The following is a 45,967-nucleotide window of genomic DNA, read 5'->3' as shown; positions in this document are numbered from 1 at the left end:
GGGATAATTGTAAGAGATACTTCGTCAGAAGTTAAAGACTGACAGGTATTAAGTGTACTTGTTACTATTAACCTGTATTTATTAGTGGAAGCTGTTATTGGTGGATTTGTTAAGGTTAATGCAGGCGTAGTTGCATTGCTATATATTCCTCCATTAGAAATATTATTCCAAGCTCCAGCACCTGCAATTTGTTCTTGCCATTGATATACTAACCCTGTTGTAGTACTTGTGCTACCACTGTAATCAGGATTTGTTCCTGGAGCGGTTACTGTATAAGTAGTTGTACTTAAGGAGCTTGCTGCGGCTGTAAAAATAACATTACTTCCTAAACATATAGTGCTATCACTTGGTTGTGTGTCCATTTGTATTTGAGTAGCAACAATCTCATTACCTGTGGTTTCTTGTCCTTGATCACTTCCAATATCTGCTGCTCCAGAAGCATTTACAAGGTTAGGAACCCCATTGCTATCTATGCTTCCTTGAGCTGCTATATCTATTCTTCCATTTCCGTCTAACTGACCAGAAGTAACATTTTCGCTTGCTTCTATTGCATCAAAGCACCCATCATTATCACTATCTAAGTCTAAATGATTCGGAACTCCATCATTATCGGAATCTAAAAAGCCTCCACAAATTAAGGCTAAGTTAATAGGAGACGTCGTGTTTCCAGATTTTAGATCAAGTTTTAATGATGTTGTGGTTGTTTTAATTTCCCAAGCTTCAGATGCTGAAATAGTACCTAAGGCATCAAAGTTCAAAATGCCACCAGAGTTAGAATTAATCATTAAATCATTATTTGGGTCGGCTACAGTAAATTCTCCTGTTGAAGTTAACTCCCAAGTATCCCCCGTATCAAAATTTCCAGTTATACCAATTTCATGTTTTAAGGAAACTGTTACTGGGGATGAAAAAGTAAAAGTTGCTGTTCCTCCTTGAGTGATTAAGATATCTCCATTAGCATTACCTTCGTTTACTGTACCTGTTGTAGTAATTGTTACATCTATTATTTTTTCTGTATCTTGATCAAAATAGCTGCCAGAGGTTAAGGTAGTTCCAATTCCTGTTAAATCTAATGGGGTTCCTGCACAAGCTAATGATTCTTCTGTGTCTAATATTCCATCATTATCATCATCTAAATCTAGCCTATCGGCTATTCCATCACCATCAGGGTCTGTCCCTGATCCATTAATAGTAATTACTAAATTAGCTGTATCAGAAGACACTCCGTCAGAAATTTCATAAAAAAATGTATCTGTTAATGTTTGACCTACGAGTAAGCCTGCTACTGCTGGGTTTGAAGTATCAACAATATATTCATAACTTCCATCAGGATTCATTATTATTGACCCGTAAGTTCCAGGGTATGAAGTATTTAAATTTCCGGTATTTAGGTTGCCTAATGTAGTACCAAGTCTTATGGTGGTAACAGAGCCAGAACCTTGCCAGTAAACATCTGAAACACCAGCAATTTGTCCAAGAGGGTCAGGATCTGTAACATTAGGCCCATAATTATAACTTAATCTTAACTGATTAATTGGCTGTTCAAAAAACACATTGATATTTCCTGTAGCGTCACTAGGTATTGCACTGCCTATTCCATAAAAAGTATTACTTCCTGAGTTAATTACTCCACCTGTTGTAACAAACTTATAAGTTGAATTTATACCATCTAAATTACCTTCAATTTTTATTTGATCTTGCCAAGAACTTCCTTGTGAAAAATCAATATCTGTTAGTAAGAAACCTAAATTAAAAACGGGTTGATCAAAATCTATAACTAAAACAGTGTCATCAGTGGGGTTAGTTGTTCCGTCTATATTGTATATTAAATAACCTGTATGACCTCCGTTGGTAGTATAATCTACTGTTTGGTTAAAAGATGTACCAAATCCTCCAGGGTCTAAAGTAGTAAAAGAAAGCCCCACGCCACCAATAGTTTTTGTTTTTCCATTTACTGTTTCTCCATTTGTAAAATTGCTTTCCCAAACTAAAGTAGATAAGCCTCGATCTACGGTATCAGAGCCCCCCGTTCCAGAATCGGTTATTACATTACCTGTGGCACTTGCATCGATAAAAGCAGTTAAAGAATCTGTGTTATCTATTGCGTCAGGAGCTTCATCTACTCCGTTAATTGTTATGGTTAATATACCATAATCTTTTATTCCAATGGCATCTGCTACAGTATAAGAAATAATATCATCTAAACTCTCTCCGCTTTTTAAACCTGTAACAGAAGCATTTGTTTCATCAACATCATAAGTATAAGTACCATTTGCTTGTATTGTAATTGTACCATATAATGTGGTATATGTATTATTAACCATAGATGGGTACACGTCTACTTCGGTAACAGATATTGCTGTTGAACCAGAATCATTTGCCAAAACATTGCCTGTGACTGTCCCTGTAGAGTTTGCTGATATACTATTGATTTCATCAACAACAGTTGGTGGTGTTGTATAAACTCTTATTATAGTTTGTGCAGTTGTAAAGTCTCCATTAGTATCAAAAATAGTAACATCCATTGTTCGTACTCCATCTGTATAAGGGTTTTGTAAGTCTCCATAAAACAAAGTTGATAAAAATGTTTCGAATTCAGAGTTCGCAATTGGATTACCTGAGGTTTCCGTTATATTAAAAGAAGTGTTTGTTAATTGGGTTATTTGTATTGTAGAAGCCCCTATGGTATAAGTAAATGGGCCGGAAACAGGTACTTGTAACCATAATAAGTCAAAACCACCTCCATTATTAATAGCTAACAATTCACCAGAGGGAAAGTCAACAATACCGGAAAAATTTAGGGTTGCACTTAAAACCCCTGCATCTGTTGTGACATTTGGGCTTACTGTTACAGGGAATACATTAGAAGTTGTTGGTTGTAGTTGAAAATCATAGTTGTTTCCTGGTGTTATGGTATTCAGATCTAAAGTAGGAGCAGCCATCATCATGTTAAAAGAAGAAGAGGAGAATTTTTGCCTCGTTCTACTTTTATTGATTTTAGTTTTTCTTTCTATTAAAAAAGAACTGGTTATGGAACTAAGAGGATTGTTGGAAAGGGATAGCTTTGTGTCTTGTAGAGGTTTGTAAGACAAAACCTTATTAAGATTGCCTTTTTTTAGGTTTTCTTTTACAGATATTTGACTATTACTAGTTATAGTAAATGTTAATAAAATTACATATAATATGCTTTTATGTATATGATAGTGAGAGGACTTATTTTTCATGTAAAGCTAATTTTTATTTAAAAATAGGGATAATACAAATACAGAACTGTAATTACATATTTACCATATTGATGGTGTAAATTATGTATAAATTAAATATAAAAACTATCTAAAAATGTATTAGAGTGTTTTTGTAATTAGTTAATTATGGTTTGGAATTATGTGAAATTTGCATGGATATATCTTAGAATGAATCTTACAAGCTGTGTTTAAAGAACTGAAAAGATTCTTTAAACATGTTTTTTTCTTTGTTGAGAGCCTAGTTACTTTCTCTTTTCTAAATATAGATAGCTGAATTTTACGGATAAGAATGATAAAATCTAACGTGAATATTATGGTGTTAAAATTCTGATAATAAAAGTGTTTCATGTTGGGAGACTAGATTTTGTTAATGTATTATGATACTGTTATTTCATCTTTTTTTATTTAATAGATAATTAAAGAAAGTGAAATTCTTTAAAATCTCAGTATAAATATATGGAAAATATTTTAACATTTTTTTATGTTTTTTATAAGAGATTAATTTACTAATAGGGCTGGCATAATTAGACATAGTATTTAAAGCATCATTAATGAATTTAATTTACAATAAAAAGAAACTTTTCGAGAAGCACTATCACTTACTTGAAAGAGTAGTGTGAGTAATAATTAATGAGATGATATTAGATACTCGCAATTTATCTATTGAGATTGCTAAACATAAAAAAGTTATGCCCTAGTGAGGTAAGACGATTTTTAGAAGTATATGATTTAGTGTAAAAAGAGACAAAAGATTAACCTTTTATCATTCCAAAATAGTCAAAATAAAATTGAGAACTACTTGTTAAGTGGTTGATTACTTGGTGTTAGGGTTGGTGTTTTTTACAATATTATAAGTCTACAAATAATAAGTTTCAGTAACTTTACGTTAACAACCACTAACCAAGGTGTACAGACGATTACGGGGGGCGTAGATTGCTGTACATGAATAGAATTGGGCATCCATACATTTTGGATGCTCTTTTTATTTTTAATAATACTGTGAATTAAATATAATAAGTAAACAAAACAACCACATCAACTATCCTTTTTTTAGATAGAACCACTATGAAAAGTACAATAGACAACTCTAATACTTGCTGAGCAAGTCACAGATTTTTTTAAAATACCGTAGTGAATTTACAAATGCTTATAACAAAGCTGTAGAAAAACTCAATACATAAAAGTGCAATCATAAACACCAGAAAGCGAAAAACTTTTTTTAGCATCTACATAGGTGTTTAAACTTTAAAAATTAAAATATAAACATTTTTTTTAATAAAAAAATCTTTAAAAAGAAGATAAGACGTAAGAAAGCGAAATTTACACAAAAATATGAATAACATTTTTTCAAACAGAAATAACCAGCTCTCAAGATAATATTAATGAGGCTTATGAAGATACTCATAACACATACATGCAGAAGCACAATACTAATTTACTAATAGTAATAACATTATTATATATAATTTAAAAATATAACTAGAGAATGTAATTTACAGTAAAAAAAGCTTCTCAAAAAATACTGTTAATTATCTGAAAAGAAATACGAGTAACAATTAATGAAATAATCAAAATTTGTCTATTGAGGTTGCTAAACATAAAAAAGCTATGCCCTAGTGAGGTTAGACAGTTTTTAGAAGTGTATGATTTGTAAACAATAAAATCTTACATTTGTTTTTATGGACATAAAATTGACAGAACAAGAGAAGATAAAGATTCTAAATTCCGATGATATTTACGGAATTATGCAGCGCATTTTATTAAGAGATAATAAAATAGACCAAAATCGTGAGCATTTTTGGGTTATTGGTTTAGCTAATAACAACCGTATTCTTTTTATTGAGCTCATAAGTTTAGGAACTGTCAATGCAACCTTGGTGGAGCCTATGGAGGTATTTAGTTTTGCGTTGCAAAAAAGAGCTGTTAAAATCATATTATGCCATAACCATCCAAGTGGTGAATTAAAACCTTCAGAGGCAGACAAAGATATTTCTGACCGTTTAATACAAGTAGGCATTATTGTGGATACTGAAGTGGTAGACCATCTTATAATATCTGAGAAGAGCTATCTTAGTTTTGGAGATATTGGGTTATTAGATGAGCTTAAAAAAAGCACTAAATACGTTCCTAAATATGTGTTAGAGCAGCGTCTAAAAAAAGAAGCTACTGAAATAGCTGAAAAGAAAAAAGCCATTGAAATCGCAAAAGCTTTCAAAAGAAGTGGTCTTGATAATGAGTTAATCGCTAAAAACACAGGTCTTACCATTGAAGAAGTGGAGAAACTACGAGTGAAAAGGTCGTAAAACAAATTTCTAATTATAAGGTAACAAAATTAATTCGTTAATACTTTTTTTTCCCTAATCAGACTAATCGAATAAAGTAAAGAAGCAAAAAGACAAATACTACTTAACAAGAAATAAAAAACTTTTATTTATTAGATAAAGTAACTTATTTTAAAGAAGAAAATACATTAAAAAAAAGGGGAGAATCCCCCTTTTTTTTAAATTAAGGATAAAGAAATGTAAAGCTAAAGGCTACGTTTATAGCGTGTTTTTGGCTTCTCTTATTCACTTTTTTTAAAAGTAAAGAAATCTTTATTGGTTTTTGAAACTGAAAAAATCGTATATTAGCTACGTTTAAACAGACAAACTATATATAGTTTCTTACAGTTTTATTTTAAACTGATGGATGTAATCACGGTTATCAAACTAACCTTTGCATTTTACCCCATAATTTTATCTTACCCTTATTTACTAGCATTCTCCCACAATAAGCATCATTACTATTTGTATGCTTGTCGTAGATAGAGTATGCTAAAAATTAACTAACGTATTTTAAAATTATCTATTATGAAAAAATTTTTATTAGCAGCTATTTTTTTAGCTTCAGGAACAGCTTTTGCACAGTTCGCTAATCCATTACCAACACCTAAAGCTAATTGTCTTGGATGTTCAGTTTCGCAAGTAGGACCTTCCTATGGAAATAGAGGAGCCGTAATTAACACAAGTTATGTAGATCAAACAGGACATATGAATGACGCAAGTGTTGTTCAAACCGGAGTTGGAAACCTGTCTAAAATTGATCAAGATGGTCAGAATCAAGGGTTTTCAGGAGGTTTGGGAAATGAAGCTACTGTATATCAAAGAGGAAGAAAGAACGAAACCGACATTAAACAACATGGAGATTATAACTCTGGTTTTGTAAATCAAGTAGGATATAAAAACTATGCACAACAAGATGTTGGTGTAGGTTGGGCAGAAAACAACAGAGCTTATGCTTATCAAACAGGACGTCAAAACACTTCTATTCAAAAACAACGTTATGATAATAATGTAGCTATTGTAGCACAATCAGGTAGAAGAAACTTTGCTCATCAAGATCAAAGCACAGGAACTAATGGTGCGCCAGGAAGTGTAGCGGGTATTTTACAAATTGGTAATTATAATAAAGCTAAACAAGTTCAAAGAGGTAGCTTTAATATAGATGGTATTGCTCAGTTTGGCAACGGAAATGTAGCTTCTACAAATCAATCTTCAAATGGAGGTTTAAATATTTCTGGTATTGCACAAACAGGTTGGGGTAACAAAGCTTGCGTTGATCAAAATGCAGATGCAGGGATTAACTTAAGTTTAATTAGTCAATTTGGTGTAGAAAATCATGCTTCTGTTATTCAAGATGCACAAGGTTCTGGAAATGCTAGTTTTATTGGACAGGCAGGTTACATGAACAAAGCTTGTGTTGAACAAACAGGATTATAAACTTTTAATTAAGCAACAAAAATAAGGGAGAATGGGAGGGTTTTCTTTTCCTCTCCCTTATTAATAAGAAACTAAAGTAATGATGCGAAGGATAAAAAAGACATTGTGTATAATCCTATTAATATTTAGTTTAAAAGCTATGACACAACAAAATACATCTACTTACTTTGTGTCTGTACCTCAAATAGGGAGTGATGCTTCTTTTCTGGTTTTAGAAAAAAATATCAACTCATTAAATAATTTACAAGATTATGATAAATCGGTTGATAATTATAATCTATCAATTAATCAGTTAGGAGTTAATAATGTTGCAGAAGTAAAAAGCGGAATGAATGACATACAGTTGATTGGACAAAAAGGTAGAGATAACTATTATAATTTTATAGATTATTATAATAATTCAACAACAAAAATAAATGCTCTTCAAGAAGGTAATGCAAATTCATTGCTTATTTATGGGACAAACTCTTTGATGGAAAATGTGAAAATCATTCAAAAATCTAATTATAAAACAATTATAGTTAGGAATTATTAAAAGATGTTAAGGTTTATTTTTTTTAGAAATGTTTTAAAATATGTCACTCTATTGTTACTGTGTATAACTACAAGCTTTGCTCAAGAAATAAACGAGGTAAAAGCCAAAATTCTTGTTCTTAAAAAAGACAATTTTATAGCAGTAAAAGCACAAGCTGAAAATGAAGGAGTGTTGTTTAAAGATGAGCTTAATTATAACTTATTAGTACTAAAAAAGAATAAAGAAGGAAACTATTCTAACAATAAACAATCGGGAGAATTTTCTTTAAAACCTAACGAGAAAAAAGAGCTTTCATTAATAAGATTGAGTTTAAACCCTGATGAAGAATTAAAAGCTTATTTATTTATAAGGCACAGGAAAAAATTGATAGATAAAGACACTCTAGTAATAATACCTAAAAAGGTAGGTGTAATGAATAAAGAAAAAATAGATGAGTCTAATTTTATATTAAAAGGATTGGTTATTGAAGAAGCAATAACAAAAATAGGAAAAGACTTTTATGACTTTTTTTATCAAGAGTATCTGCTCTCAGGCTTAAAATATCCTTTTATCATAAAAATAAAAGAAAAACCAGGATTAAGAAGAACTACAGTTTTAATTATTGAAGCTGATGATAAAAAGATTTTTGAGTTCATGACTATGCCAGGAGAAGATTTTCTTAAACGAGCTGTTAAAGCATCTTTGGTAAGATTAAGTAGTTACTCAAAACAGAGAAACACATTATTAAGTTATAAAATTTAAAAAAGTAAATTATGAAAATAGTAACCAAACTTATAACAATAGTTTTATTTTTACTAAGCTCATTTGCTTTTTCACAAGAACTAGTTTATAAACCGGTAAATCCATTTTTTGGAGGAAACAATCCATTCGGGTATCAGCAAATTTTGGCTTCAGCTAATGCACAAAACGACTTTCAAGAAGAAGGACAAGATCCTTTTCAACAGCCTTCAGATTTAGAAAATTTTACAAATAGCTTAAACAGGCAATTACTAAATTCATTGTCGCAAGACCTATTTCAAGAACAGTTTGGAGATCAAGGATTAACTGTAGGAACTTATGTATTTGGGTCTTTAGTAGTAGAAGTTACACCTACAAGCGGGGGATTATCAGTGAATATTTTAAACACACAAACTGGTGAACAAACACAGATAATAATACCAAACAATTAAAACAAAACGATTAACTATAACTTAAATTTTATGAGAAAACTATTACTCAAATTATTATTCTCTTTATTAAGTTTTATCTTGTTTTCTAGTTGTGGAGCATACCTTAATCAGCCATTTCAGACAACGAATGCTAGAATAGGAGAAAACACCTCTTTACAAAACGATTTAATTAAAAACATTAAACCTGTCGAAAAAATAATCGTAGGAGTTTATAAATTTAGAGATCAAACAGGACAATACAAGCCTACTGAAAACGGTTCTACATTTAGTACTGCGGTAACGCAAGGAGGTACATCAATTTTATTAAAATCATTAGAAGAATCAAAATGGTTTACTCCAATAGAAAGAGAGAACATTGCTAACTTATTAAATGAACGACAAATAATAAGGTCTACAAGGCAAGAATACCAAGGAGTTAATTCTACAAAAATGCCACCATTACTTTTTGCTGGAATTATTTTAGAAGGAGGTGTGGTTTCTTATGATTCTAATATTATTACAGGGGGTTCAGGAGTTCGATATTTTGGAGCGGGAGCATCTAACCAATATAGAGAAGATAGAATAACAGTGTATTTAAGAGCTGTATCTACATCAAACGGACAAATCTTAAAAAATATTTATGTCTCAAAAACAATACTCTCGCAAGGAATTTCAGCAAACTTATATAGATATGTTTCTTTAAGAAGATTGTTAGAAGTAGAAACAGGAGTAACCAAAAATGAACCTATGCAATTAGCTGTAAAAGAAGCTATAGATAAAGCAGTCGAACAGTTAATTATAGAAGGTGTTGTAGATGGTTTATGGACTCCTCAAGGAGGTGATACGGTTGTTAATCTCTTTAAAAAAGAATATTTAAAAGAAAAAAATGAAGCAGATAATACTTTATTATTTAATAGAAAACAAGAAAAAAGAAGGGCTACCAATTCAATGAGTCTTATGGGAGGAACTTCAATAATTTCAGGTGATTATTCAAATCCAGTTGCAAGGTTTGGGTTTGACTTAAAATATAGGTACTTTTTTAAGGATCCAAGATTTAGTTTCGGAGGAAGTATAGGGAAGTTTTCACTAGAAAATGAAAGGTCTTTTGAAAATACATTTTTAACATCAAGTCTATTTTTAGAATACAATATGTTGCCTTATGATAGGTTAACACCTTATGCGTATGTTGGGATTGGATCGGTTTTAGAAAAAAACCTAGATAACCCTATGTTTAAATTTCAGTATGGTCTGGGATTAGAGTATTTAATAACCAATAAAATAGGTTTAACTCTTTATGGAGAAAACTATCTTTTAGGCTCAGATAATTTAGATAAGTTAGTTAGAGGAAAAAGAAACGATTTTATATGGAGAATAGGAGCAGGTATAAATGTTTATTTTTAAGAAACAAAGTAATGAAAAGCATAATAAAAATAACAATACTTTTAATGTGTGTAACCTTATTTAACTGTAGTGAAGACACTGTGGATTTTGTTGAATTTGGCACTATTAAAGGGCGTGTAGTTAAAAAGAGAAGTTTTGAGCCAATAGCTAATGCTAAAATAACATTGTCACCAACCAATAACACAACTTTTACAGATGAAGATGGTTACTTTTTAATGGAAGATGTACCAGCACAAGACTACTCTGTAAGTGCTACTAAAGAAGGATTTTTAACAGCTTTTGAACCTGTAGGTTTAGGAGCAGAAACAGAGATTAATGTGGTTTTTGAATTAGATATCGAAACAGCTTTAAACGACCCTCCAACTGCTCCAGAATTAAGATCCCCAGTAAGTGGTATAGAAGATTTAAATAACACGGTAGAATTAAGTTTTAAATCAACCGACCCAGATGAAGATGAAATAACATACAGAATAGAGATTAAAAACGACTTTAATAATGATGTTATATCTTTTGAAAATGTAAAAGACACTTTGTATACGGTAACCGATTTAAAATTTGGAGTAAAATATTTTTGGCAAGTAGCTGCTTCAGATAATATTAATGCAGAAGTATTAAGTACTGTAAGTACATTTAAAGTAACATCAACACCTGATAATAGATACTTTTATACAAGACAGGAAGCAGGAAATAATGTTATTTACTCAGGAGACTATATTAATGAAGCACCAATAAATGAACTTCTGTTAACCTCCCCAACCACAAATTCTTGGAGACCCAGAAAAAATTCAGCAGCGAATTTGGTTGCCTTCTTACGGACAGACAATAACGAAACTCACATTTATACAATGAATACAGATGGTTCAGGTGTTAAAAAAGTTACTTCTAATGTTCCTGTAGTTGCGTTTGATTTAAACGAAGTTGATTTCTCTTGGTCTTCAAACGGAGATCGAATCATATATCCGCATTACGATAAATTATATTTGATAAATAAAGATGGAAGCGGTTTACAGCAAATATATCAAACAATAGATGGTAATTATATTACTGAATGCGATTGGAGTAATGATGAATCTAAAATAGCACTAAAAACCAATAATACAAGTGGGTATAATGTACAAATCTATACGATTGATATGACAGGAAATATAATTGACACTGTTTTAACAGGAGTTCAAGGAGCTGCAGGAGGGATTAATTTTACAATAAATGGAAGCTCGCTGTTATACACTAGAGATATTTCTGAATATGAATCGAGTAATTATAGGCTACTAAATAGTCATATATTTTTATATGAATTTGCTACAGCAGAAGTTACTGATTTATCAGAAGGAAAAGCTGATGGAACAAATGATTTAGACCCTCGCTTATCACCTAATGAGGCTGAAATTATCTTTGTGAATACATCCAATGACGGAATTTCAACAAAAACAATTTATAAAATACCTTTTAGCGAAGGATCTACAACAAGAACAGCATTGTTCGAAAATGCTACAATGCCAGATTGGGAGTAAAAGAAAACTAATAATTACTGAGAGAGCGAGCGTTAAAAAACGTTCGCTTTTTTCTTGGCTAAAACTTAATAATAGTAATATTTTATCATTAATTATAAAAAGAAATGAAGAATTGATTGCTGGTTTTAAAAGAGTTTGAAATAATTATTATTTCAATTGGAGGTGAAATTACTTTTACTATTGAAGTTAAAGAGTTTTCTGGTTTTGATAATTAATTTAATGTTAGTATTAGAAAATTGAGGGGGAGTAAAAGCAAATAATTCAATTTAAAAAACATCTATTTTTAACTAATGCTTACTTACAACAAATTACCACAAAACTAACCCTTAAAAAAACAAAACACTATTAATTAGTTGATTAAAATTGCTTTTGTGATACGGAGAGTTTCCGTTATCAAAGAAAAAAGTGTGTCTGTAGCTCTGCGAAAAAGATATTGACAGACTTTTAATCATGATTTTATAACGATAAAAAATTAGAAGATTGTAGAGATATAGTTATTATTGGTTTTTGGGTAGGTTTAAGAGTCTCTGACGTTCTTAACTTACTTGAAATTAACACGGATGATAAATTTATAACCGTTTAACATAAAAAGACAAAAAAACTCATCAGGGATTAAAGTGGTTATTCGTTTACATCATAAAATCAAAGGAGTAATTAATAAAAGGGGAATACTAAGAGTGATAACAGGTGTAAAACCTTAATTTGTGATGCTTTTTGGAAAAAGAATAATGGATAGGGGCGGTTAATTTAAAAAATAAAGAAGCGAAACTAAAAAGGGTAAGGTGTTTATTTATATTTTTTCTTTCCTCTCTGCTTTCCTTGTTAAAAAACAAACCCTTGAAAATCAGTATTTTCAAGGGTTTAAAAGTGGTCCCACATGGGCTCGAACCATGGACCCCCTGATTATGAGTCAGGTGCTCTAACCAACTGAGCTATAGGACCCGTTAAATTTGGATTGCAAAAATAAAAACTTTTTTAAATAAAAACCTATTTTTTTACACTTTTCTGCTCATTAAATTTTTACCAAAAGCACGTAAGCCTTCTTTGTGCTTATCAGAAATGTTAAGGTAATTTAAGCTTTCGAAAGACTTATCTGTATAGTACTCAATAAGTTTGTGTGTTTCTTCTGGTATGTTATTCTCCTTAAAAATAGTTGAAACTGTGGCTATTTTTTCAGTGTTATTTTTTTGTTTTCCGTTATAAAGATTTAATAAATCGTCTTTGTCAGTACCATTTGCTACTTCTAAAGCCTTTAAATAAAGGTATGTTTTCTTATTTTCTATAATATCTCCACCAACTTGTTTACCAAAAGATTCAGGATCGCCAAAAGTGTCTAAGTAATCATCCTGTAGCTGAAAAGCAATTCCTAGGTTTAATCCATAGTTGTATAAGTGTTGAGCTTGTTCTTCATCAGCTTTCGCAACAATAGCACCCATTTTTAAAGCAGCTGCAACTAAAACAGAAGTTTTTAATGTAATCATCTTAATGTATTCATCAATAGTTACATCATTTCTGGTTTCAAAATCAACATCTAATTGCTGACCGTCACAAACCTCTAAAGCAGTTTTGCTAAATAATTGTGCTAGTTTTTGGAAAATTTCAGGTTCATAGTTTTCAAAGTATTGATATGCTAAAATAAGCATAGCATCCCCCGATAATATACCTGTGTTTATATTCCATTTTTCATGCACAGTTTCCTTTCCTCTTCTTAAAGGAGCATCATCCATTATGTCATCGTGCACTAAAGTAAAGTTATGAAAAACTTCAACAGCAAATGCAGCTGGTAATGCACTCTGGTAATCGTTTGAAAAAACATCAGCAGCAATTAAGGTTAAGATTGGTCTAATTCTTTTGCCTCCTAATCTTAATATGTAATCTACTGGTTCATAAAGGTTTTTAGGCTCTCTTGAAAATTTTTGAGATTCTAAAAAAGTTATAAAGTCTGATTGATATGATAATATGTCCAAATTTGAAATTTTTTGTAAAAATAAGGTAAAGATAAATTTTAACTATAACGTAATGTTAAAAAAAGATTAAAACTCTGGAAACTTTTTTTGTTTCTAGAGTTTCCTGTTGTACATTTGCAAACAATTATGAGAGATAAAATAATTAATAAAGCAGGAGAAATGTTTTTAACCCTTGGGTTTAAAAGCACAACGATGGATGATATTGCGAAAGAACTTGGAATGTCTAAAAAAACATTGTACAAGTACTTTTCAAATAAAACAGCTTTGGTAGATGCTAGTACAGAATCGGTTCATAATACAATTAGCGAAACGATTGATACAGTAAAAAGTCAAAATTACAATGCTGTAGAAGAAGAATTTGCAGTGAAAGCAATTTTTAAAGAAATGTTTAAAAATGCAAAAACTTCACCAATGTATCAATTAAAAAAATACTATCCAGAAACGTATACAAAACTAATAGAACGAGAGGTGTGTATGTTTAGAGATTGTAATGTAGATAACTTAAAAAAAGGAGTTGAACAGGGTTTGTATAGAGCAAACATAAAAGGTGAGCTTTTAGTCAATTTTTATTTCACACTTGTTTTTGGTGTGTTTGAAAGCGAATTGTATAGTAACGACATGCAAGAGGTTATGGAAATTGAATATGAAATTTTAGAATATCATATTAGAGCAATAGCAACTCAAAAAGGAGTAGAAGAATTAGAAAAACAATTAAGAAAAATAAATAAAAACTAAAAACAATGAGGAAATACATATATGGTGTATTTGTGTTCTTTTTTACAGGGTATATCATTGCTCAAGAAAAAGAAATGAGTTTGTCAATGCAAGAAGCAATTGATTATGCTATAAAAAACAGTTACGACAATAAAGTGTCCTTAAATGATATAGAAGCAGCTAAAAAGAAAAAGTGGGAAACTACCACTATTGGTTTGCCACAAATTAATGGTAAAGTAGAGTATCAAAACTGGATAAAACAGCAAGTGTCTTTATTGCCTGTTGCAGCTTTTGATAATACTCAAAGTACAATAGATATTGTTGAAGAATATTTTGATGGGGTTGTAAGAAATGGTAATGAGGTAACAACACCAACAGGTTTTATTCCTTTAAGATTTGGAACAAAACAAACAATGAATGCATCGGTAACGTTATCTCAGTTAATTTTTGATGGTTCGTATTTGGTAGGGTTACAATCAGCAAAAACATATTTGAAAATCTCTGAGCAAGCAAAAGAAAAAACAGAATTAGCAACACGCGAAGCTGTTATTAATGCTTATGGAAATGTATTGGTTACTGAAAAATCAATTGAGATTTTAGAGAACAATAAAAAAGTACTAGAGAAAAACTTGAATGAAACTCAAAAGACTTATGATAATGGGTTAACAGAGTTAGAAAATGTAGAACAATTACAAATCACTTTAGGTAATGTAGAAAGTAACTTAAGAAATGCTGAACGACTAAAGGAAATAGCATATCAAATGTTGAATGTTTCTTTAGGAAACTCAATTGAAACTAAATTAACATTAACCTCTACATTAGATAATTTAGTTATTGATAACACCGACTTAAGTTTGTTAGCTACCCAATTTAATATCGATAACCATATTGATTTTAAAATAGCTCAAAACGACAGGGAAAGTAAGCGTTTATTAATGAAGTTAGAACAAAGTAAAGCTTTACCTAGTTTATCAGCATTTATAAACTATGGTGCTAATGCTAACTCAGACGATTTTAACTTTTTAGACAGTAATCAAAAATGGTTTGACTATTCGTTATTTGGAGTTACATTAAATGTGCCTATTTTCAGTTCTTTTGGAAGAAGCTCTAGAACAGCACAAGCAAAAATAGCATTAGAAAATGCAGATATACGATTAGAAGAAGCAAAGCAGAAGCTAAACTTACAGGTAGAGAGAGCTAAAAGTGAGTATCAATTAGGAATTGAAAACTACGAAACAGCTAAGAAAAATTTAGCGTTAGCTGAGCGAATAGAAAAAAAGCAACAAGTAAAGTTTTTTGAAGGAATTTCTTCAAGTTTTGATTTGCTACAAGCACAAAATCAGTTATACACGCAGCAAAACAATTACGTACAATCAATGTTAAACGTAATTGCTAAAAAAGCACAATTAGAAAACGCATTAAACATACCACTAAAATAAAATCAACTATAATGAGAAAAATATATTCACTATTCGCAATTACATTGCTTTTAGCCTCATGCGGAGGTAAAAAAGAGCAGTCTGTACAAGACGTAATAGCATCTAATGATTTAGCGAAAATTAGAGAGAAAAAAGCATCGTTAGACACACAAATGCAAACACTATCTGATGAAATTAAGGTTTTAAATGATAAAATTTCTGAGTTAGATACCAATAAAAAAGTTCCATTAATTACAGTGCTTTCTGCTAAGGAAGAGGTTTTTGATCACTATTTAGAATTACAAGGAGCAGTACAAACAAAGCAAAATGTACTTATCTATCCTGAAATGCCAGGGCTTTTAACACGTATTTACGTAAAAGAAGGGCAGTATGTTAAAAAGGGACAAACCTTAGCGAAAATTGATGATGGAGGTTTAGCTAATCAATTAGCTCAAATAGAAGCACAAGCAGCACTAGCAGAAACAACATATAAACGTCAAAAACGTTTGTGGGAACAAAAAATAGGATCTGAAATTCAGTTTTTACAAGCTAAAACTAATTATGAAGCACAAACCAACGCGGTTAGTCAATTAAGAAGACAGTTAGCAAAGTCGGTAATTACAGCACCTTTTTCAGGAGTAATTGATGACGTAATAAAAGAGCAAGGAACTGTAGTAGCACCAGGAATGGGTTCTGAAGTTTTCAGAATTGTAAACTTAAAAAACATGTATATCGAAACAGATGTACCTGAAAGCTATATTACTTCTATTAAGAAAGGAAAAAATGTTGAGGTTGAGTTTCCAGTATTAGGAGAAAAGTTAACTTCTAAAATTCGTCAAGCAGGTAACTTTATTAATCCAGCAAACAGAACTTTTAAAGTAGAAGTTGAAGTTCCAAATAAAGATGGAAGCATAAAACCAAACTTAACAGCTAAGTTAAAAATCAATGATTACTCTAATGAAAAAGCAATTTTAATTCCTCAAAGTATTATTTCAGAGAATGCTAATGGAGAACAATATGTGTATGTGGTAGAAGACTTAAAAGATCAGGTTGGAACCGCTAAACAAACAATTATAACTACAGGAAAAACACAAGGAGATATTATTGAAGTTCTAAGCGGAATTGAAAACGGAACAAAAATTATTGAAGAAGGAGCTCGTAGTGTAAAAAACGGACAAGAGGTTAAGGTATTAACTCTTTCAGAAGAAGCAAAATAAGACACCAAAAATTATCCGTCTAATGACTGAAAAACAAAAAAAACAAGTAGATAAAGAGTTTGGTTTATCCTCTTGGGCAATAAATAATAAAACAACTATCTATGTAATGATGGTTATGATACTTATAACAGGTATTTCTGCCTTTTTAAGTATGCCAAGAGAAAATTTCCCAGAAATTAGAGAAACCAAAATTTATATAAGTTCTCTGTATCCAGGAAATACAGCTGAAGACATAGAGAAGTTAATTACCGATCCGTTAGAAGATAGACTTAAAACGGTAAGTAATGTAGTAGAAATAACCTCTACATCTCAAGAAGACTATTCAATGGTGGTTGTTGAGTTTGATGAAAACATATCAGTAGATCAAGCTAAACAAAAAGTAAAAGATGAAATAGATCAAGAAACGTCTGGAGAAGATTGGCCTACGTTTAACGGAGCTAAAGTAGAACCAAATGTTTTTGAGCTAAGTATTTCTGAAGAAATGCCAATTCTAAATATCAATATCTCGGGAGATTACCCAGTAGATAAATTAAAAGAATTTGGTGAGTATTTGGAGGACGAAATTGAAGATTTACAAGAAATAAAAAAAGTAGATATCCGTGGTGCTGAAGAAAAAGAAGTTGAGGTAGCAGTTGATATTTACAAAATGATGGCAGCGCAAGTAAGTTTCCAAGATGTAATTAATGCAATTAACGGAGGAAACTTAACAATGTCTGCAGGTAATTTAATTGCTAGTGGACAACGACGTACTGTTAGAATTTTAGGAGAAATTGAAGATCCACAAGAATTACAAGATTTTGTAGTAAAATCAGAAAAAGGGAATTCAATTTACCTTAAAGATATTGCAAAAGTTTCTTTTAAAGATAAAGATAAAACTACGTATGCTCGTGAGTTTGGAGAAGCTGTAGTAATGCTGGATGTAAAAAAACGTTCAGGGAAAAACATGGTAGAGGCTGCTGAAAAAATTCAGAAAATTGTAGAAGATACTAAAGCCAATATATTTCCAAGTAATTTAAAAGTAACCATCGCTAACGATCAATCTTCAAAAACTATTGGTCAGGTAGATGATTTGGTAAATAACATCATCTTTGGGGTAATTTTAGTAGTATTAGTACTAATGTTCTTCTTAGGGTTTAAAAATGCCTTATTTGTTGGATTTGCGATACCAATGTCAATGTTCATGTCACTAATGATATTGAGTTGGCTAGGATATACGATGAATACCATGATTCTTTTCGGATTAATTATGGGACTGGGAATGTTGGTAGATAATGGTATTGTGGTTGTTGAAAACGTATACCGTTTAATGGATGAAGGTATGCCCAGGATTGAAGCAGCTAAAAAGGGGATTGGAGAAATTGCATTTCCAATCATTATTTCTACAGCAACAACAGTAGCAGCTTTTATTCCGTTAGGAATGTGGCCAGGAACTATGGGGCAGTTTATGATTTATTTCCCTGTAACATTATCTGTGGTATTAGGTTCATCATTATTTGTGGCAATATTTTTTAACTCAGTGTTAGTGTCACAGTTTATGAGTGTTGAAGATAAAAATATGCCATTAAGACGTATTATTATCTTATCGTCAGTAATGGCAGTGATTGGATTGTTAATAGCGCTATTAGGCGGAACATATGGAGCTTTAGGTACTGTAATGATTTTTACAGCTATCATGTTGTGGGTATATCGATTGGCATTACGTCCGTGGGCAAATCGTTTTCAAAATACAGTATTACCACGATGGGAACGTTTTTATGAAAGAATGTTAAGAGCGGCTCTAAGAGGCTGGAGACCATACATTATTTCTTTAGGCACTTTAGTCTTATTGTTTATCGCTTTTGGAGGTTTTGGAGCTTCAATAGGAAGTCAACGTACAAAAGTTGAATTTTTCCCAGATAACACACCAAACCAGATTATTGTTTATATCGAATATCCACAAGGGACTGATATTGAAAAGACAAATCTGATAATGAAAGATTTGGAAGAACGTGTGTATAAAGTATTAAACTCACCAGAATATGTTGATAATGGTTATAATTTCTTAGTAGAGAGTGTAGTGTCTCAGGTGGGAGCTGGTTCTGGAAATCCACAAACAGATGGAGGTTCAACTGCAGAAATGCCTCATAAAGGAAAAATAACTGCTTCAATGCGTGAATACAAATACCGTAGAGGAGCTGATAGTAAAGAGTTACAAAGAAAAGTTACTGAAGCATTAAGAGGGATTTACCCTGGATTAGAAATTTCAGTAGAAAAAGAAGCGGTAGGTCCACCAGCAGGATATCCTATTAATATTGAGCTAGAAGGAAATGATTATGCAGAATTAATCAACACTGCAGAAAAGATGAGAGATTTCATAAACTCAAAAAGTATTGCAGGTATTGATGAATTAAAGATTGATGTAAACAAATCTAAACCATCAATGTTAGTAAATGTTGATCGTAAAAAAGCAGGAGAATTAGGCGTAAGTTCATCGCAAGTAGGAAACCAATTGCGTAATGCTATTTTTGGTTCTAAAGCGGGTATTTATAAAGAAGATGGTGATGACTATGATATTTATGTTCGTTTTAATAAAGAAAACAGGTATAATAAAAGTGCAATTTTTAATCAGAAAATTACTTTTAGAGATATGTCTTCAGGAACGATCAAAGAAATTCCTGTATCGGCAGTAGCCAAACAAACAAATACCTCAGGATTTAGTGCAATTAAGCATAAAGATGTAAAAAGAGTGGTAACCGTATATTCAGCTTTAGCACCAGGGTATACAGATGCTGCAGCGATTGTTTCAAAAATTCAAAATGAAATGAAGACATTTACTGAAAAACCAGATTCGGTAAAAGTTGATTATACAGGACAAATTGAAGAGCAAAACAAACAGATGGCATTCTTAATGAAAGCATTTTTTGGAGGTTTAGGATTAATTTTCTTGATTTTAATTTTCCAGTTTAATTCAGTTTCTAAGCCAGCAATCATAATGCTAGCAATCTTCTTGAGTTTAATAGGAGTATTTGGAGGATTAATTATTACGGCAAAACCATTCGTAATTATGATGACCATGATGGGAATTATTTCGTTGGCAGGTATTGTGGTAAACAATGGGGTAGTACTGCTCGATTATACCCAGTTATTAATTGATCGTAAAAAAGTAGAACATGGATTGTCTTCTGATGAGTTTGTAGATGTACATACTTTAGGAGAAGCTATTATTAGAGGAGGGAAAGCACGTTTACGTCCAGTATTATTAACGGCAATCACAACCATTTTAGGGTTAATTCCACTAGCAACAGGTTTAAATATTAATTTCTTTACCTTAGCTAGTGAGTTGAATCCACATATATATGTTGGAGGGGATAATGTAATTTTCTGGGGTCCATTAGCATGGACTGTTATTTACGGATTATTCATAGCAACTTTCTTGACATTAATTGTAGTACCGATATTATTCTACTTAATCACTAAGTTTAAAATGTGGTTACGTAGCGTTTTATAATTGATTTTTTGTTAACTGTAAAAAGGGTTAAAAGTAAATTACTTTTAACCCTTTTTTAATTGTGTAGAACAATAATTAATCAGGTAATCGATCTCTGTCCTTTTTTGTTCTGTTAAATCGATAAGTAAAAGTTACAGAAGAGTATCTACCAACAGGTTTGTTATACCTTGTTGCGATGTAGTTTTCACCAGTAATTAACTGTTTACTTACTCTAGAATCAAAAATATTGTTCATGTTTAAAGTAAGTGTAGCTTTGTCATTCCAAAAGTCTTTACTTACTCCGATGTTAGCTCTATACTGAGCTTCAGTAAATATTTGTCCGCTCTGTCTTTCTCCAAGATAATTTATGCTAGATTGAATAGTTAATCTTGAAAACTTCATTCTAGAGTTTAAACGAGTAGACCATGTGTTGTCATCAACAGTATATATTCCTCTTTGGTCAAAAGAATAATAGTTGAATTCACTAGATAGTCTCCACCATTTATAAGGAGAATATCGAATGGCTAATTCAGCACCAAATCTTTTTTCAGTTCCTGAGTTAATAGGTTTGGAAATTAAAGCTCCAAAAGAGTTTGTTACAACCAAAGTTTCAAACACATTAGTAGTTCGTTGGTAATATATAGAAGGGTTTAAGGTGAATTTACTCCATCTTTTTAATAAACCTAATTCGAAAGAGTTTGTATACATTGGGTTTAAATCAGGGTTACCTACGCGTATGTTTCTTCGATCAGAAATTCCACCAAAAGGGTTTAAGTGCCAAAAACTAGGGCGTCTAATTCTTCTACTATAACTTAATTGCAAATTAGTAGCTTGATTAAAGCTGTATGTAAAATGGGCAGTAGGAAATAAATCAGTATACTTTTTACTAGTTTTAAATTGACTATTTCTGTCTGTACTTCCAGTATTGGCATGTTCAGCACGTAAGCCTAATAAGTATTGAAGTTTATTTTTTTTGTTTCCATATTGAATATAAGCTCCATAAATACGCTCATTATATTTTAATAAGTTGTTTAAACTATCAATTATAACAGCATTATCCCAAACTTTATAATCACTATCAATGTTTCTAATTTCTCCTTTTATTCCCATTTCTAAATGTGATTTTTCAGTAATAGGTAGTTTAAAGTCAGATTGGAATAAAAAATCTTTACTACTTTCTATATCTCTACTTCGTAGAATATTTATAGCCGAAGTTGTAGGAAATTGTTGTTGTTCTTTAACTAATTCATTTTCGTCATCATTCCAAAAATCATATTGAAAATTAGCAGTAAATTTTTGTCCTTTTTTGGCGAACGTTTTTACGTAATTTAGTTCAATTTGATTGGCTTTTTGAGGCTCTCTATATGATTCTTGTGTAGTAAGAATGCTATCTGTTTGTTGCGTGTTGTTTAAAAAATTAAAAGTATAATCAACTTTGTTTTTACTTGTATTGTTTCTATGGTAGTAACTTAAGGTAAGGGTGTTTTTATCATTAATATAATAATCACTTCCAAAATAAAGATTAAAAGTACTACGGCTTCTAGTAGTATTTGTAACTCTGTTAGAGTAAGAGGTTACTGTCCCATTATCGAGGTTAGTTCTGTTCAAGTACCCATTTCCATCGAAAGACATATAACGATATCCAATATTAGAAAATAAATTAAATTTCTCTTTTTTGTAGTTCATATTGTAGTTGATATTATGATTATCAGGAATTCCAGTAGTTAGCTGTAAAGAGCTACCAAAACCACCACTTTTATTTTTCTTTAAAATGATATTGATGATTCCAGCAGTTCCACTAGCATCGTACTTAGCGGAAGGGTTGGTAACTACTTCAACCTTTTCTATGTTTTCGGAAGGAATTGACTCTAAGCCGTTGTTTGCTGTTAAAACAGAAGGTTTTCCGTTAATTAAAATACGAACATTCGGATTGCCTCGTAAGCTTATGCCTCCTTCAATATCTACACTTACTGACGGAACGTTATTTAAAACATCATTCACAGAACCACCTTTAGAAACTAAATCTTTACCAACATTGAATACACGTTTATCTAGTTTGTACTCCGTGGTAGATTTTTCGGCTGTAATTTCTATTTCATCTAAGGCTTGTAAGTCTTCTTGAAGAAGGATAGTTTGAAGTGATTGGTTTTTGGTTAGTGAAACATTATTCATTGAATGATTTTTAAAACCAATAAACTCCACTTTAATATTATACTGGCCTTTTTTAATATTCATTAAAAATTCTCCTTGGCTATTAGTAGATTCTCCAGCAACAACTTTGTTTGTTGTTGGATTGGTTAAAATTATAGTGGCAAACTCTAAAGGTTGTTTGGTGTTTCTTTCTACAACTTTACCTGTAAGTGTTATTTGAGCAGATAACTGAATAGAAATAAATAGGAGAAGAGTAAATAAAGGCTTTTTCATTATTACTTAATATTTGAATTATGCAGCAAAGATGAATTTAAAAGGCATGCGGATTTGTCATAATAGATGAAGTACTACAAATAATCGACGTATTGAGGATTATTTAATAGAAAAGCAATTTAAGGGTTGAAAAAGCCTTATTCAGGAGGTAAAAGCTTTAGTTTGTCGATTTGGTACTATAAATACTAAAGCTATTTATATCTTTACGAACTATGATTACAAGAGAAGCAATTATTAAGTTTTTTTCAGAGAGTAGGGTGTTACAACACGTACTATTTTGGTGTGTGTTTCTTGTTTTAGACTTTCCTAAAGACTCACTTATATACCAAGAAGAGTTTTCTTTTTTAGGAACTTTTGTGATGTCTATGTGTCATATGATTCCCAAGATAATTACATCTTATTTCATAGCTTATTATGTTATTCCGAAGTTTTTATTGAAGAAAAAATATATAATTACAGTTGTTTTGTTTTTAATAGGAACATATTTATTAGCTGCGTTTAATAGAATTTTGGTTGTACATGTAGGAGAAACATTAATAAGAAAAGGAGTTTTTACACAAGAGCCCCTTTTGGAGATTTTAACTGATTGGAAAAAGTTGTTGTTTGGTTATATTCCAAATATGTATTTAACAACTTTGGTTTTTCTTTCTGTAAAATATTTTCTGGATTATAAAAGAGTTAAAGAAAAAGAACTGGTATTTGAAAAAGAAAAAACAGAAGCAGAATTAAAAACATTAAAAGCACAATTAAATCCACATTTCTTATTCAATACTTTGAACAATATTTACAGTTTATCTTTAAGTAATTCACCAAAAACGCCAATTTCAATAGGCAAGCTGTCAGAAATATTAGATTATGTCTTGTATAGATGTAATACTAAGTTTGTGTTACTTTCTAATGAAATACAATTGATAGAAAATTATATAGAGTTAGAAAAACTAAGGTACGACTCACGTTTAAAAGTTTCTTTGATAAATAACTTAGAAGAAGACATCAAAATACCACCATTGATATTGTTATCGTTAGTTGAAAATGCTTTTAAACATGGTGCAGGAGAAGATAGTGGGTCGCCGGAAATTAAAATTGAGCTTTTAAGCTTAGAGAATAGTTTTAACTTTAAAATATCTAATACGGTTTCCAAAGATTATATCCTCAAAAAAGAGAGTATAGGTTTGTCAAACGTTAGAAAACAATTAGATTTAATCTATCAAGACCAATATAGTTTGATAATAGAGAATGAAGAAAATGAATTTAAGGTAGGTTTAAAAATTTATTCAAATTAAGTAGTTGATGAAAGTAAAATGTTTAGTGGTTGATGATGAGCCTTTAGCAAGAGAATTAATAGAGAATCACATCTCAAAAATACCGGCACTAGAAATAGTGGGGAGCTGTGACAATGCACTTAAAGCATTTGAAGTTATAAGTTCTCAAGAAATAGATTTACTGTTTTTAGATATAAAAATGCCTAATATTACAGGAATAGACTTTTTAAAAACAATTAAAAACCCACCAAAAACAATTTTTACAACAGCTTACAGAGATTATGCTCTTGAAAGTTATGATTTGGAAGTGCTAGACTACTTGTTAAAACCAATAACTTTTGAGCGTTTTTTTAAAGCTGTAGATCGTTTTTTGAGGTCAATAAAGGAGAGTGATATGTCTATAACCAAAGAAAGTGAAAACACAGAAGAGTTTTTGTTGTTGAAATCTGGAAGTAAGTACCACAAAGTCTTTATTGGAGATATATTATTTATAGAGAGCTTAAAAGATTATGTAAAAGTTCATACAGTTAATGATAAACGTGTTGTAACTAAGTATAAGATAAGCGATATTGAAGAAAAATTAAATAGTAATTTTTTAAGAGTTCACAGATCTTATATTATCAATACGAATAAAATATCTGCTTTTACAATTAACGATATTGAAATAAATTCAAAAGAAATTCCAATAGGTGCTAGTTATAAAGAAAAGGTAATCTCTTTTTTGAATCAATGGAAATAGAATTTATATTTTCGTGCTATGAACAAACCAGTTTTTACAGTTGAAGAAATAAAAAGGAAGATTGAGCAGTATTGTGTTTACCAAGATCGATGTCATAAAGAAGTAGAGAAAAAACTTAAAGATTATAACTTAATTCCAGAAGCAAGAGAACATATTTTATTACACTTATTAGAACACAATTTTTTAAATGAAGAACGATTTTCGAAAAGTTTTGCTAGAGGTAAATTCAGAATTAAAAAATGGGGAAAAGACCGAATCGTTAGAGAATTGAAATTTAGAGATATTTCCGCTTATAACATAAAATCAGCTCTGAAAGAAATCGACGAAGAGGAGTATATCAAAACCTTATATAATTTGATCGAAAAAAAGAATGCATCAGTTTCTGAAACAAACCATTTCAAAAGAAAAAAGAAAATTGCTGATTATCTTTTATACAGAGGGTTTGAAAGTAGTTTAATATATGAAGCCTTAAAAACTATTGATTCTTAAATAAACTATCTAAGTTTATTTCACTGTCAAACTTTTTCTTAGTGTAAACTGTATTAATCTTATCGTTAACACTACTAAAAAGCATCATAATTTTTTCAACCTGACTGTTAACCTGATTCGCAGATATTGACGGAATAAAAGTCATATCTGCTAAACGTAAAGTCTCATTTTCAAAAACATTAATACGAGCTTTAAAAGCAGGTGTTTTAAGCGATTCTATATTTAAACTATCCTTAAGTTGTTTGGTAAGTGTTTTTAGTTCTAAAGCATTGTTTAAAGCTTCTGTAGGAGTTGTGCTTTGTAATTCTTGTAAAAAATCTTCAACTATAAAATACTCTTTCCAAGGTTTAATTTCATTAACATATTTTTCATTTATTTTAGAGTAATCAGTATGCTTAACCGAAATATTCATTTCAGTTTTAGTTGGTAACTCTTCTTTTTGCTCACTCTTTTTTTTACAAGAAGTAACTAAAAAAAAGAATGAAACAGTAACAAATAAAAAACGACTCATTTTAATAAAATAATTAAGCGATAAAAGTACATATTTTACTTGGCATTCTTTGTAGAATTAAATTAGAAGTTTGAAATCAGTAGATTAGCAGTCTCTTTTGTAGATAGTTAAAAAAGAATAAATACTTTTTGCGAAATCTTAAATTTAATAACTTTGCAAACATCTATTTTTGAATAATTTAAAATGAGTGAAACGATATTAATTTTAGGAGCTTGCGGGCAAATAGGAACAGAATTAACCCAAAAATTGCGTTCTATTTATGGAGCAGATAATGTAATAGCTTCCGATATTAGAGAAGGAAATGCAGAAATGATGAGTTCTGGACCTTTTGAAATCATCGATGCTACCAACCAAGAGCAAATTTTAAGTGTTGTTCAAAAATATAAAGTAACCCAAGTGTATTTAATGGCGGCAATGTTATCTGCAACTGCAGAAAAATATCCATTAAAAGGTTGGGATTTAAACATGACTTCGTTGTTAGCGGTATTGGAATTAGCTAGAGAAAAGCATATTCAAAAAATATATTGGCCTAGTTCAATGGCTGCTTTTGGACCAACATCACCAAAAATGAATACACCACAGCAAACAATCATGGAGCCTTCTACAGTTTATGGAATAAGTAAAGTAGCAGGAGAGCATTGGTGTAATTATTACCACGATAAATATGGGGTAGATGTACGAAGCATTCGTTATCCAGGAATTATAAGCTGGAAAACTTTGCCAGGTGGAGGAACGACTGATTATGCTGTTGATATTTACTTTGATGCACTGAAAAAAGGAACTTTTGAGTGCTTTTTATCAGAAAATACACGTTTACCAATGATGTATATGGACGATGCTATCAATGCGACTATTCAATTAATGCAGGCTGATGAAGAAAATATTAAAACGAGAACTTCATACAATTTAGCAGCAATTAGTTTTACACCAGCTGAAATAGCTACAGAAATTAAAAAATTTATTCCAGAATTTACTATTACGTATAATCCAGATTTTAGACAAACGATTGCTGATAGTTGGCCTCAGGTTATTGATGATTCAGCAGCAAGAAAAGATTGGGGATGGAGACATCAGTTTGATTTAGCTTCTATGACTAAAGATATTATTACCAATTTGCAAGCAAAAGCTCAAGAGTCAGCTGAAGTGTAAGGTTGTATCTGTGTTTTCGTCTATGTTATTCAAGTTTTGTAGTGAATTGTAACTTAGGTTACCTAAGGTTCACTATAGATAAAATATTTTTGTAATAACAATATGTTTACGATGAAAAAAATTATTCAAAATAGCTTAGAAAAGGCATTGTCTTATAATGAATATAGAGATTTAGTAAGTGATTTATTGTCGCAAGGAAAATCTACTGGACCTAATCAATCAGATGATTTATTAAACTATAGTAAGTTAAATGATAAACGTATGAAACGTTTAGATAAAACAGTAAAACTTACTAAAGAGACACTTGCTAAAATTAAAGATGTAAAAGAACCACAAACTTGGTTAGTATTAACTGAAGGATGGTGTGGTGATGCAGCACAAAACTTACCTGTAATTAATAAAATAGCAGAAGAAAATCCAAACATCAATTTAAAACTAGTTTTACGAGATGAAAACCTAGAGTTGATGGATGAATTTTTAACAAATGGAGGAAGATCAATACCTAAGTTAATTGCTTTAAATCAGGAGAACGAAGTAATCAACACGTGGGGCCCAAGACCTACCACAGCAACTAAAATGGTTGTTGATTATAAAGAGAAGCATGGTAGCTTGGATGCTGATTTTAAAACAGATTTACAAGTTTGGTATAACAAAAATAAAGGAGAAAATACGCAAGAAGATTTAGTATCAATGCTTCAGTAATAAAGTACATAAAAAAGCTAGAAATTCCCCTTTTTGTTTTTGTCAAAAAGGGGAGTTGTTTTCTGTATCTTTGCGTCCATAAGGAATAAATATGTTTGTAGAATTCAGTAGTTTATCAGAAGAGGCAAAAGTTTGGGTATATCCATCAAGTCGAAAATTTTATCCGCAAGAAATTGACGGGCTAAAAGAAAAGTTACAAGGCTTTATTGATGGATGGAAGTCTGAAGATACTGACTTCAAAGCTTCTTTTGAGCTGAAATATAATCGTTTTATTATCTTTTCTGTTGAAGAAGGTTCAGTATTAACGAATGCAGATATTGATAAACAAGTAGCATTTATTTTACAACTACAACAAGAACATGAAGTAGAGTTGTTAGATAAAATGAATGTGTGTTTTAAGCAAGGAGAATTTATTCAGTACAAAGACGTCAAAGAATTTAAAAAGTTGCTTAAAAAGAAGTCTGTATCAGCTAAAACAATAGTTTTTGATAATTTGGTACAAACTAAAATAGAATTAGAAAATTACTGGGAAGTACCTATTACAGAAAGTTGGTATAGCCGATTTTTATAAGTTTTCTATAAAGTCATCAACACTCTGAGCATTATCTACAGAAAAATCTCCAATCTTGGTTCTTCGTAATACAGATAAATGTGCTCCAGAATTTAATGCAACTCCATAGTCGTTGGCAATAGAACGAATATAAGTTCCTTTACTACATACGATTCTGAATTCAATATTAGGTAAATCAATTTTAGTGATTTCAAACTCATTGATTTCTACTTCACGAGCTTTAATTTCTGTAGTTTCACCTTTACGAGCCAACTCGTATAAACGTTTTCCTTCCTTTTTAATGGCAGAAAAAATTGGTGGTTTTTGTTGAATCTTACCAATAAACTGTTCCGTAGTTTTATGCAGTAATTCTTCTGTTATATGCTCTATAGGAAACGTTTCGTTGATTTCTGTTTCTAAATCGTAACTTGGTGTTGTAGCACCCACAACAAACGTACCTGTATATTCTTTTACCTGTCCTTGATACTCGTTGATGTTTTTAGTTTGTTTACCAGTACAAATAATTAACAAACCAGTAGCTAAAGGGTCAAGCGTTCCAGCATGTCCTACTTTAATTTTTTTAATATTAAAACGTTTACGGATATGCCAACGTAGCTTATTCACTACTTGAAAAGAAGTCCATTCCAAAGGTTTATCAATCAATAAAACCTGTCCGTTTTTATAATCTTCTGCAGTCATCTAGAAAAATAAAGAATAGCCAATGGCAATTAAACCTACAATAGCACAGTATAATGAGAAATATGATAATTTACTCTTTTTAACTAGGGCAATCATCCAAGTACATGCTAATAATCCCGAGATAAAAGCTGCAATAAATCCAGCAGATAAAGGAACAATTTCCGAGCTCTGAAAATTAATTTCTCCACTTAAAATATCTTTAGCAACTTTTCCTAAAATTAAAGGTACAACCATTAAAAAAGAAAAACGAGCTGCTTTGGTTCGGTCTACACCTAATAAAACAGATGTTGAAATAGTAGCTCCCGAACGTGAAATTCCAGGTAACATGGCAATAGCTTGTGATATACCTATAATTACTGAACTTTTAAAAGAAACACTTTTGTTAGTGTTCTTAGCTTTGTCAGCTAATAAAAGTAGTACAGCAGTTATTAAAAGCATAAAACCTACTAATAAAACTTTTCCTCCAAAAAAGCTTTCCAATTCTTTTTCAAAGGCTAACCCAATTACTACAGCAGGAATCATAGAAAGAACAATTTTTACAGAAAATTGCATTTCCTCATTCCATTTAAACTGAAATAAACCTCTAAAAATCTCAGCAATTTCTTTTCTAAATACTACAATAGTACTTAATGCTGTTGCAGCATGTAAAACCACAGTAAATGTTAGGCTTTCTTGAGGTACAGAAGTATCTCCAAATAAAGCTTTTGCTAATTCTAAATGACCACTAGAGGAAACGGGTAAAAATTCAGTAAGACCCTGGATAATTCCAAGGATAATTGCTTCTAATAAATCCATGCTTATTTTTTAGGATTGGCAAAAATAGCATAAATTTCTATACCCAATCCGATAATTACTAAGGTAGGAGCTAAACGAATTCTACGCCAACTATATATTTCTGGATTAAATACATTAGGATCATCACTACCACCGCCTGCCATTAAAATAAACCCTAAGGCAATTACAGCAATACCAATAAGCATAATAATATAGTTTCGTTTACCGAATAGAAATTCTTGTTTTGGTGAATTGTCTTTTTTCATAAATATTTTAGTAGTACAAATCGTTGGTTTGTAAATTTAAGAATCGTTGTGTAGCAAAGAAAGTGCTAATCCATGTAATAAAAAAAGCAACAAGTATAACTCCTCCAGCTACATAACCTAAAGCAACATAGTCTGTAAGTAGTTCTAATGTAGGGATGTATTTATCTACATAATAAATTAAAATACCCAATCCACTTATTGCTATAAAAGCACCTAATAATCCTAGTTTAATGCTTTGCCAAATAAAAGGTCTACGGATAAAGCTCTTAGTAGCACCAACCATTTGCATGGTTTTTATGTTGAATCGTTTTGAGTAAATTGACAATCGGATAGAGCTGTTTATTAAAATAATAGCAACTAATCCGAAAAAACCACTTAACACTAATAACCAAAAACTAATACGTTGGATGTTTTTGGTAAGTAATTGTACTAATGGTTTATCATAGCTTACTTCAGCAACAAACTTGTTTTTATCAAAAGACTTTTCAAGTTCACTCATTTTTTCAGGAGTCACAAAATCTGCTTTTAGATAAATGTCAATTCCATTTTTTAAGGGATTATCTCCCAAAAACTGTAAAAAATCTTCACCTAAATCTTTTTTATATTCTTTGGCAGCGTCTTCTTTAGAAATATAAACAACCTTGTTAACAAACGTCTCTTTTTTAATTGATTCCTTAAGACTTTTAATGTTTTTATCAGCTACTTCATCTTTTAAGAAAAGCGTCATAACTACTTTTTCCTTAAAGTGATTCGCAACTTTTGTTGATTTTAAAAGAACTAAACCTAAAACACCAATCATAAAAAGTACTAAAGCAATACTTACTACTACTGATATGTATGAAGATTGTAATCGGCGTTTTTGAAAAGAATCAAAAGAGGTTGTCATTAGTAAATACTGATTTTAAGGCGTTGCAAGATACAAATATTTAATTTTTAAACTGTTCCTATTCTTTTATCTCTTGGCATAACTCAATAAGTACACCATTGGTAGTTTTAGGATGCAAAAAAGCTACTAGTTTATTATCGGCTCCTTTTTTAGGAGTTTCATTCAAAACAGTAAAACCTTCACCTTGTAAACGTTTAATTTCTTCTTTTATGTTATCAACTGCAAAAGCAATGTGATGAATTCCTTCTCCTTTTTTTTCTATAAACTTTGCTATAGGACTCTCGGGCTTTGTAGCTTCTAATAATTCAATTTTATTAGGGCCAGATTTAAAAAATGAAGTTTTTACACCTTCACTAGCAACTTCTTCAATTTTATAATGAGATTCTCCAAAAAGAGAAGCAAATAATGAGTTAGATTTTTCTAAATCTTTAACGGCTATACCAATATGTTCAATTTTGTTCATAACGTAAAAGTAAAAAATATAGCGAACTATCTATAAACTTTCTATTGCTATTTTTTCAGCCATAATAATAAGTACGTCTGATTGGTTTATCATTGAAAGTATTTGTGAGCTAATTCCTTTAAGTTGTTCATGATTGCAACAAAAGCTCCAAACTTGTTCTAGGAATTGTGTAAAATCTTCATTTGTGTCGTATTTAAACTGCTTGGTTTGGTAAATTACTGCTAAAAGTTGCTCTATCAAAGTTGTTGAATTATCTAAAATGGTAGCATAGGGAGTGTATACTTCCCATAAGTCTTGTTGAGCTTCTGTTAATGTTGATGCTCCTAATTGTAGAGTTTCTTTTTTCTTATTTCTACTATCAGGGATAAATGAACTTAACATGGCTCTTTTAACTGCAAATTTTGAAGATTCTGGTAAGTTAAGTGCTTTTAATACTTCTTCTGTAGCTAACAACCAATCGCGAATATTTTTAGTGCTTTGCGTATTTTTTTTCTCAATTTGATTTACTAATTCATGTATTTCATTCAATTGAGTTTTGAGTTGATTGGTTATTTTTGTAATTGATTTTCTCATAACTATTCTGGTAATAGTTTGGTTTCTCTTACACCATCTTCATTCTCTGAAGTATACCACTCCATACCTTCTTCATTTAAAGTCATTTTAATCTGAACTATATTTTCAGGTTTGATTTCGTTTAGTTTATGAGCTTCTACAATAACTTTCGTGTTTTTTTGTGTTATTTGTCTACTTTTAATAGATGGTCTTAATTCTGAATTAAGTTTTTTAACCAATACATCGTAACTAACTTTTTCATTATAAATAGAGATAAACTCTTCAGATAATTGTTGTGAAAATCTTGATAATACAGGATCGATTTCACCAGTTGCTTTTATATTTTTTTCAAGTTCATCTGTTCTTTGTGCTATTACTGAACGAAGTATAGTAGACGTTTTTCTGTCAAAAGAAGTAATTTTTGAAGCATCTTTTAAAATTGTATAGGTTTGTGAATTGAAAGCAATATTATCAATAGGTTCGTAATCGGCTTCATAAGCCTCTTCTAATTCTCCAATTGCTACAGGAATGGTGAGTTCAATATTTTGTGCTTTAAAACGAGGAATAGAAAAATGTTTCAAGAGTTCATGACGTGAAAACTTCTCAGCAATCTCTAAAGATTTTAAATCAGACATTAAACGTGCTTCTGCAATGCTGGTAGCGATTCCCCCTAAATATTCATTTAAATTTACCATAATAAAAATTTTTAAAAAGAGGTTGTACGGTTTGGTACGGTACAACCTCGTTATCAATGTTAAGCTACAGCAGCAATACTGTCCTCTAGCATATTTAAAATTCTACTTAACCCTTCAGGTAATTCGTCGTTTACGGCACGAACTTTTACCCCAAGATTATATGTTTTATCAACCTTAACGCCTTGAGATGTGTTTCTTTTGTAAGATGCAGAAGCTTTAAAGTTTACAATTTTGTAATTGATTCCTAGTTCTGCACTAGCTGCAAACTCAGACGATACGTTTCTTGTTTCAGTAGAACTCAAGCGCGCATTAAAATCAATGTTTACTTCATCAACACGAATTGATGGAATGGTAAGCATTGTTAAAAATGGTACTTTGATTTCAATTTCACTTTTTAAGAATTTTTGATTTTCAGGACCAATGGCTTCATTTGGATCGTAATCAGGGTTAGGTACTGATTTTTCATATTGAAAATCAACATAACGTAATGAATCTGGATTAGCAGGGTTATTGTCTTTTTCAAAACCTACTTCTTTAATAAAATTTACAGTGGCCATAGAAGCTGCTGTTTGTGCTTGTATTGCAGCCTGTAAAGGACCTCCAACATATACGTTGAAGTCTAAACTGTTTAATTCTGGAACTAAATTTGGCATATTTTTTATTTTGTGTACCTACTCTGTTTATAATTAGGCTTTTCGGTGTTCGCCTAGTATTTCGAAATAACTGAAGGCAAAGTTGAATGAAATTTAGAGTAGAGTTTCGAGGAGTAGAACTGTAAAAGTGTTGTGATAGCCCTAGGTTTTAAAAGAGATTTTTCTCCTATATATTTTAGGAAATAAAAGTTTTTGTTTTGTATAGTTATTATTAATAGACTTGAAATGCTATGAAAAATTTAATGAAAATCACTTCTCTATAATTTTTATTACAGATTGTTTATGTGTTTTTGAAAATTACGAGTAAAGGTTTTAAGAACACTTTTTAATATTCCAAGGAAAAAATCTTTTTCTGTAGTAAAATTAGTGTAGAAAGGATGTTTAACTTTTTTTACAAGAAAAAAACAAGAGTATATGCCATGAAAAAACAAGAGTTAAAACATTTGTATGGTTTAGGGGTTTTTCCTGTTTGTGGGTTGTGGAAGGTTAAGTAACCATTTGATAACTCAGGTTTTAAAGGGTTTCTGAGTAATTCCGTTTTTTTTATTAAGAAATAAGCCGTTATATTTAGAAAATCAAAAAATCAATTTTATTATGAAAAACACTAACCAACTTAAATTATTATTGTTAACTCTTGTAATGAGTTTTGCTATTTCATGTGATAAGATAAATGGCAATAAATGTGATTGTGACGATTGGCAGTCTCAAGTGCCAGAAGGTACTTTTTGTTACTCTGATGAAGGAAGAACAAAAGAAATGCTAAACTATAAGGAAGTTATTCAAATGCTATCGAGTTATGATAGAACAAGAATTGCGCCACTAGAAGAAGCTTTAGGATATGAAGATACACGTGCTAACACATTTGACTTTGTGCAATTTAAAAAGTATTTGGGGCACGTAGAAAACCTAAGTAAAAAGGCAAAAATTAAAATAACAGGAATCAGCTTTATATCTACAGCTAAAGAAAATCATAAGGATACTGGTAAAAACTATAGTAGTCTAATTTATATTCCTACGACTACAATTGATGGAAAGCAAATAGCTTTTGACCCTGTGCAATCCGCAAAACAAGGAAAATTAGTAACGTTTAAAGAAATGCTGGCAAAGCATGGATATAAATGGATATATAATACTAGAGAAGAGTTTGAAAAAGGGAAGAGAGATGATTATAACTATAGAGTAAAAACAGTGAGAGAAAATAAAGCTGGGTTTATGTTTGCTTCACCTCAAGATGATGAGTTGTTAAGTGGGGCAGGTAATTATGGGCATTTAGAACCACCTTACGCCAATTAATAAATAATTATTTTATGCATCTATTTGACGCACCTTTATATTCACAATTATTAGCAGCTTTATTAAGCAGTATTCTTTTATTGAAAAAAAGAACATTTTTTATAAAGGTATTAACATTATATCTAGTTATTACTTTTGTTGTTGAATTAATAGGGACGTATTTGAGTAGTATTAGAGGAGCAAATTTTAGGCTTTACCATTATTATGCTATCTTTTCTTACTTTACAGTATTTATTCTATTTAGGAGCGTTTTAAAAGAAAAAAAATATTTGAAAATTGTCTATGTATTACTAGTATTACTTGTAATTCTATGGGGATTGACTTTTTTTGATAAAAATTATATGCATTATACTGCTATGTTAGGATCTCTGTGTATAGGAGGTTTGATTTTTTTGTACTTAAGGGAGTTATTATTATCAAATGAGATTGTAAATTATAAAAAGCTGTTACCATTTTGGGTTTCAGTAGGATTTCTTGTTTTTCATTTACCAGCCATTCCATTTTTTAGCTTTTGGAGTTATATGAAAAATAGAGATCTAGTACCTATCTTACATGCGTTAATTGTTTTAATGAATATTATTATATCTTTTGGTTTAATATGGAGCAGCAGGAAGGTAGGATATTAATAGTTACAACAATTGTAATAATAATAATAATTGTTTTTTTAGTGACATTGTTTACGGTTTTCCAAAATAGAAAAAACAAGTTGCTACAAGAACGAGATAAAAATAAAAAACGATACGAAAGAGAAATTGCTGAGACTCAAATAGAAATAAGAGAAGAGACTTTAAGAAATATTAGTTGGGAGTTGCATGATAATATAGGGCAACTCCTAACTTTAGCTAAAATACAGTTACAGCATGCTTCTCCTGAAAGTATGGAAGAAATTTCTGAAATTATAGCAAAAAGCTTAACGGAAGTAAGAGCGTTGTCAAAAATAATTAATCCAGATTTTATTAATAATATAAAATTAAAAGATGCATTAAATTTAGAAGTAGAGCGATTTAATAGGTTAAACTATATTGATGCTAGATTAACAATTACAGGAGAAGAACAAGAGATAAATCAAAAACATGGAATAATTATTTTTAGAATTCTTCAAGAGTTTTTTTCTAACACGATAAAGCACTCTAAAGCATCTAAACTGGAAGTTTTTTTAACTTATAAAGAAGAATCAATAGAGGTAAAAGCTCAAGATAATGGGGTAGGTTTTGACATGGAAAGAGTGAGGTTAAAAGGTTTAGGATTACAAAACATAAAAGCCAGAGCCAAGCTAATTAACGCAGAGACTAAGTTTATGTCAGAGCCCCAAAAAGGCACAAGTTTAATAATAAATTACTATATTTAAAGAACCTTAGTGTATTTCCCCAACAACTAATAACCAATATAACCCACAAAATTATGAAATACTCAGTTGTTGTTGTAGATGATCATACGTTATTGTCACAAGCTATCGAAGGTATGGTAAACACTTTTGATAAATTTAAGGTGCTTTACACTTGCAAAAATGGTAAAGAAGTCGAAGAAAAGTTTTTGGCATCGCCTAAAAACATACCAGATTTAGTTTTAGTAGATGTAAATATGCCAGTGATGAACGGTATTGAAACTACAGAGTGGATAGTGAATAACTACCCACAAGTACATGTTATGGCATTGTCTGTAGAAGATGCTGATGGTACTATTTTAAAAATGTTAAAAGCTGGTGCTGTAGGGTACTTGTTAAAAGATACCAAAAAAGAAATCCTAGAGAAAGCGTTGTTAGAAATGATGGATAACGGATTTTATCACACCAAAAATGTTACCACGCTATTGTTAGATTCCGTTTCAGGGAAAAATTCAAGAAATAACTTTGCCTTTTAAAGACAATGAAATAACTTTTATGAAGCTTGCATGCTCGGAATTGACGTATAAAGAAATAGCTGAAAAAATGTTTTTAAGTCCAAAAACAATTGACGGTTATCGAGATAGTTTATTTACAAAGTTAAATGTAAGAAATAGAGTAGGCTTAGTTATGTATGCCATAAAAAATAAAATTTACACTCCGTAATTTTATGCTTAAATTTGCAACATGGAAGAAACAAATAGACAGCGAAAAATAGCAGGAGTGTTGCAACAGGATTTAGTAGACGTTTTACAGCGTGCTGCTCAAGATGGAATGAAGGGAGTGATTATATCGGTTTCTAAAGTTTCGGTTACTGCAGATTTGGGAGTAGCAAAAGTATACTTAAGTGTTTTCCCTTCAGAAAAAAGAGACGAAATTATTGAAGGAGTAAAATCTAATACACCTTTAATTCGTCATGAATTAGCACAGCGAACAAAAAATCAATTACGAAGAATGCCAGAATTGTTGTTCTTTGGAGATGATAGTTTGGATTATATTGAGGATATTGATAAGTCTTTAAAAGGAGAAGATGTCGACCCGATAAAAAATCCAGATGTTTTGCCTCGTCGTCAAAAACGTTAATAATTTTTGTTACATTGGCTAGCTAAATTTATTAATGCTTGAACTTTTCTTTATACATAGCTAAACGATACTTGTTTTCTAAAACGAGTACCAATGCAATTAATATTATTACAGCAATAGCTGTTTTTGGTGTTGTGGTAGGTACCTTGGCTTTGTTTGTTGTATTGTCTGGTTTTTCTGGGTTAAAGACTTTTAGTGATTCATTACTTAATGCATCAGATCCAGATATAAAAATTACGGCTTCAAAAGGAAAATCTTTTCAATATTCACAAAAATTAGATAATGTTTTACAACAAAATGAAGAGATAGAGGCTGCTTCAAAAGTAGTAGAAGAACGTGTTTTTTTAAAGTATAAAGATAAAGAGCATATTGCCCAAATTAAAGGGGTTGATTCAAATTACTCAAAAATTATTCCGACAGATTCCTTGCTAACAGTAGGTACTTGGATTGATGAAGCATATAAGAATACAGCAGTAGTAGGATACGGAATATCTTATAAACTATCGTTGGGGATTTTTAATTTTGGTGAAACACTTCAAATTTTAGTGCCAAAACCAGGAAAAGGATTTATCAATGCAAATAATGCTTTTCGATCGGTTTCAACACAAATAGTAGGTGTGTATACAGGATCTGAAGAATTTCAAAATAAATATGTATTTACTGAGGCATCACTTGCACAAGAGTTATTAGGTTACGATAATAACCAAATAACAGGAGTTGAGTTACGCTTAAAAGAAGGAGTAAACCTCGATAGATTCCAAGAGAATTTGCAAAACATTTTAGGAGATAAGTTAAAGGTACAAACACGTACACAGTTAAATACGTTGTATTATAAAGTAATAAATACTGAAAACTTTATCTCATATTTAATTTTTACGTTAATTGTTGCTATTGCTTTGTTTAATGTGATTGGGTCAATTATTATGATGATTATTGATAAACGTCAAAATCTAAAAACTCTCTTTAACTTAGGAAGTAGTATAGAGGATATAAAAAAGATATTTGTATTACAAGGTTTCTTATTAACACTCGTGGGAATGGGGATAGGAATTGTTCTAGGTGTAATTCTTGTATTAATGCAACAACGCTTTGAGTTGTTAATGATTACACAAAATTTAGCATACCCAGTAGAGTTTAAGTGGTTAAACTTACTAGTGGTAGTTATTACAATTTCAGCTTTAGGATATTTAGCAGCAAAAATTGCAAGTTCTAGAATTTCAAAAAGTTTTATTGAGCGATAAAACGTTAACCTACCCTATTTCAGGAATTGTTGCATTTCCAAACTTAGTTTGTACCTCGTCAAACGCAGCAAAAACATCTTTAGGATCATCAGAAGTAACCATTTTCATTCTGTGTTCTTTAAAATGTGGAATTCCCTTAAAGTAGTTTGTGTAGTGTCTTCTCGTTTCTACAACACCTAAATGTTCACCTTTCCAATCTATAGCCATTTCTAAATGACGGCGTGCCATATCAACACGTTCAGAAATAGTTGGTTTAGATAAATACTCTCCAGTTTTAAAATAATGTTTCACTTCATTAAAAAACCAAGGGTATCCAATAGAAGCACGACCAATCATACAACCATCTAGTCCGTATTTGTCACGCATTTCCATAGCTTTTTCAGGAGAATCAACATCACCATTTCCAAATACAGGAATATGCATTCTAGGATTATTTTTCACTTCAGCAATAGGAGCCCAGTCAGCATTACCTTTATACATTTGAGCACGTGTACGTCCATGGATAGAGATAGCTTTACATCCCACATCTTGCAAACGTTCGGCAACTTCAATTATTCTAATAGAATCATGATCCCAGCCTAAACGAGTTTTTACGGTAATAGGTAAGTTGGTGTGTTTAACCATGGCCTCAGTAAGAGAAACCATCAAATCAATATCTTTTAAAATTCCAGCCCCAGCACCTTTAGAAACTACTTTCTTAACAGGACAACCAAAATTAATATCAATAATATCCGGATTTGTTTTTTCAACAATCTCTACAGAACGTAACATCGAGTCTAGATTAGCACCAAAAATTTGAATCCCAACAGGGCGTTCTTTTTCGTAGATATCTAGTTTCATTACGCTTTTAGCTGCATCGCGAATTAATCCTTCCGAAGAAATAAATTCAGTATACACTACATCAGCACCGTTTTCTTTACATAAAGCTCTAAACGGTGGATCACTCACATCTTCCATTGGCGCTAACAATAGCGGAAAATCAGGAAGTTCTATGTTACCTATTTTTACCATGCTGCAAAGTTACTTTTTTTTGAGTAATTACGTATATTTCGCCTTTTAACTCACAAACTTTTTTATTGAAACTGCCTTTTGAGCCCATTTTGTTCGGTTACACGGTTAATATTCATCTTGTTCTTGAATATTTAGCATTCTTTTTAGCTTTTCGTTATTATGTTTTCTTACGTAAGAAAAGGAAAGATTATATTTCTTCTAATAACAGATTGTCAATTATTTTAGGAGCTGCTATAGGAGCTTTCATAGGTTCTCGATTAGTTGGAGTGTTAGAAAACCCTTTAGTAACTTTTTCAGCAAGAAACATCATTCAATTATTAAATGTAAAAACTATTATGGGAGGCTTATTTGGCGGTTTAATAGGGGTGGAGTTAGCAAAAAAAATAATAGGAGAAACAAAATCATCTGGTGATTTGTTTGTGTTTCCTATAATTGCTGGAATTTTTATAGGGAGAATAGGGTGTTTTCTTTCAGGGGTTAATGAGTTTACCTATGGAATAGAAACTACTTCTTTTTTAGGTATGGATTTAGGGGATGGAGTGTTAAGGCATTCAATTGCATTGTATGAATTAGTGTTTTTAATCACGTTGTTCATCAGTTTAAAGCAACTACAAAGGAAATATATTTTACAATCAGGAGAACTTTTTAAGTTTTTTATGTTGGCTTATTTTGGTTTTCGCTTTTGTATAGAATTTTTAAAACCCAATACCTTTTTTGTGTTAGGGTTAAGTACTATTCAAATGCTATGTATAGTTTGTTATGTATATTACACAAAATTTATAATTCTAAAAATAAAAAATGCCAGAAAGAAAATATAACTACTATGATTTTACATTGAGCTTGTGCCCTGAATGTTTAAAAAGAGTAGATGCTAAAATTGTATTTGAAGATGACAAGGTTTATATGCTTAAACGCTGTAGAGAACATGGAAATTCAAAAGTGTTAATAGCTGATGATATTGAGTATTATAAAAATATCAGAAATTACAACAAACCTAGTGAGATGCCTTATACGTTTAACACAAAAACAGATTATGGATGTCCTTACGATTGCGGTTTATGTCCAGATCATGAACAACACTCATGTTTAACTGTTGTTGAGGTTACGGATAGGTGTAATTTAACTTGTCCTACCTGTTATGCTGGCTCATCGCCCACCTACGGACGCCATCGAACTTTAGAAGAAGTAAAAGCGATGTTAGATGCCGTAGTGAAAAATGAGAAAGAACCAGATGTAGTACAAATTAGTGGGGGAGAACCAACGATACATCCACAGTTTTGGGAAATTTTAGATTACGCAAAATCACTTCCAATAAGGCATTTAATGTTAAATACAAACGGAATAAAAATAGCCAAGGATCTTGCTTTAGCTGAACGATTGAAAACGTATACGCCAGATTTTGAAGTATACTTACAGTTCGATTCTTTTGAAGATAGTGTATTGAGAGAGTTGAGAGGAGCAGATTTGAATGAAATTCGTAAACAAGCGCTCGAAAACTTGAATAAGTTAAATTTATCAACAACCTTGGTAGTTACTCTTCAAAAAGGACTAAATGACCATGAAATAGGTAAAGTAATTGATTATGCTTTACAACAAAAATGTGTTCGTGGTGTTACTTTCCAACCAACACAAATAGCGGGAAGATTAGAAAGTTTTAATCCAGAAACAGATAGAATGACGCTTACAGAAGTCAGAAGAAAAATCATGGAACAAACTGATGTTTTCAATACTGATGATTTAATACCAGTACCTTGTAACCCTGATGCTTTGGTAATGGGGTATGCTCTTAAGTTGGGAGGGGAAGTGTTTCCGTTAACACGCTATATTAATCCAAATGACTTATTAGATAATAGTAAAAACACGATTATTTACGAGCAAGATGAAGCTTTGCATGGAAAAATGATAGAGCTTTTTAGTACAGGGAATTCTGTTGAAGTAGCAGAAGAAAATTTAAAATCAATAATGTGTTGTTTACCAAATATTGATGCGCCAGAGTTAGGATATGACAATTTATTTAGAGTTATAATCATGCAATTTATTGATGCTTATAATTTTGATGTACGAGCAGTAAAAAAATCATGTGTACACATAGTAGACAAAGACAATAAAATTATTCCTTTTGAAACTATGAATCTATTTTATAGAGATGACAAAAGAGAATATTTAGAAGAGTTAAGACAAGAAATATAAGAAAAAGGATATGGTATTTTTAGAAGTAGGCGACCTTTCAGGCTTATTCGTAATTATAGGTTTAATTATGTTTGGTCCACCTGTGTTACTAGCTGTTATTGGAGCAGCTATTAGAAAAAAAAGTAAAACAGCCTCAAAAATATTTTACATACTAGCAGTTTTATATCTGATAATCGGATTAGGTATATGTGGTGGTATACTTAGTTAAATAAGTTAAAAATGATGTTTAATTTTCGCTATTTATTTTGTTTGTAGTAGCCTGCAAATAAAGTATCTTTGCAAATTACAAGTAGTTAGAATTACGACGAATGAATCCATGATAGATATTGAGTAAACAAAAGTTTATGTTGCATATCTAGAAATGGCTTGAGAAACTTTATATTGATGAAGAACATTAGAAATTTTTGCATTATTGCACATATTGACCATGGTAAAAGTACCCTTGCAGATAGATTGTTAGACTATACGGGGTCAGTTACTGAGCGTGAAAAACAAAATCAGTTACTTGATAACATGGATTTAGAACGTGAGCGTGGAATTACCATTAAGTCACACGCCATTCAAATGGATTATGTTTATGAAGGTGAAGATTATATACTAAACCTAATTGACACTCCAGGTCACGTAGACTTTTCTTATGAGGTTTCTCGTTCTATTGCAGCATGTGAAGGAGCATTATTAATTGTAGATGCGGCACAAAGTATCCAAGCACAAACTATTTCTAACCTGTATTTAGCGTTAGAAAATGACTTGGAAATTATTCCAGTATTAAATAAAGTAGATCTACCTTCAGCTAATCCTGAAGAAGTAACAGATGATATTGTAGATTTACTAGGATGTGAACCTGAAGATGTAATTCACGCAAGTGGAAAAACAGGTTTTGGAGTAGATAATATTTTAAAAGCGATTATTGAAAAAATTCCTGCGCCTAGTGGAAATCCTGACGCGCCTTTAAAAGCATTGATTTTTGATTCAGTATACAATTCATACAGAGGAATTGAAACTTACTTTAGAGTAATTGATGGTTCTATAAAAAAGAATCAACAAATAAAGTTTATGGCTACTGGTAGACAGTATGGAGCAGATGAGGTAGGAACTTTGAAATTAAGTCAAGTTGTAAAAAACGAAATAAAAACAGGTGATGTTGGGTATTTAATAACAGGAATTAAAGCAGCAAAAGAAGTAAAAGTAGGTGATACTATTACAGATTTTGCAAATCCAACTACAGATAGAATTGAAGGGTTTGAGGATGTGAAACCAATGGTATTCGCTGGAATTTATCCAGTAGATACTGAAGATTATGAAGAGCTTCGTGCTTCGATGGAAAAACTCCAGTTAAATGATGCTTCATTGGTATTTCAACCAGAAAGTTCAGCAGCACTTGGTTTTGGTTTCCGATGTGGGTTCTTAGGAATGTTACACATGGAAATTATTCAAGAGCGTTTAGAGCGTGAGTTCAATATGACGGTAATTACTACGGTTCCTAACGTAAGCTACCATGCATTCACGAAGAAAAATCCAGAGGAAGTTATTGTCGTAAATAACCCATCAGATTTACCAGATCCATCAAAATTAGATAGAGTAGAAGAACCATTTATAAAAGCTTCAATTATTACCAAGGCTGATTTTGTAGGACAAGTAATGTCACTTTGTATTGAAAAAAGAGGACAGATTGTAAATCAAACCTATTTAACTCCAGAGCGAGTTGAATTAATTTTTGATATGCCATTGGCGGAAATCGTTTTTGATTTTTATGATAGATTAAAAACGGTGTCTAAAGGTTATGCATCGTTTGACTACCATCCAATAGGAATGCAAAAATCGAAATTAGTTCGTGTAGATATGTTACTTAACGGACAAATTGTTGATGCACTTTCAGCTTTATTACATGATAGTAATGCGTATTCAATAGGAAAACGTATCTGTGAGAAGTTAAAAGAACTGATTCCAAGACAACAATTTGATATTCCTATTCAAGCAGCAATTGGAGCAAAAATTATTGCTCGTGAAACGGTAAAAGCTTTACGTAAGGATGTTACGGCTAAATGTTACGGAGGAGATATTTCTCGTAAACGTAAATTATTAGAAAAGCAGAAAAAAGGTAAGAAACGTATGCGTCAAGTAGGAAACGTAGAAATTCCACAGCAAGCGTTTATGGCAGTATTGAAGCTGAATGACTAGTCTTTAGAGTAAAGATCGTAGAAAAGAGAATAATAAAAACCCATTTTGATTTTATCGAAATGGGTTTTTAATTGTTGTTACATTTTCAAGCTGTTTATAATACACTGAAAATTAATCTCTATTTCCTAAAACTTGTAAAGCCCAATATAATAACATAGCTAAAGAACCTAGAGCAGCTACTAAATATGTTCTTGCCGCCCATTTTAAAGCGTCTTTAGATCCAGCTAATTCTTCACGAGTAACCATGTTTTTATTCTCTAACCAAGCTAAGGCTCTATTACTTGCATCATATTCAACAGGTAAGGTTATAAAGCTGAAAATAGTACCTAAAGCCATAAAAGCTAAACCAGCTAGTGCTATATAAAAACCAATACCCGTACTACCAGAAGCAGCACCAAAAGCGATACCACCAATTACCATCCATTGAGAAAAGCGTGAGGTAATGCTTACCATTGGTACCAGTTTAGAACGCATTTGTAAGTATTGATAAGCTCTAGCATGTTGCACTGCATGCCCAACCTCGTGTGCAGCAACAGCAGCTGCGGCAGCATTTCGTTGGTTGTATACAGCTTCACTTAAGTTTACAGTTTTGTTTTGTGGATTATAATGATCTGTTAACCTACCTGGTGTAGAAATTACTTGTACATCAGAAATTCCATGGTCAACTAGCATTTTTTGAGCAATTTCGGCACCACTCATTCCGTTTCGTAAATGAACTTGAGAGTATTTTTTAAACTTGCTTTTTAACGTATTACTCACTAACCAACTGAAAAGAGATATAATACCAATTAGAATATAAAATCCTATCATAATCTATATAGTTTTAAAATTTTGTGTCATTTTTGTTGGTTAAATTTACAACATAAATTATTCCAAATTATTAACGGTATAAAAAAATGTCAAAATGGCAAATCAACCTAAAATTTTAATAGTTTACACAGGTGGAACTATTGGTATGGTAAAGGACTATAATACTGGTGCATTAAAAGCGTTTGATTTTAGTCAAATATCAAGTAAAATCCCAGAATTACAGCAGCTTAATTGTGAAATCAATACGATATCGTTTGAAGAACCTATTGATTCTTCTAATATGAGTGTAGCTTATTATATACAAATAGCAGAAATAATTTCTGATAATTATGACAAGTTTGATGGATTTGTAGTGCTAACAGGCTCAGACACCATGTCGTATACGTCGTCAGCAATAAGCTTTATGTTTGAAAATTTACAAAAACCTGTGATTTTTACGGGATCACAATTACCTATTGGAGATTTACGAACAGATGCTAAAGAAAATTTAATTACATCTATACAAGTTGCATCAGCCTATGAAAATGGAAAGCCTGTTATTCAGGAAGTAGGGTTGTATTTTGAGTATAAACTATACAGAGCTAATAGAACTACAAAAATAAATGCTGAACAATTTGAAGCGTTTGCTTCTATGAATTATCCACCTCTAGCAGAAAGCGGAGTGCATTTAAACTTTAATTATCCATTATTACTTAAACCTAAAGAAAATCAAAGTGATTTAGTAGTAAGAAAGAACCTTGATAATCACGTAGCTATTTTAAAGTTATTTCCCGGTATTACAGAGTCTGTAGTGAGAAGTTTTATGAATATTCCAGATTTAAAAGGTATTATTTTAGAAACTTACGGATCAGGAAATGCACCAACCGAAAAATGGTTTGTTGATTTATTAGAGGAATCGGTAAGCAAAGGAATTTACATTGTCAATGTAACTCAATGTAAAGGAGGAAGTGTAATTTTAGGACATTATGAAACAAGTTCAGAATTAAAACGTATTGGTATTGTTGATGGTAAGGATATTACAACAGAAACAGCCATTGCTAAAATGATGTATTTGTTAGGAGAAAAGCTTTCAAAAGAAGAATTTACGAATTATTTTCAAACACCACTAAGAGGAGAAATGGCGTAGTTTGTAAATAAATCGTTAATTTTGTGTTTGTAACTGCTTGAAATACTATAGAAAAGAGTTAAAAAAGGTGTGGTTAATAGAAATCCTATAGATTTTTTTTAATGTACCAACATTTTTTTGTTACTTGCCACTCTGTAAAATTAAAAGCGTAATAAGTACAAGTAAAGAATCACTTATTTATAAAAAATTAAGTTTTTCATGGTAAAATTTGTATTTTTAACCCGTTAACTATTTAAAATTAATTATAACAAAATGAAAAAAGTAGTAAATATCCTAACTATTACAGGATTTATGTTTTTAGGAGCTATTCAATCAACTTATGCTCAAGAAGCTGAGAAAACTTTTCACCAAGAGTTAAAGCAACGTTTTATTGAAGGAGACCCTAAGTTTATGGGAATTGTATTGGTAGCCTTAATTTTAGGTTTAGCTATTGCAATTGAAAGAATTATTTATTTAA

Annotated in this window: 44 protein-coding genes and 1 tRNA gene (1 of these 45 only partly in view); 30 read left to right on the top strand and 15 right to left on the bottom strand. The window is 31.1% G+C overall.

The annotated features are described in order from the left end of the window. Nucleotides 1–3,224 (bottom strand): beta strand repeat-containing protein (locus tag LCI24_RS13435; RefSeq protein ID WP_274640832.1); only part of this gene is annotated, 3,224 nt, incomplete at its 3' end. 1,700 nt (nt 3,225–4,924) lie between these two features. On the opposite strand from LCI24_RS13435, the gene LCI24_RS13430 reads away from it, so the two are divergent. The 7 genes from LCI24_RS13430 to LCI24_RS13400 all read left to right on the top strand — a co-directional run bounded on the left by LCI24_RS13430 (nt 4,925) and on the right by LCI24_RS13400 (nt 11,598). Beyond that, complete coding sequence (locus LCI24_RS13430; RefSeq protein ID WP_121146289.1) at nt 4,925–5,548, top strand: JAB domain-containing protein; 624 nt, start codon at nt 4,925–4,927, stop codon at nt 5,546–5,548. A gap of 546 nt (nt 5,549–6,094) precedes the next feature. Further along, on the top strand, nt 6,095–7,003 hold the full coding sequence (locus LCI24_RS13425) for a hypothetical protein (RefSeq protein ID WP_099216674.1): 909 nt from the start codon (nt 6,095–6,097) through the stop codon (nt 7,001–7,003). A 139-nt stretch (nt 7,004–7,142) separates the two neighbouring features. Then, a complete protein-coding gene (locus LCI24_RS13420) occupies nt 7,143–7,538 on the top strand; it encodes a hypothetical protein (protein WP_121146288.1) in 396 nt (131 codons plus the stop codon). 51 nt (nt 7,539–7,589) lie between these two features. Further along, the gene (locus LCI24_RS13415) at nt 7,590–8,279 is read left to right on the top strand and encodes a CsgE family curli-type amyloid fiber assembly protein (protein WP_164723447.1); all 690 of its coding nucleotides are present in this window, start codon (nt 7,590–7,592) and stop codon (nt 8,277–8,279) included. An 11-nt stretch (nt 8,280–8,290) separates the two neighbouring features. After that, entirely contained in the window at nt 8,291–8,707 is a 417-nt protein-coding gene (locus tag LCI24_RS13410; RefSeq protein ID WP_121146286.1) for a curli assembly protein CsgF, read from the top strand. 30 nt (nt 8,708–8,737) lie between these two features. Next, entirely contained in the window at nt 8,738–10,087 is a 1,350-nt protein-coding gene (locus LCI24_RS13405) for a CsgG/HfaB family protein (protein ID WP_121146285.1), read from the top strand. Nucleotides 10,088–10,098: 11 nt separating this feature from the next. After that, a complete protein-coding gene (locus LCI24_RS13400) occupies nt 10,099–11,598 on the top strand; it encodes a carboxypeptidase regulatory-like domain-containing protein (protein WP_167444717.1) in 1,500 nt (499 codons plus the stop codon). 868 nt (nt 11,599–12,466) lie between these two features. Here LCI24_RS13400 and LCI24_RS13395 read toward each other — a convergent pair. Together LCI24_RS13395 and LCI24_RS13390 are read right to left on the bottom strand one after the other, a co-directional pair. Beyond that, nucleotides 12,467–12,540 (bottom strand) — tRNA-Ile (locus LCI24_RS13395). A 53-nt stretch (nt 12,541–12,593) separates the two neighbouring features. Next, the gene (locus tag LCI24_RS13390) at nt 12,594–13,565 is read right to left on the bottom strand and encodes a polyprenyl synthetase family protein (RefSeq protein WP_274640831.1); all 972 of its coding nucleotides are present in this window, start codon (nt 13,563–13,565) and stop codon (nt 12,594–12,596) included. 126 nt (nt 13,566–13,691) lie between these two features. Here LCI24_RS13390 and LCI24_RS13385 point away from each other — a divergent pair, with 126 nt between their 5' ends. The 4 genes from LCI24_RS13385 to LCI24_RS13370 are packed head-to-tail and all read left to right on the top strand — an operon-like array spanning nt 13,692 to nt 20,401. After that, nucleotides 13,692–14,300 carry a TetR/AcrR family transcriptional regulator gene (locus tag LCI24_RS13385; RefSeq protein ID WP_274640830.1) on the top strand — a complete coding sequence of 203 codons (609 nt, stop codon included), beginning with the start codon at nt 13,692–13,694 and terminating at the stop codon, nt 14,298–14,300. Nucleotides 14,301–14,305: 5 nt separating this feature from the next. Continuing rightward, nucleotides 14,306–15,718, top strand: coding sequence for a TolC family protein (locus tag LCI24_RS13380; RefSeq protein ID WP_274640829.1), 1,413 nt, complete (start codon nt 14,306–14,308; stop codon nt 15,716–15,718). An 11-nt stretch (nt 15,719–15,729) separates the two neighbouring features. Next, the gene (locus tag LCI24_RS13375) at nt 15,730–16,914 is read left to right on the top strand and encodes an efflux RND transporter periplasmic adaptor subunit (protein WP_274640828.1); all 1,185 of its coding nucleotides are present in this window, start codon (nt 15,730–15,732) and stop codon (nt 16,912–16,914) included. Between the two features lie 22 nt (nt 16,915–16,936). Beyond that, nucleotides 16,937–20,401, top strand: coding sequence for an efflux RND transporter permease subunit (locus tag LCI24_RS13370; protein ID WP_274640827.1), 3,465 nt, complete (start codon nt 16,937–16,939; stop codon nt 20,399–20,401). A 75-nt stretch (nt 20,402–20,476) separates the two neighbouring features. On the opposite strand, the gene LCI24_RS13365 is transcribed toward LCI24_RS13370, so the two are convergent. Beyond that, nucleotides 20,477–22,804 carry a TonB-dependent receptor gene (locus LCI24_RS13365; RefSeq protein WP_274640826.1) on the bottom strand — a complete coding sequence of 776 codons (2,328 nt, stop codon included), beginning with the start codon at nt 22,802–22,804 and terminating at the stop codon, nt 20,477–20,479. A gap of 212 nt (nt 22,805–23,016) precedes the next feature. On the opposite strand from LCI24_RS13365, the gene LCI24_RS13360 reads away from it, so the two are divergent. The 3 genes from LCI24_RS13360 to LCI24_RS13350 are packed head-to-tail and all read left to right on the top strand — an operon-like array spanning nt 23,017 to nt 25,294. Beyond that, nucleotides 23,017–24,087 (top strand): sensor histidine kinase, encoded by a 1,071-nt coding sequence (locus LCI24_RS13360; protein ID WP_274640825.1) that lies wholly within the window; start codon nt 23,017–23,019, stop codon nt 24,085–24,087. A 7-nt stretch (nt 24,088–24,094) separates the two neighbouring features. Beyond that, the gene (locus LCI24_RS13355) at nt 24,095–24,805 is read left to right on the top strand and encodes a LytR/AlgR family response regulator transcription factor (RefSeq protein ID WP_274640833.1); all 711 of its coding nucleotides are present in this window, start codon (nt 24,095–24,097) and stop codon (nt 24,803–24,805) included. Between the two features lie 18 nt (nt 24,806–24,823). After that, a complete protein-coding gene (locus tag LCI24_RS13350) occupies nt 24,824–25,294 on the top strand; it encodes a regulatory protein RecX (protein WP_274640824.1) in 471 nt (156 codons plus the stop codon). On the opposite strand, the gene LCI24_RS13345 is transcribed toward LCI24_RS13350, so the two are convergent. Beyond that, nucleotides 25,281–25,805 carry a hypothetical protein gene (locus LCI24_RS13345; RefSeq protein WP_274640823.1) on the bottom strand — a complete coding sequence of 175 codons (525 nt, stop codon included), beginning with the start codon at nt 25,803–25,805 and terminating at the stop codon, nt 25,281–25,283. The two genes, LCI24_RS13350 and LCI24_RS13345, sit on opposite strands and share 14 nt — an antisense overlap. 183 nt (nt 25,806–25,988) lie before the next feature. Here LCI24_RS13345 and LCI24_RS13340 point away from each other — a divergent pair, with 183 nt between their 5' ends. The 3 genes from LCI24_RS13340 to LCI24_RS13330 all read left to right on the top strand — a co-directional run bounded on the left by LCI24_RS13340 (nt 25,989) and on the right by LCI24_RS13330 (nt 28,227). Continuing rightward, nucleotides 25,989–26,954, top strand: a complete 966-nt coding sequence (locus LCI24_RS13340; protein ID WP_274640822.1) for an NAD-dependent epimerase/dehydratase family protein — start codon at nt 25,989–25,991, stop codon at nt 26,952–26,954. A 111-nt stretch (nt 26,955–27,065) separates the two neighbouring features. Further along, nucleotides 27,066–27,656, top strand: coding sequence for a thioredoxin family protein (locus LCI24_RS13335; RefSeq protein ID WP_124589571.1), 591 nt, complete (start codon nt 27,066–27,068; stop codon nt 27,654–27,656). A gap of 91 nt (nt 27,657–27,747) precedes the next feature. Then, on the top strand, nt 27,748–28,227 hold the full coding sequence (locus tag LCI24_RS13330) for an ABC transporter ATPase (protein ID WP_274640821.1): 480 nt from the start codon (nt 27,748–27,750) through the stop codon (nt 28,225–28,227). Here the strand turns inward: LCI24_RS13330 and truB are convergent. From truB to LCI24_RS13290, 8 genes are read right to left on the bottom strand one after another with little or no spacing between them, the layout of a single operon-like run. After that, nucleotides 28,222–28,905, bottom strand: coding sequence for a tRNA pseudouridine(55) synthase TruB (truB, locus tag LCI24_RS13325; RefSeq protein ID WP_274640820.1), 684 nt, complete (start codon nt 28,903–28,905; stop codon nt 28,222–28,224). The genes LCI24_RS13330 and truB overlap by 6 nt on opposite strands. Then, nucleotides 28,906–29,700: an undecaprenyl-diphosphate phosphatase gene (locus LCI24_RS13320; protein WP_274640819.1), complete on the bottom strand. Its 795-nt coding sequence runs from the start codon at nt 29,698–29,700 to the stop codon at nt 28,906–28,908. 2 nt (nt 29,701–29,702) lie between these two features. Then, a complete protein-coding gene (locus LCI24_RS13315) occupies nt 29,703–29,945 on the bottom strand; it encodes a DUF3098 domain-containing protein (protein ID WP_047789969.1) in 243 nt (80 codons plus the stop codon). Between the two features lie 7 nt (nt 29,946–29,952). After that, nucleotides 29,953–30,831, bottom strand: a complete 879-nt coding sequence (locus LCI24_RS13310; protein ID WP_099215710.1) for a cell division protein FtsX — start codon at nt 30,829–30,831, stop codon at nt 29,953–29,955. 58 nt (nt 30,832–30,889) lie between these two features. Further along, on the bottom strand, nt 30,890–31,294 hold the full coding sequence (gene mce, locus LCI24_RS13305; RefSeq protein WP_274640818.1) for a methylmalonyl-CoA epimerase: 405 nt from the start codon (nt 31,292–31,294) through the stop codon (nt 30,890–30,892). A 30-nt stretch (nt 31,295–31,324) separates the two neighbouring features. Further along, on the bottom strand, nt 31,325–31,867 hold the full coding sequence (locus LCI24_RS13300) for a hypothetical protein (protein ID WP_274640817.1): 543 nt from the start codon (nt 31,865–31,867) through the stop codon (nt 31,325–31,327). 2 nt (nt 31,868–31,869) lie between these two features. Further along, nucleotides 31,870–32,541 (bottom strand): hypothetical protein, encoded by a 672-nt coding sequence (locus LCI24_RS13295; protein ID WP_274640816.1) that lies wholly within the window; start codon nt 32,539–32,541, stop codon nt 31,870–31,872. Nucleotides 32,542–32,600: 59 nt separating this feature from the next. Further along, nucleotides 32,601–33,194 (bottom strand): DUF2589 domain-containing protein, encoded by a 594-nt coding sequence (locus LCI24_RS13290; RefSeq protein ID WP_274640815.1) that lies wholly within the window; start codon nt 33,192–33,194, stop codon nt 32,601–32,603. 594 nt (nt 33,195–33,788) lie between these two features. On the opposite strand from LCI24_RS13290, the gene LCI24_RS13285 reads away from it, so the two are divergent. The 7 genes from LCI24_RS13285 (at nt 33,789) to LCI24_RS13260 (ending at nt 38,192) form a co-directional block, all read left to right on the top strand. Further along, the gene (locus LCI24_RS13285; protein ID WP_274640814.1) at nt 33,789–34,487 is read left to right on the top strand and encodes a hypothetical protein; all 699 of its coding nucleotides are present in this window, start codon (nt 33,789–33,791) and stop codon (nt 34,485–34,487) included. Between the two features lie 14 nt (nt 34,488–34,501). Continuing rightward, complete coding sequence (locus LCI24_RS13280; protein WP_274640813.1) at nt 34,502–35,113, top strand: hypothetical protein; 612 nt, start codon at nt 34,502–34,504, stop codon at nt 35,111–35,113. A gap of 80 nt (nt 35,114–35,193) precedes the next feature. After that, nucleotides 35,194–35,835, top strand: a complete 642-nt coding sequence (locus tag LCI24_RS13275) for a sensor histidine kinase (protein ID WP_274640812.1) — start codon at nt 35,194–35,196, stop codon at nt 35,833–35,835. A gap of 53 nt (nt 35,836–35,888) precedes the next feature. Further along, a complete protein-coding gene (locus LCI24_RS13270) occupies nt 35,889–36,347 on the top strand; it encodes a response regulator (RefSeq protein ID WP_313814384.1) in 459 nt (152 codons plus the stop codon). A gap of 19 nt (nt 36,348–36,366) precedes the next feature. Then, entirely contained in the window at nt 36,367–36,534 is a 168-nt protein-coding gene (locus LCI24_RS17020) for a response regulator transcription factor (protein WP_313814405.1), read from the top strand. A gap of 21 nt (nt 36,535–36,555) precedes the next feature. Further along, nucleotides 36,556–36,951 (top strand): 30S ribosome-binding factor RbfA, encoded by a 396-nt coding sequence (gene rbfA, locus LCI24_RS13265; protein ID WP_047789979.1) that lies wholly within the window; start codon nt 36,556–36,558, stop codon nt 36,949–36,951. Between the two features lie 38 nt (nt 36,952–36,989). Next, nucleotides 36,990–38,192, top strand: a complete 1,203-nt coding sequence (locus tag LCI24_RS13260) for an ABC transporter permease (protein ID WP_274640811.1) — start codon at nt 36,990–36,992, stop codon at nt 38,190–38,192. A 9-nt stretch (nt 38,193–38,201) separates the two neighbouring features. Here LCI24_RS13260 and dusB read toward each other — a convergent pair whose 3' ends face one another. After that, entirely contained in the window at nt 38,202–39,203 is a 1,002-nt protein-coding gene (gene dusB / locus LCI24_RS13255) for a tRNA dihydrouridine synthase DusB (protein WP_274640810.1), read from the bottom strand. A gap of 65 nt (nt 39,204–39,268) precedes the next feature. Between dusB and LCI24_RS13250 the strand changes: the two genes are divergently transcribed. The 4 genes from LCI24_RS13250 to lepA all read left to right on the top strand — a co-directional run bounded on the left by LCI24_RS13250 (nt 39,269) and on the right by lepA (nt 43,574). Beyond that, nucleotides 39,269–40,021 (top strand): prolipoprotein diacylglyceryl transferase, encoded by a 753-nt coding sequence (locus LCI24_RS13250; protein WP_274640809.1) that lies wholly within the window; start codon nt 39,269–39,271, stop codon nt 40,019–40,021. Then, complete coding sequence (locus LCI24_RS13245; RefSeq protein WP_274640808.1) at nt 40,002–41,393, top strand: radical SAM protein; 1,392 nt, start codon at nt 40,002–40,004, stop codon at nt 41,391–41,393. The genes LCI24_RS13250 and LCI24_RS13245 overlap by 20 nt, the downstream gene beginning before the upstream one ends. A gap of 10 nt (nt 41,394–41,403) precedes the next feature. Continuing rightward, complete coding sequence (locus tag LCI24_RS13240) at nt 41,404–41,601, top strand: hypothetical protein (protein WP_099215724.1); 198 nt, start codon at nt 41,404–41,406, stop codon at nt 41,599–41,601. A gap of 176 nt (nt 41,602–41,777) precedes the next feature. After that, nucleotides 41,778–43,574 (top strand): translation elongation factor 4, encoded by a 1,797-nt coding sequence (lepA, locus tag LCI24_RS13235; RefSeq protein ID WP_274640807.1) that lies wholly within the window; start codon nt 41,778–41,780, stop codon nt 43,572–43,574. A 111-nt stretch (nt 43,575–43,685) separates the two neighbouring features. Here the strand turns inward: lepA and LCI24_RS13230 are convergent, their stop codons facing one another. Next, complete coding sequence (locus tag LCI24_RS13230) at nt 43,686–44,384, bottom strand: zinc metallopeptidase (protein ID WP_099215729.1); 699 nt, start codon at nt 44,382–44,384, stop codon at nt 43,686–43,688. Nucleotides 44,385–44,478: 94 nt separating this feature from the next. Between LCI24_RS13230 and LCI24_RS13225 the strand changes: the two genes are divergently transcribed. After that, nucleotides 44,479–45,510, top strand: a complete 1,032-nt coding sequence (locus LCI24_RS13225; protein ID WP_274640806.1) for an asparaginase — start codon at nt 44,479–44,481, stop codon at nt 45,508–45,510. Nucleotides 45,511–45,762: 252 nt separating this feature from the next. Beyond that, nucleotides 45,763–45,967, top strand: the 5' end (the start) of a protein-coding gene (locus LCI24_RS13220) for a MotA/TolQ/ExbB proton channel family protein (protein ID WP_121146257.1). Its footprint extends 509 nt past the window's final position; the window shows 205 of its 714 coding nt (coding positions 1–205); the start codon lies at nt 45,763–45,765; its stop codon lies off the right edge, out of view.

The sequence above is a fragment of the Tenacibaculum larymnensis genome, assembly GCF_028829235.1.
GTDB lineage: Bacteria > Bacteroidota > Bacteroidia > Flavobacteriales > Flavobacteriaceae > Polaribacter > Polaribacter larymnensis.
Note: the sequence above shows the minus strand (reverse complement) of the source record. Positions and strands in the feature narration are given on the sequence as shown.

Excerpts from the sequence above, each read along its gene's own strand:
- dusB (WP_274640810.1), bottom strand. The coding sequence starts at position 39,203 with ATGGTAAAAATAGGTAACATAGAACTTCCTGATTTTCCGCTATTGTTA.
- LCI24_RS13425 (WP_099216674.1), top strand. The coding sequence starts at position 6,095 with ATGAAAAAATTTTTATTAGCAGCTATTTTTTTAGCTTCAGGAACAGCT.
- LCI24_RS13405 (WP_121146285.1), top strand. The coding sequence starts at position 8,738 with ATGAGAAAACTATTACTCAAATTATTATTCTCTTTATTAAGTTTTATC.
- LCI24_RS13290 (WP_274640815.1), bottom strand. The coding sequence starts at position 33,194 with ATGCCAAATTTAGTTCCAGAATTAAACAGTTTAGACTTCAACGTATAT.
- truB (WP_274640820.1), bottom strand. The coding sequence starts at position 28,905 with ATGACTGCAGAAGATTATAAAAACGGACAGGTTTTATTGATTGATAAA.
- LCI24_RS13360 (WP_274640825.1), top strand. The coding sequence starts at position 23,017 with ATGATTACAAGAGAAGCAATTATTAAGTTTTTTTCAGAGAGTAGGGTG.
- LCI24_RS13375 (WP_274640828.1), top strand. The coding sequence starts at position 15,730 with ATGAGAAAAATATATTCACTATTCGCAATTACATTGCTTTTAGCCTCA.
- LCI24_RS13315 (WP_047789969.1), bottom strand. The coding sequence starts at position 29,945 with ATGAAAAAAGACAATTCACCAAAACAAGAATTTCTATTCGGTAAACGA.
- LCI24_RS13350 (WP_274640824.1), top strand. The coding sequence starts at position 24,824 with ATGAACAAACCAGTTTTTACAGTTGAAGAAATAAAAAGGAAGATTGAG.
- LCI24_RS13355 (WP_274640833.1), top strand. The coding sequence starts at position 24,095 with ATGAAAGTAAAATGTTTAGTGGTTGATGATGAGCCTTTAGCAAGAGAA.
- LCI24_RS13380 (WP_274640829.1), top strand. The coding sequence starts at position 14,306 with ATGAGGAAATACATATATGGTGTATTTGTGTTCTTTTTTACAGGGTAT.
- LCI24_RS13285 (WP_274640814.1), top strand. The coding sequence starts at position 33,789 with ATGAAAAACACTAACCAACTTAAATTATTATTGTTAACTCTTGTAATG.
- LCI24_RS13345 (WP_274640823.1), bottom strand. The coding sequence starts at position 25,805 with ATGAGTCGTTTTTTATTTGTTACTGTTTCATTCTTTTTTTTAGTTACT.
- LCI24_RS13310 (WP_099215710.1), bottom strand. The coding sequence starts at position 30,831 with ATGACAACCTCTTTTGATTCTTTTCAAAAACGCCGATTACAATCTTCA.
- LCI24_RS13335 (WP_124589571.1), top strand. The coding sequence starts at position 27,066 with ATGAAAAAAATTATTCAAAATAGCTTAGAAAAGGCATTGTCTTATAAT.
- LCI24_RS13240 (WP_099215724.1), top strand. The coding sequence starts at position 41,404 with ATGGTATTTTTAGAAGTAGGCGACCTTTCAGGCTTATTCGTAATTATA.
- LCI24_RS13300 (WP_274640817.1), bottom strand. The coding sequence starts at position 31,867 with ATGAGAAAATCAATTACAAAAATAACCAATCAACTCAAAACTCAATTG.
- LCI24_RS13225 (WP_274640806.1), top strand. The coding sequence starts at position 44,479 with ATGGCAAATCAACCTAAAATTTTAATAGTTTACACAGGTGGAACTATT.
- LCI24_RS13385 (WP_274640830.1), top strand. The coding sequence starts at position 13,692 with ATGAGAGATAAAATAATTAATAAAGCAGGAGAAATGTTTTTAACCCTT.
- LCI24_RS17020 (WP_313814405.1), top strand. The coding sequence starts at position 36,367 with ATGAAGCTTGCATGCTCGGAATTGACGTATAAAGAAATAGCTGAAAAA.
- LCI24_RS13400 (WP_167444717.1), top strand. The coding sequence starts at position 10,099 with ATGAAAAGCATAATAAAAATAACAATACTTTTAATGTGTGTAACCTTA.
- LCI24_RS13430 (WP_121146289.1), top strand. The coding sequence starts at position 4,925 with ATGGACATAAAATTGACAGAACAAGAGAAGATAAAGATTCTAAATTCC.
- LCI24_RS13340 (WP_274640822.1), top strand. The coding sequence starts at position 25,989 with ATGAGTGAAACGATATTAATTTTAGGAGCTTGCGGGCAAATAGGAACA.
- LCI24_RS13245 (WP_274640808.1), top strand. The coding sequence starts at position 40,002 with ATGCCAGAAAGAAAATATAACTACTATGATTTTACATTGAGCTTGTGC.
- lepA (WP_274640807.1), top strand. The coding sequence starts at position 41,778 with ATGAAGAACATTAGAAATTTTTGCATTATTGCACATATTGACCATGGT.
- LCI24_RS13270 (WP_313814384.1), top strand. The coding sequence starts at position 35,889 with ATGAAATACTCAGTTGTTGTTGTAGATGATCATACGTTATTGTCACAA.
- LCI24_RS13230 (WP_099215729.1), bottom strand. The coding sequence starts at position 44,384 with ATGATAGGATTTTATATTCTAATTGGTATTATATCTCTTTTCAGTTGG.
- LCI24_RS13330 (WP_274640821.1), top strand. The coding sequence starts at position 27,748 with ATGTTTGTAGAATTCAGTAGTTTATCAGAAGAGGCAAAAGTTTGGGTA.
- LCI24_RS13370 (WP_274640827.1), top strand. The coding sequence starts at position 16,937 with ATGACTGAAAAACAAAAAAAACAAGTAGATAAAGAGTTTGGTTTATCC.
- LCI24_RS13365 (WP_274640826.1), bottom strand. The coding sequence starts at position 22,804 with ATGAAAAAGCCTTTATTTACTCTTCTCCTATTTATTTCTATTCAGTTA.
- LCI24_RS13420 (WP_121146288.1), top strand. The coding sequence starts at position 7,143 with ATGACACAACAAAATACATCTACTTACTTTGTGTCTGTACCTCAAATA.
- rbfA (WP_047789979.1), top strand. The coding sequence starts at position 36,556 with ATGGAAGAAACAAATAGACAGCGAAAAATAGCAGGAGTGTTGCAACAG.
- LCI24_RS13320 (WP_274640819.1), bottom strand. The coding sequence starts at position 29,700 with ATGGATTTATTAGAAGCAATTATCCTTGGAATTATCCAGGGTCTTACT.
- LCI24_RS13280 (WP_274640813.1), top strand. The coding sequence starts at position 34,502 with ATGCATCTATTTGACGCACCTTTATATTCACAATTATTAGCAGCTTTA.
- mce (WP_274640818.1), bottom strand. The coding sequence starts at position 31,294 with ATGAACAAAATTGAACATATTGGTATAGCCGTTAAAGATTTAGAAAAA.
- LCI24_RS13295 (WP_274640816.1), bottom strand. The coding sequence starts at position 32,541 with ATGGTAAATTTAAATGAATATTTAGGGGGAATCGCTACCAGCATTGCA.
- LCI24_RS13410 (WP_121146286.1), top strand. The coding sequence starts at position 8,291 with ATGAAAATAGTAACCAAACTTATAACAATAGTTTTATTTTTACTAAGC.